The sequence below is a fragment of the Mesorhizobium sp. CAU 1741 genome (assembly GCF_039839275.1).
Taxonomy (GTDB): domain Bacteria; phylum Pseudomonadota; class Alphaproteobacteria; order Rhizobiales; family Rhizobiaceae; genus Aerobium.
In genome coordinates, this window is record NZ_JBDOQP010000008.1 from 55,468 (window position 1) to 112,751 (window position 57,284).

At 64.3% G+C, this 57,284-nt stretch carries 52 protein-coding genes and 1 riboswitch (2 of these 53 only partly in view); of the genes, 20 read left to right on the forward strand and 32 right to left on the reverse strand.

From position 1 onward, the window contains the following. From AAFN84_RS24215 to tesB, 4 genes are all read right to left on the reverse strand, one after another. Positions 1-1,610 carry the 5' portion of a DNA translocase FtsK gene (locus tag AAFN84_RS24215; RefSeq protein ID WP_347517305.1) on the reverse strand. The gene continues 1,012 nt to the left of window position 1, outside the view, so the window shows 1,610 of its 2,622 coding nt (coding positions 1-1,610); it begins with the start codon at positions 1,608-1,610; its stop codon lies off the left edge, out of view. A 206-nt stretch (positions 1,611-1,816) separates the two neighbouring features. Then, the gene (locus AAFN84_RS24220) at positions 1,817-3,193 is read right to left on the reverse strand and encodes an ammonium transporter (protein WP_347517306.1); all 1,377 of its coding nucleotides are present in this window, start codon (positions 3,191-3,193) and stop codon (positions 1,817-1,819) included. A 28-nt stretch (positions 3,194-3,221) separates the two neighbouring features. Continuing rightward, positions 3,222-3,560, reverse strand: coding sequence for a P-II family nitrogen regulator (locus AAFN84_RS24225; protein ID WP_347517307.1), 339 nt, complete (start codon positions 3,558-3,560; stop codon positions 3,222-3,224). Positions 3,561-3,781: 221 nt separating this feature from the next. Next, entirely contained in the window at positions 3,782-4,657 is an 876-nt protein-coding gene (gene tesB, locus AAFN84_RS24230) for an acyl-CoA thioesterase II (RefSeq protein WP_347517308.1), read from the reverse strand. An 89-nt stretch (positions 4,658-4,746) separates the two neighbouring features. Between tesB and AAFN84_RS24235 the strand changes: the two genes are divergently transcribed. The 4 genes from AAFN84_RS24235 to AAFN84_RS24250 all read left to right on the forward strand — a co-directional run bounded on the left by AAFN84_RS24235 (position 4,747) and on the right by AAFN84_RS24250 (position 8,303). Next, positions 4,747-5,991 carry a ubiquinone biosynthesis hydroxylase gene (locus AAFN84_RS24235; RefSeq protein ID WP_347517309.1) on the forward strand — a complete coding sequence of 415 codons (1,245 nt, stop codon included), beginning with the start codon at positions 4,747-4,749 and terminating at the stop codon, positions 5,989-5,991. Between the two features lie 52 nt (positions 5,992-6,043). Next, entirely contained in the window at positions 6,044-6,502 is a 459-nt protein-coding gene (locus tag AAFN84_RS24240) for a YbaK/EbsC family protein (protein WP_347517311.1), read from the forward strand. A gap of 116 nt (positions 6,503-6,618) precedes the next feature. Next, on the forward strand, positions 6,619-7,044 hold the full coding sequence (locus tag AAFN84_RS24245) for an OsmC family protein (RefSeq protein ID WP_347517312.1): 426 nt from the start codon (positions 6,619-6,621) through the stop codon (positions 7,042-7,044). Between the two features lie 134 nt (positions 7,045-7,178). Then, on the forward strand, positions 7,179-8,303 hold the full coding sequence (locus tag AAFN84_RS24250; protein ID WP_347517313.1) for an amino acid dehydrogenase: 1,125 nt from the start codon (positions 7,179-7,181) through the stop codon (positions 8,301-8,303). 29 nt (positions 8,304-8,332) lie between these two features. Here AAFN84_RS24250 and AAFN84_RS24255 read toward each other — a convergent pair whose 3' ends face one another. The 6 genes from AAFN84_RS24255 to ccmA form a co-directional block, all read right to left on the reverse strand. Next, positions 8,333-8,908 carry a DsbE family thiol:disulfide interchange protein gene (locus AAFN84_RS24255; RefSeq protein WP_347517314.1) on the reverse strand — a complete coding sequence of 192 codons (576 nt, stop codon included), beginning with the start codon at positions 8,906-8,908 and terminating at the stop codon, positions 8,333-8,335. Beyond that, entirely contained in the window at positions 8,905-9,075 is a 171-nt protein-coding gene (ccmD, locus tag AAFN84_RS24260) for a heme exporter protein CcmD (RefSeq protein ID WP_347517315.1), read from the reverse strand. Before ccmD ends, AAFN84_RS24255 begins: the two co-directional genes overlap by 4 nt. Positions 9,076-9,078: 3 nt before the next feature. Further along, complete coding sequence (locus AAFN84_RS24265; protein ID WP_347517316.1) at positions 9,079-9,846, reverse strand: heme ABC transporter permease; 768 nt, start codon at positions 9,844-9,846, stop codon at positions 9,079-9,081. An 83-nt stretch (positions 9,847-9,929) separates the two neighbouring features. Continuing rightward, complete coding sequence (locus tag AAFN84_RS24270) at positions 9,930-10,175, reverse strand: hypothetical protein (protein WP_347517317.1); 246 nt, start codon at positions 10,173-10,175, stop codon at positions 9,930-9,932. An 18-nt stretch (positions 10,176-10,193) separates the two neighbouring features. Then, positions 10,194-10,859, reverse strand: a complete 666-nt coding sequence (ccmB, locus tag AAFN84_RS24275; protein WP_347517318.1) for a heme exporter protein CcmB — start codon at positions 10,857-10,859, stop codon at positions 10,194-10,196. A gap of 7 nt (positions 10,860-10,866) precedes the next feature. Then, positions 10,867-11,478, reverse strand: a complete 612-nt coding sequence (gene ccmA / locus AAFN84_RS24280) for a heme ABC exporter ATP-binding protein CcmA (RefSeq protein WP_347517319.1) — start codon at positions 11,476-11,478, stop codon at positions 10,867-10,869. Positions 11,479-11,760: 282 nt separating this feature from the next. Between ccmA and acnA the strand changes: the two genes are divergently transcribed. After that, on the forward strand, positions 11,761-14,451 hold the full coding sequence (gene acnA, locus AAFN84_RS24285; RefSeq protein WP_347517320.1) for an aconitate hydratase AcnA: 2,691 nt from the start codon (positions 11,761-11,763) through the stop codon (positions 14,449-14,451). 62 nt (positions 14,452-14,513) lie between these two features. Here the strand turns inward: acnA and AAFN84_RS24290 are convergent, their stop codons facing one another. Next, a complete protein-coding gene (locus tag AAFN84_RS24290) occupies positions 14,514-15,206 on the reverse strand; it encodes an aspartate/glutamate racemase family protein (protein ID WP_347517321.1) in 693 nt (230 codons plus the stop codon). 180 nt (positions 15,207-15,386) lie between these two features. Between AAFN84_RS24290 and AAFN84_RS24295 the strand changes: the two genes are divergently transcribed. Continuing rightward, positions 15,387-16,487, forward strand: a complete 1,101-nt coding sequence (locus tag AAFN84_RS24295; RefSeq protein WP_347517322.1) for a hypothetical protein — start codon at positions 15,387-15,389, stop codon at positions 16,485-16,487. Between the two features lie 23 nt (positions 16,488-16,510). Here AAFN84_RS24295 and AAFN84_RS24300 read toward each other — a convergent pair whose 3' ends face one another. Then, a complete protein-coding gene (locus AAFN84_RS24300) occupies positions 16,511-17,176 on the reverse strand; it encodes a ceramidase domain-containing protein (RefSeq protein ID WP_347517323.1) in 666 nt (221 codons plus the stop codon). Positions 17,177-17,314: 138 nt separating this feature from the next. Between AAFN84_RS24300 and AAFN84_RS24305 the strand changes: the two genes are divergently transcribed. Beyond that, positions 17,315-18,070: a DUF1223 domain-containing protein gene (locus AAFN84_RS24305; protein ID WP_347517324.1), complete on the forward strand. Its 756-nt coding sequence runs from the start codon at positions 17,315-17,317 to the stop codon at positions 18,068-18,070. Positions 18,071-18,469: 399 nt separating this feature from the next. After that, entirely contained in the window at positions 18,470-18,856 is a 387-nt protein-coding gene (locus AAFN84_RS24310) for a DUF2794 domain-containing protein (protein ID WP_347517325.1), read from the forward strand. 34 nt (positions 18,857-18,890) lie between these two features. Here the strand turns inward: AAFN84_RS24310 and AAFN84_RS24315 are convergent, their stop codons facing one another. The 4 genes from AAFN84_RS24315 to AAFN84_RS24330 are packed head-to-tail and all read right to left on the reverse strand — an operon-like array spanning position 18,891 to position 23,402. Further along, positions 18,891-19,667, reverse strand: coding sequence for an ABC transporter ATP-binding protein (locus AAFN84_RS24315; protein WP_347517326.1), 777 nt, complete (start codon positions 19,665-19,667; stop codon positions 18,891-18,893). Continuing rightward, positions 19,664-20,665 carry an iron ABC transporter permease gene (locus AAFN84_RS24320; RefSeq protein ID WP_347517370.1) on the reverse strand — a complete coding sequence of 334 codons (1,002 nt, stop codon included), beginning with the start codon at positions 20,663-20,665 and terminating at the stop codon, positions 19,664-19,666. Before AAFN84_RS24320 ends, AAFN84_RS24315 begins: the two co-directional genes overlap by 4 nt. Then, on the reverse strand, positions 20,662-21,513 hold the full coding sequence (locus AAFN84_RS24325) for an ABC transporter substrate-binding protein (protein WP_347517327.1): 852 nt from the start codon (positions 21,511-21,513) through the stop codon (positions 20,662-20,664). Before AAFN84_RS24325 ends, AAFN84_RS24320 begins: the two co-directional genes overlap by 4 nt. 26 nt (positions 21,514-21,539) lie before the next feature. Then, the gene (locus tag AAFN84_RS24330; protein ID WP_347517328.1) at positions 21,540-23,402 is read right to left on the reverse strand and encodes a TonB-dependent receptor; all 1,863 of its coding nucleotides are present in this window, start codon (positions 23,400-23,402) and stop codon (positions 21,540-21,542) included. 164 nt (positions 23,403-23,566) lie between these two features. Further along, positions 23,567-23,771, reverse strand: a riboswitch (cobalamin riboswitch). A 132-nt stretch (positions 23,772-23,903) separates the two neighbouring features. Here AAFN84_RS24330 and AAFN84_RS24335 point away from each other — a divergent pair. Then, on the forward strand, positions 23,904-25,007 hold the full coding sequence (locus tag AAFN84_RS24335) for a DUF2793 domain-containing protein (protein WP_347517329.1): 1,104 nt from the start codon (positions 23,904-23,906) through the stop codon (positions 25,005-25,007). A 2-nt stretch (positions 25,008-25,009) separates the two neighbouring features. On the opposite strand, the gene AAFN84_RS24340 is transcribed toward AAFN84_RS24335, so the two are convergent. Continuing rightward, on the reverse strand, positions 25,010-26,101 hold the full coding sequence (locus tag AAFN84_RS24340; RefSeq protein WP_347517330.1) for an AbrB family transcriptional regulator: 1,092 nt from the start codon (positions 26,099-26,101) through the stop codon (positions 25,010-25,012). An 83-nt stretch (positions 26,102-26,184) separates the two neighbouring features. Continuing rightward, on the reverse strand, positions 26,185-27,132 hold the full coding sequence (locus AAFN84_RS24345; RefSeq protein ID WP_347517331.1) for a PP2C family protein-serine/threonine phosphatase: 948 nt from the start codon (positions 27,130-27,132) through the stop codon (positions 26,185-26,187). A gap of 218 nt (positions 27,133-27,350) precedes the next feature. Between AAFN84_RS24345 and AAFN84_RS24350 the strand changes: the two genes are divergently transcribed. From AAFN84_RS24350 to AAFN84_RS24370, 5 genes are read left to right on the forward strand one after another with little or no spacing between them, the layout of a single operon-like run. Then, positions 27,351-27,863, forward strand: a complete 513-nt coding sequence (locus tag AAFN84_RS24350) for a ubiquinone biosynthesis methyltransferase UbiE (protein ID WP_347517332.1) — start codon at positions 27,351-27,353, stop codon at positions 27,861-27,863. Continuing rightward, positions 27,860-29,038: a methyltransferase domain-containing protein gene (locus AAFN84_RS24355; RefSeq protein ID WP_347517333.1), complete on the forward strand. Its 1,179-nt coding sequence runs from the start codon at positions 27,860-27,862 to the stop codon at positions 29,036-29,038. Before AAFN84_RS24350 ends, AAFN84_RS24355 begins: the two co-directional genes overlap by 4 nt. Then, positions 29,035-31,434 (forward strand): SpoIIE family protein phosphatase, encoded by a 2,400-nt coding sequence (locus AAFN84_RS24360; RefSeq protein WP_347517334.1) that lies wholly within the window; start codon positions 29,035-29,037, stop codon positions 31,432-31,434. Before AAFN84_RS24355 ends, AAFN84_RS24360 begins: the two co-directional genes overlap by 4 nt. Positions 31,435-31,437: 3 nt before the next feature. Then, positions 31,438-31,986, forward strand: coding sequence for an ATP-binding protein (locus tag AAFN84_RS24365; RefSeq protein WP_347517335.1), 549 nt, complete (start codon positions 31,438-31,440; stop codon positions 31,984-31,986). A 33-nt stretch (positions 31,987-32,019) separates the two neighbouring features. After that, positions 32,020-32,358, forward strand: a complete 339-nt coding sequence (locus tag AAFN84_RS24370) for an STAS domain-containing protein (RefSeq protein ID WP_347517336.1) — start codon at positions 32,020-32,022, stop codon at positions 32,356-32,358. A gap of 7 nt (positions 32,359-32,365) precedes the next feature. Here AAFN84_RS24370 and AAFN84_RS24375 read toward each other — a convergent pair whose 3' ends face one another. The 14 genes from AAFN84_RS24375 to AAFN84_RS24440 all read right to left on the reverse strand — a co-directional run bounded on the left by AAFN84_RS24375 (position 32,366) and on the right by AAFN84_RS24440 (position 49,688). After that, entirely contained in the window at positions 32,366-33,127 is a 762-nt protein-coding gene (locus AAFN84_RS24375; RefSeq protein WP_347517337.1) for a protein kinase, read from the reverse strand. Positions 33,128-33,137: 10 nt separating this feature from the next. Continuing rightward, on the reverse strand, positions 33,138-34,682 hold the full coding sequence (locus tag AAFN84_RS24380; RefSeq protein WP_347517338.1) for a class I SAM-dependent methyltransferase: 1,545 nt from the start codon (positions 34,680-34,682) through the stop codon (positions 33,138-33,140). Positions 34,683-34,698: 16 nt separating this feature from the next. Continuing rightward, positions 34,699-35,790, reverse strand: coding sequence for a type VI secretion system baseplate subunit TssG (tssG, locus tag AAFN84_RS24385; RefSeq protein ID WP_347517339.1), 1,092 nt, complete (start codon positions 35,788-35,790; stop codon positions 34,699-34,701). Beyond that, complete coding sequence (gene tssF, locus AAFN84_RS24390; protein ID WP_347517340.1) at positions 35,754-37,589, reverse strand: type VI secretion system baseplate subunit TssF; 1,836 nt, start codon at positions 37,587-37,589, stop codon at positions 35,754-35,756. The genes tssG and tssF overlap by 37 nt, the downstream gene beginning before the upstream one ends. A 3-nt stretch (positions 37,590-37,592) precedes the next feature. Further along, positions 37,593-37,721 carry a hypothetical protein gene (locus AAFN84_RS24395; RefSeq protein ID WP_347517341.1) on the reverse strand — a complete coding sequence of 43 codons (129 nt, stop codon included), beginning with the start codon at positions 37,719-37,721 and terminating at the stop codon, positions 37,593-37,595. Continuing rightward, positions 37,721-41,218 carry a type VI secretion system membrane subunit TssM gene (tssM, locus tag AAFN84_RS24400; RefSeq protein ID WP_347517342.1) on the reverse strand — a complete coding sequence of 1,166 codons (3,498 nt, stop codon included), beginning with the start codon at positions 41,216-41,218 and terminating at the stop codon, positions 37,721-37,723. The genes AAFN84_RS24395 and tssM overlap by 1 nt, the downstream gene beginning before the upstream one ends. Continuing rightward, complete coding sequence (locus tag AAFN84_RS24405) at positions 41,215-43,005, reverse strand: type VI secretion protein IcmF/TssM N-terminal domain-containing protein (RefSeq protein ID WP_347517343.1); 1,791 nt, start codon at positions 43,003-43,005, stop codon at positions 41,215-41,217. The genes tssM and AAFN84_RS24405 overlap by 4 nt, the downstream gene beginning before the upstream one ends. After that, on the reverse strand, positions 43,002-44,387 hold the full coding sequence (gene icmH / locus AAFN84_RS24410; RefSeq protein ID WP_347517344.1) for a type IVB secretion system protein IcmH/DotU: 1,386 nt from the start codon (positions 44,385-44,387) through the stop codon (positions 43,002-43,004). Before icmH ends, AAFN84_RS24405 begins: the two co-directional genes overlap by 4 nt. 152 nt (positions 44,388-44,539) lie before the next feature. Next, a complete protein-coding gene (tssK, locus tag AAFN84_RS24415) occupies positions 44,540-45,868 on the reverse strand; it encodes a type VI secretion system baseplate subunit TssK (protein WP_347517345.1) in 1,329 nt (442 codons plus the stop codon). A gap of 75 nt (positions 45,869-45,943) precedes the next feature. After that, positions 45,944-46,555, reverse strand: coding sequence for a type VI secretion system lipoprotein TssJ (tssJ, locus tag AAFN84_RS24420; protein WP_347517346.1), 612 nt, complete (start codon positions 46,553-46,555; stop codon positions 45,944-45,946). After that, positions 46,506-47,297: an FHA domain-containing protein gene (locus tag AAFN84_RS24425; RefSeq protein ID WP_347517347.1), complete on the reverse strand. Its 792-nt coding sequence runs from the start codon at positions 47,295-47,297 to the stop codon at positions 46,506-46,508. The genes tssJ and AAFN84_RS24425 overlap by 50 nt, the downstream gene beginning before the upstream one ends. A 27-nt stretch (positions 47,298-47,324) precedes the next feature. After that, on the reverse strand, positions 47,325-48,434 hold the full coding sequence (locus AAFN84_RS24430) for a class I SAM-dependent methyltransferase (RefSeq protein WP_347517348.1): 1,110 nt from the start codon (positions 48,432-48,434) through the stop codon (positions 47,325-47,327). A gap of 7 nt (positions 48,435-48,441) precedes the next feature. Then, entirely contained in the window at positions 48,442-48,822 is a 381-nt protein-coding gene (locus AAFN84_RS24435; RefSeq protein ID WP_347517349.1) for a PAAR domain-containing protein, read from the reverse strand. Continuing rightward, a complete protein-coding gene (locus AAFN84_RS24440; RefSeq protein ID WP_347517350.1) occupies positions 48,819-49,688 on the reverse strand; it encodes an ATP-binding protein in 870 nt (289 codons plus the stop codon). The genes AAFN84_RS24435 and AAFN84_RS24440 overlap by 4 nt, the downstream gene beginning before the upstream one ends. A gap of 18 nt (positions 49,689-49,706) precedes the next feature. Between AAFN84_RS24440 and AAFN84_RS24445 the strand changes: the two genes are divergently transcribed. From AAFN84_RS24445 to tssA, 6 genes are all read left to right on the forward strand, one after another. Further along, positions 49,707-50,312, forward strand: a complete 606-nt coding sequence (locus AAFN84_RS24445) for an STAS domain-containing protein (protein WP_347517351.1) — start codon at positions 49,707-49,709, stop codon at positions 50,310-50,312. Between the two features lie 152 nt (positions 50,313-50,464). Continuing rightward, entirely contained in the window at positions 50,465-53,188 is a 2,724-nt protein-coding gene (gene tssH, locus AAFN84_RS24450; RefSeq protein ID WP_347517352.1) for a type VI secretion system ATPase TssH, read from the forward strand. A gap of 71 nt (positions 53,189-53,259) precedes the next feature. Further along, positions 53,260-53,736, forward strand: coding sequence for a type VI secretion system tube protein Hcp (locus AAFN84_RS24455; protein ID WP_347517353.1), 477 nt, complete (start codon positions 53,260-53,262; stop codon positions 53,734-53,736). A 62-nt stretch (positions 53,737-53,798) separates the two neighbouring features. Beyond that, positions 53,799-55,835 carry a type VI secretion system tip protein TssI/VgrG gene (tssI, locus tag AAFN84_RS24460; protein ID WP_347517354.1) on the forward strand — a complete coding sequence of 679 codons (2,037 nt, stop codon included), beginning with the start codon at positions 53,799-53,801 and terminating at the stop codon, positions 55,833-55,835. Between the two features lie 43 nt (positions 55,836-55,878). Next, positions 55,879-56,496, forward strand: a complete 618-nt coding sequence (locus AAFN84_RS24465; protein ID WP_347517355.1) for a hypothetical protein — start codon at positions 55,879-55,881, stop codon at positions 56,494-56,496. 61 nt (positions 56,497-56,557) lie between these two features. Further along, a protein-coding gene (tssA, locus tag AAFN84_RS24470) for a type VI secretion system protein TssA (protein WP_347517356.1) crosses the window boundary here: on the forward strand, positions 56,558-57,284 show its 5' portion. The gene runs 410 nt beyond the window's last position; 727 of the gene's 1,137 nt are visible here — the first part of the coding sequence; its start codon is at positions 56,558-56,560; its stop codon lies beyond the right edge, outside the window.

Below are 57,284 nucleotides of genomic sequence, written 5' to 3' on the forward strand. Positions count from 1 at the left end.
AGGATCATCGTGTTGATCGCCACGGACTTGCCCGAGCCGGTGGTGCCGGCGACCAGCACGTGCGGCATCTTGGCGATGTCGACGATCACGGCCTCGCCGTTGATCGACTTGCCAAGCGCCAGCGCAAGCTTGCACTTGGTTTGCTCAAAATCGCGGCTGGCGAGAATCTCGCGCAGATAGACGGTCTCGCGCTTGGCGTTCGGCAACTCGATGCCGATGGCGTTACGGCCGGGCACAACGGCCACGCGGCAGGCGATGGCGCTCATCGAACGCGCAATGTCGTCGGCAAGTCCGATGACACGAGACGACTTGATGCCTGGTGCCGGCTCGAGCTCGTAGAGCGTGACAACAGGGCCTGGACGGACGTGGATGATCTCGCCCTTGACGCCGAAATCCTCCAGCACGCCTTCCAGGAGGCGCGCGTTCTGCTCCAGCGCGTCTTGCGACAACGACGAATCGCGCGCGACGTTCTTGGTTTCGGCGAGGAAATGCAGCGACGGCATCTCGAAATCATCGGGCCCGATGAAGGAACGCTGCGCCTCGCGCTGCACCCTGGCGCCCTGTTGCGGGCGCGGTGCGGGCGTGGCCACGCGTGTTGCCGCGTCGGAGCGGAAATGACGCACCTGCGCCTGACCCCGCTCGGGCGTCGGCTGGATGATCATGTCGTCGTCGAAGTCGTCTTCATCATCGTCCGAATAGGCCTGTGGCTCGGTGTCGAACGGTGGCTCCTCGTCGCGTGCGGGCCCGGCATCGAACCCTGGCTCGACGCGTCCTGCGGGGCGCGTGGCGGTTCGTGCCAGAGGCAGATCGTCGGGATAGTCATAGTCGTCATCGTCGCGACGGCGACCAGGCATCGAGATACCAGCGGTCCTGCGCCGTACGAAGGCCCGCGCATAGAGCCACCAATGGGTAACCGCGCCGAGCGCAGCAGCAAACCCGCCGCCTTCTTCGAACTCTTCCTCGTCGTCGTCTTCCTCCACGACCTGCGCCTTGCGGCGCTTCGTCGAGGTCGCCGATGGTGCCTCTTCCGCCGTGATCCTTCCGAGGAGGCCACAGGCAAACGCGAGAAGCCAGAGCGCCGGCACGGCGTAGACCGCCGTCGTCAGGATCGCCGAGGCACCCGTAGGATATCCGCCTGCGATCCATGACGGGATCGAAAGCGCCACATCGCCGACCACGCCGCCAAGTCCCGAAGGCAGCGGCCAAGTGGGCGGCGCCTGCACGCAGCCCACGATCCCGGCTGCGACCACGGAGCCGCCGAACCAGGCGGCCGCGCGACGCGGAAGGCGATCGAGCCCGCGCGCCGTCATCAGCCACAGCGCCCATGCGACCGCCGGGATAAGGACGACCACGGAGCCGAGACCGAAGAACTGCATCAACAGGTCGGACACGACCGCCCCGGGATAGCCCATCGCATTCGACACCGCATTGTCGGTGGCGTGGCTGAAGCTCGGATCGGCGACATTCCAGGTGCCGAGGGCCGCGAGGCTGAAGCCCGCAAAGCCCAAGACACCAAAGCCCGTGGCCCGCATCACCTGGCGGTGGACGAACCCTCGGAAACCATAGCCTGTGTCGCTGATCGCCATTTGCGCTGATGCGCCAGAACGCATGAGAACTCCCCGTCACACTGGCCGGCGTCGGCAGTCTGCCGGCGCGCGGAATCACAGGTCAGACTAAGACGGGAAAGTTAAGCCGGCATTAACCATGGAATGGCGAATCCGACTTTCCGGACGGGCGTCCAAAGCGCCAAAAAAAGCCCGGCTCTCGCCGGGCTCAATGCGTGGCGGCTGACGCCGCCACGACGGGATCTGCAGATCTAGCGTACGCTGGAGGACATGAACTCGGGATAGGCTTCGACACCGACTTCCGCCTTGTCGAGACCGATCATCTCGTCTTCTTCCGAGACGCGGATGCCGCCGGCAGCCTTGAGGATGCTCCAGACGATGAGCGAGAGCACCAGCGTGAAAACGCCGTAGGCAATGATGCCGACGAGCTGGGTGCCAAAGCTGGTGCCCGAATTGGTCAGCGGCACCGCGATCGTACCCCAGATACCTGCGAACAGGTGAACAGGGATCGCGCCGACGACGTCGTCGATCTTCAGCTTGTCGAGAAGCGGAACCGTCAGCACGACGATGACGCCACCGACAGCGCCGATGAGGATCGCTGCGAACGGTCCAGGAGCCAGCGGCTCGGCGGTGATCGAGACAAGACCGGCAAGCGCGCCGTTGAGCACGAAGGTGATGTCGACCTTCTTGTACAGAATCTGCGTCAGGATCAGGGCCGCAACCACACCGCCCGCCGCAGCGAGGTTGGTGTTGGCGAAGATGCGGCTGATGTCTGCTGCGTCACCGATCGTCCCCATAGCGAGCTGCGAGGCCCCATTGAAGCCGAACCAGCCCAGCCAGAGGATGAAGGTGCCCAGCGTCGCGAGCGCCATGTTCGAACCGGGGATCGGATTGACCGACCCATCGGCGTTGTACTTGCCCTTGCGCGCGCCGAGAAGGAAGGCACCGGCGAGTGCGGCCCAGCCGCCCACCGAGTGGACCAGCGTCGAACCCGCGAAGTCGGAGAAGCCCATTTCGCTGAGCCAGCCGCCGCCCCACTGCCAAGAGCCGGCAATCGGGTAGATGAAGCCGGTCAACACCACGACGAAGATCAGGAACGGCCACAGCTTGATGCGCTCGGCCAGCGATCCCGAAACGATCGACGCAGCGGTCGCAACAAACACCATCTGGAAGAACCAGTCCGAGGCGGTGGAGTAGCCCGTTTCGAGCAGCGCCGCCGTGTCTGCCCCTTCAAGGCCGACGGGATCGAACGAATAGGGCCACAGCGTGCCGAAATAGCCGTTCACGTCGACATACATCAGGCTGTAGCCCACGGCCCAATACATCAGGCCAGCGATCGCATAGAGCGCGATGTTCTTGAGAAGCTGCATCGACACGTTCTTGGAACGCACCAGACCAGCCTCGAGCATCGCAAAGCCGGCCGCCATCCACATCACCAGGAAGCCGCCCATGAGGAACAGCAGGGTGTTGAAGATGAATGCCGTGTCCGCAGCGGCCGCGAATTGAGGGGCGGCTTCCGCCGCTTCTTCGGTCGCGTCCTGTGCCCAGGCGGGCAAGGTCATGAACGCGCTCAAGGCTGCAGCCCCCACGGGCCCGCGCGCAGCGGAAAGTATGTTCGGAAGTTTCATGGTTGTCTCCACTGTTGGTCCGGGCCGCTCAGAGCGCGTCGGTGTCTGTTTCGCCGGTGCGGATACGCACGGCCTGATCGATGCCGTAGACGAATATCTTGCCGTCGCCGATCTGGCCGGTCTTGGCCGCCGTGGAGATCGCATCCACTGCCTTGTCCACCAGCTCGCTGCTGACTGCGACTTCGATCTTGACCTTGGGGAGGAACGAGACGGCGTATTCTGCGCCGCGATAGATTTCCGTGTGCCCCTTCTGACGCCCGTAGCCCTTGACCTCGGTGACGGTCAGGCCCTGAATCCCGACTGCGGTGAGCGCCTCGCGCACCTCGTCGAGCTTGAACGGCTTGATGATTGCCATCACGATTTTCATCAAGATTCACCCTTTGCTTTTGCGGGTCCCCCGCGTTGCCGTGACATCGCCGGACTGCCGTGGCAGCCGGGGAGTGCCAAGAGTGATTCAAGTCGCGTGCCAGTTGCTCTCTACACGTGTTAACCGGTTGTAAACAATGAGATTTGGTCGCAGCGAAGGCATTATCCTTCGCATGCGCAACAATCCAAATGCCTAAAATATAGGCAGTTGCACAATTCGGGCTATTTCTCGGGCCGGGTCCGCAGCCGCACCAGCCCTTCCTGAGCGGTGGAGGCGACGAGCGTGCCGTCGCGCGCATAGAGGAACCCGCGCGAAAATCCCCGGGAACCGATCATATTGGGGCTGTCCTGGGTGTAGAGCAGCCAGTCGTCCAGCCGGTTGGGCCGATGGAACCACATCGCATGGTCGAGGCTCGCCATCTGGATTTCCGGGTCGAAACCGATGCGCCCGTGAGCGAAAGTCGACGTATCGAGCAGCGTCATGTCCGAAAGATAGGCCAGGATCGCGGACTGGAGCTGCCGATTCTCCGGCACCTCCCCGGTCATGCGAACCCATACGTTCTGGCGCGGCGGCAGCTTCACGCTGCTCGTGTAGTGCTCGAGATTGACGGGCTTCACTTCGAGCGGTCGCTCACGTGCCCAAAATTTGCGCACCGTTTCCGGCAACGTATGTCCACTGCGCTCGAGCAACTCGAACTGGGTCTCGAGAGTCTCCGGCGGCGGCACGTCGAGCGGGATCGGCATCTGGTGCTCCAGCCCGTGCTCCTCCACCTGGAACGACGATTCCAGCGAAAAGATCGCGTGGCCGTGCTGGATCGCCGTCACGCGGCGCGTCGTGAACGAGCCGCCGTCGCGCAACCGGTCCACCTGGTAGATTATCGGCACTTGTGGGTCGCCCGGCCGCATGAAGTAGCAATGCAGCGAATGCACATGGCGATCGGCGTCCACGGTGCGTTGCGCGGCCACCAGCGCCTGGCCGATGACCTGGCCACCGAAAACCCGCTGCCAGCCGACCCTGTGACTGCGACCACGATACAGGTTGTGCTCGAGCTGTTCGAGGTCGAGAATGTCGAGTAGCTCCTGCATGGCCTGCGTCATGTCTGTATCCCCGGCGAATTTGGCCCGGTTTCCGACAGATTGGCGCGGTAAGTCAAGGTGGGACCGAGAGCCAGCAGGAAGGATCGACCATGGCACGACAGGACAACCGCTTCGACGTCATCGTGGCAGGGGCCGGCTATGTCGGGCTTGCCGTGGCGGTGGGCATCGCGCAGGCCCGTCCGACACTGTCGATCGCGGTGGTCGACGCGGCCCCGGAGGGCGCCTGGAAAAGGGACACACGGTGCTCGGCGATCGCGGCGGCGGCCACGCGCATGCTCGACCAACTGGGCTGCTGGGAAGACATAGTCCCAAACGCCCAGGCGATGACCGAGATGATCGTCACCGACTCGCGCACGACCGATCCCGTGCGTCCGGTCTTCCTGACGTTTGATGGCGAAGTGGCTCCCGGAGAACCGTTCGCGCATATGGTGGCCAATCGCGACCTCACCGGGGCGCTGCGCCGGCGCGCCGCCGAAAGCGGCATCGACCTCATCGAAGGGGTCGGTGTCAGCGGCTTCGAGAACCACGGTCAGCATGTGTCCGTGCATCTTGCCGACGGCGTCACGATCGACACGCGCCTTCTGGTTGCGGCGGACGGCGTCAATTCGCGCCTGCGCGAGATGGCGGGCATCCGCACCGTCCACTGGGACTACGGCCAGTCCGGCATCGTCTGCACCGTGGGCCACGAGCGGCCGCATGGCGGTCGCGCCGAGGAGCATTTCCTGCCCGCCGGCCCGTTCGCCATCCTGCCGCTGGCGCCCGACGACGAAGGCCGCAATCGCTCCTCCATCGTCTGGACCGAGCGTACTCCGGACGCAGAGCGGCTGGTTGCCGAAGACGAACTGGTCTTCGAGGCCGAACTGGAGACCCGCTTCGGACTCAAGCTCGGCGAGATACGCGTCCTGGACAAGCCGCGCGCCTGGCCGCTTGGCCTGACACTCGCCCGCGACTTCGTCAGGCCGCGCTTTGCGCTGGCCGGCGATGCCGCCCATGGCATCCACCCGATCGCCGGGCAGGGCCTCAACCTCGGCTTCCGCGACGCCGCCGCCATTGCCGAAGTCGTGGTCGAAGCAGACCGGCTCGGCCAGGATATCGGCACCATCGACGTGCTGGAGCGCTACCAGCAATGGCGCCGCTTCGACACGCTGCAGATGGGCGCGACCACGGATGTCCTCAACCGCATGTTCTCCAACGATTTCGGCCCGATGCGCGCGGCCCGCGACTTGGGTCTGGGCCTCGTCGAGCGCATGCCTCGCCTGAAGGATTTCTTCATCCGCCAGGCCTCCGGGCTGTCGCAGAAGGCGCCGCGGCTGCTGCGTGGCGAAGCGATCTGAACGCGACGCCGATACACTTGCATCGGTACGGCTTGTGGCTATTGTGCGCGCCATGAGCCTTGAATCCGTACGCGCCTTCCTCGCAGAAAAAGCCCCCGACATCACCGTCATCGTCACCGAGCAGAGTTCGGCGACCGTCGACCTCGCCGCCCAGGCACATGGGGTCGAGCCGGCCCAGATCGCCAAGACGATATGCGTGCGGGTCGGTGAAGCGACCATGCTGATCGTCGCCGGCGGCACCGCGCGGCTCGACAACAAGAAGTTCAAGGCACAGTTCGGCGGCAAGCCGCGGATGCTCGGCGCCGAAGAGGTGCTGGAACTGACCAGCCACCCGGTCGGCGGTGTCTGTCCGTTCGGCATCGCCACGCCGATGCCGATCTATTGCGACGTCTCGCTCCAGGCCTTCGACGAAGTGGTGCCGGCGGCGGGAGCAACCAACGCTGCGGTGCGCATCGGCACCAACCGCCTTGCCGAACTGACGAATGCGCAATGGGTCGACGTCTGCCAGTAGAATAAACCGCCACGGCTCCTATCTAGTACGGACCGGCACCGGCGCATGATGGACAGTCCTTTCGATGCCGGTATCGCCGTATCGACAGTTTTGACATCCATTTCAGGGAGACGACCATGGACCGCCACGCAACAGCCGTCTGGCAAGGCAATCTCAAGGAAGGCAAGGGCACGATCGACACCCAGAGCGGTGCGTTTTCGGCCAGCCCCTATTCCTTCAAGGCCCGTTTCGAAGATGAGAGCGGCAAGTCAGCCACCAATCCGGAAGAACTGATCGCCGCTGCGCACGCAAGTTGCTTCGCCATGCAGCTTTCGCATTTCCTCGCCGAGAACGGCACGCCGGCCGACAAGCTCGAAGCCAAGGCGGTCGTCACGCTCGTTCCCGGCACGGGGATCACCGGAAGCGCACTGACGCTGAAGGGCACCGTTCCCGGCATCGACGACGCCAAGTTCCAGGAACTGGCCACGAAGGCCAAGGAAAGCTGCCCCGTTTCCAAGGCGCTCGGCGCGATCGACGTCTCTCTGGACGCCAAGCTCGCCTGACAGCTCCCACGACAGATTCGACAATGCGAACCGTTTGACGACGCAACGGACGGTCGCATTGTCGTTACCCTTCGAAACCAAAAAACGCGGCATGGCGTTAGAATTCCGACCAGCAACAGTCGGGAGGACTTGCCATGCTGCAGAAATCGGAACCCCGCGCCCTGCGCCCCATGAGATCGGCCTCGACGCTGAAACTCACGGACATCACCGCGCGCGCCGAACAGTCTGAAGCCTTCGACCACCACGAACAGATTTGGTTGGGCGAGGACGAGACGCGCGGCCTGACCGCAATCGTCGCCATACACGATACCGCACTCGGCCCCGCGCTCGGCGGCACGCGGATCTGGCCGCATGCCACCTTCGACGCGGCCCTGACGGACGCCTTGCGCCTGTCACGCGGCATGACGTTCAAGGCGGCGATCGCAGCCGTTCCCTTCGGCGGCGGCAAGGCGGTGATCAAGGCCGACGCACGCACCGACAAGACGCCGGCCATGCTGGAGGCCTATGCCGAGATGCTGGCCGCGCTCAACGGCCAGTATTTCACCGGCGAGGATGTCGGCCTGACGCTGGCGGATGCCGATTTCCTGCGGGCCCGCACTCCCAACATCTCCGGCACCACCCAGGGCGGTAGCGGCAACCCTTCGCCGGTGACCGCCCATGGCGTTTTTCTTGGCCTCAAGGCGGCAGTGAGCCATGCGCTGGACAAGGAAGACCTCGGCGGACTGACCGTCGCAGTCCAGGGCCTTGGCTCCGTCGGCTGGTCGCTCTGCGAAAAGTTGCATGAGGAAGGCGCAAGATTGGTCGTCGCGGACCTGGACCGCACGCGCGCCAAACAGGCACGTGCCGCATTTGATGCCCAAACCGTCGATCCCGCCGGGATCGTGGCTACGGATGCCGATGTTTTCGCCCCCTGCGCGCTTGGCGCCGTTCTCTCCACCGAGACGATCCCGACCTTGAAGGCGAAAATTGTCGCTGGTGCCGCCAACAATCAACTTGCGCGCCACGAAGATGCCGCCGAACTGAAGCGGCGCGGCGTACTTTACGCACCGGACTACGTCATCAACGCCGGCGGCCTGATCAATGTCGCTGCCGAGCTCGACCCGGACGGCTACGACCGCAGCAGGGTCATGGAGCGCGTCGCCCGCATCCCCGATGCACTTTCCAACATTTTCGCGCGATCGGATGCCGAGAACCGCCCCACCAACGACATCGCCCAAGCGATAGCCGAAGAACGCATCAGGGGGGCACGCCCGGGCTGAGCGCCTGGCTCATGCTGCGCCTGTCAGGCTTATCTGACAGCCAGCGCCTTCTCGATTTCCGGCAGCAGCGTATTGACCACGATCTCCGGCGTGAACGGGCCGACCTGCTTCCACGCGATCCTGCCGTCCTTGCCGACGAGAAACGTCTCCGGCACGCCGTAGACGCCCCAGTCGATCGCGGCGCGGCCCGTGTCGTCGACGCCGATCGCGGAATAGGGATTACCGAGTTCGCCGAGGAACCGCCGCGCATTGTCGGGACGGTCCTTGTAGTTCAGCCCCACGATCTCGAAACGCTCGTCGCCAGCAAGTTGCAACAGCAAGGGGTGCTCCTGTCGGCACGGCGCGCACCACGAGGCCCAGACATTGACCAGCGTGACTTGTCCGTCGAAACTGGACGGGTCCAGGCCGGGCAGGTTCATCCCCACCAGTGGCGGAAGCGTGTCGTCGGGAGCAGGCGCTCCCAGCAGGGCCGAGGGCACCACCGAGCTGTCGCGGCCCGACAAAAGCTGGGCCGAGAACACTCCGGCGAGTGCGAGAAACACCGCCAGCGGCAGCAGCGGCAGCCAGCGGCGGCGCTTGGGAGCAGCCTGCGTCTCGCTGCTCATGAAGAGGCGTCCGAGCGTTCGGAGCGACGCCGCATGCCGGCAGCATCCAGTTTCGCCAGTTCGCGCTTGCGCCCCCGCTGGTCGAGCATGATCCACGCAGCCAGGGATGCCAGCACCAGGACCGAGACGCCATAGGCCGATGCGACGTAGAGGGCGTGGGCGCTCATCGGTTAGGCTCCGGCGCGATCTGCGTTGCGGGCTGCCAGCCGGCGCATCGTCGCGACCCGGCGGCGCCAGATTTCCGTGCGCATCGCCATCATGTGCAAGGTGAAGAACAGCAGCGTGAAGCCGATGGCGCAGATCAGCAGCGGCCATAGCATCGTCGGATGGATGGTCGGCCCGTCGAGCCGCATCACGGAAGCCGGCTGGTGCAGCGTGTTCCACCAGTCGACCGAGAACTTGATGATCGGGATGTTGATGAACCCGACCAGCGTCAGGATCGCGGCTGCGCGCGCGCCCTTGCCCGGATCGTCGAGCGCCCGGGTCAGTGCGATAAGGCCAAGATACATGATGAACAGCACGAAGACAGACGTCAGCCGCGCGTCCCAGACCCACCACGTGCCCCACATAGGCTTGCCCCAGATGGATCCGGTCGCCAGTGCGAGCAGCGTGAAGGCAGCGCCGATAGGCGCTGCCGCCTTGAGCGCGACGTCGGCCAGCGGGTGTCGCCAGACAAGCGTTCCCAGCGCTGAAACGGTCATGATCGTATAGCACATCATCGCGATCCAGGCGAAAGGCACATGGATATACATGATGCGGACGGTGATGCCCTGCTGGTAGTCTTCAGGCGCTGCAAAGCCGAGCCAGAGGCCGATGGCAAGCGTGATCGCGGTCAGCGCCCAGAGCCAGGGCAGGAGAACGCCGGCAAACGCCAAGAAGCGCGTGGGATTGGCGAGGCCAACCCAGCGGCCTGCACTCTGTGTCGCGGTGTCGCTCATGGATATCGTCATAGGCGAGGATAGGGGCTTTCGCAATTCGCCCTCCTTGTCGCAGCATCGTGCTGAACCAGACGTGATCGGGATCAGACCTTCGTCCGTCCAGCCGATCGTCCAGGTTTCATCGTCGTCACCTTGTAGGGGTCGCCCGCCGCGTCATAGGTCGTCCAGTCGCCGACCTGCTCGCCCATGTCGAATTGGCCCGAACGCAGCTTCGTACCGTTCTTCCGGAACCACTCCCAATATCCGTGGGCGATCCCGTCGACGGTTTGACCCTTTGCCCACAAGGAGCCGTCCTTGTGACGCTGGATATGCTCCCTCGCTTCCGCCATGGCCATCTCCTCCAGATCTCAGTCACTCATGGATCTGAGCGCCAGCGTGGCTGCAGCCGGTCCTATCACCGCGAAGAACAACGTCAGTGCGGCGAGAATCAGGAATGGCGCCAGAAACGGATTCGGATCGTTGACCGCCCCGTAGGCCGCTGACACGCCGAATATCAGCACGGGGATCGCCAATGGCAGGATCAGTACCGAGACCAGCAGCCCGCCGCGCGGCAGGGACACGGCAACCGCCGCGCCCACCGCGCCGATGAAGGCGATCGCCGGCGTGCCGACAAGCAGGGTCAACGACGTCGCGGCGATACCGAGTGGCTCGATGTTCATGAACAGCCCGAGCAAAGGCGACGCCACCACCAGTGGGAGAACCGACGCCACCCAGTGCGCCAGGCATTTCACCAGGACCGTCAGGGCAAGCATATGCCGGTCGCTCGCCAGGATCAGAAGATCGAGCGAGCCGTCCTCGCGGTCTGCCTGAAACAGACGGTCGAGGCCCAGCAGCGAGGCGAGCAGCGCGCCAACCCACAACATCGCCGGACCGATCCGAGCGAGAAGATTGAGATCCGGGCCGACGCCGAACGGGACGACGGCGACGACGGTGAGGAAGAACAGCACACCCACGAGCGCCCCGCCGCCGGCCCGCACGCCGAGCCGCACGTCGCGAAGGAAAAGCGCTAGCATGAGGCGCTCATCGTTCCGCTCCGCCAAGCCGCAACTCCGCGACGCCATCGAGCCCCAGCGGAATATGGGTCGCCGCGACGATGATCCCGCCATCGTCGAGATGCGCCCGCATGAGAGCCGAAAATTGCGCCTCGGACGCCTTGTCGAGGCCGGCGGTTGGCTCGTCGAGAAGCCACAACGGGCGATAGCTGACGAGCAGCTTGGCAATGGACACGCGGCGCTTCTGACCGGTGGAGAGATAGCCGTAGGGTAGATGACCGACCTGCGGCAGGCCAACCATGTCGAGGGCTTCATCGACATCGAGATGAGGCTCCCCTGAAAAAACACGCCAGAAGGCGAGGTTTTCCTCCACCGTCAGCGCCGTTTTCATCGCATTGCCATGCCCCAGATAGTGGCAGGCTGCCGCAACGTCTGGCCATTTCTCGTCGCCACCATCCAGGCGAATCACACCGGATGCAGCCGGCAGCAAGCCGGCGACAATTCTCAGGAGGGTCGACTTCCCCGAACCGTTCTGGCCGGTCACGATCAGCCCATCGCCTTCCCCGAGGTCGAAATCGATACCCTCGAACACGGATTCGCCGCCGCGTTCCCCGCTGAGATTCTCGGCGACGAGCCGCATTCGGCGTTTTCCTTCGTTTCCTGAAGTGAACATTCCGCGCCCTGGAGCAATTTCGACTGAAACCGCTCTAGAATCATTTTAAGAATTTCTCTATATGCCAGACAACCGTGCCAGCGGTCGGCATGGGAACCAAATTGCGCCGAACCAGCGCGCTTGCCGCCTTGAACGGCCGGGTCGCACGGGGAACGGACAGCGGAAATGACCGTACCCGCACCTTTGCGCGTGATGAGCATGCACTGGCGTCCGTTTACCCATTCGGCAACCGAACGTTAGGGATCGCACGTGTCGAAATCACTAGATAGTTTCAACTGCCGTCGCACACTCAATGTGGGCGGCAAGGAATATACCTACTTCAACCTCGTGGAGGCCGAGAAGAACGGGCTTGACGGCATCGGCCGCCTGCCCTTCTCGATGAAGGTTCTGCTCGAGAACCTGCTGCGCAACGAGGATGGCCGCTCCGTCACCAAGGAGAGCATCTCGGCCGTCGCCGCATGGCTGAACGACAAGGGCACTGCAGGCGTCGAGATCGCCTATCGCCCGGCGCGCGTCCTCATGCAGGACTTCACCGGGGTTCCCGCAGTCGTCGACCTCGCCGCCATGCGCGACGGTATCGCCTCGCTCGGTGGCGACCCGCAGAAGATCAACCCGCTGGTGCCTGTCGATCTGGTCATCGACCATTCGGTCATCGTCGATGAGTTCGGCACGCCGCTGGCATTTGCCCGCAATGTCGAGCTGGAGTACCAGCGCAACGAGGAGCGCTACAAGTTCCTCAAATGGGGCCAGCAGGCATTTCACAATTTCCGTGTCGTGCCGCCCGGTACTGGCATCTGCCACCAGGTGAACCTCGAATATCTCGGCCAGGTCGTGTGGACCAAGGATGAGGACGGCGAAACCGTCGCCTATCCCGACACCTGCGTGGGCACCGACTCCCACACCACGATGATCAACGGCCTCGGTGTTCTGGGCTGGGGCGTCGGCGGCATTGAAGCAGAAGCTGCGATGCTCGGCCAGCCAGTCTCCATGCTGCTGCCGGAAGTCATTGGCTTCCGCCTCACGGGCAAGCTCAGGGAAGGCATCACCGCGACCGACCTGGTGCTGACCGTCACCCAGATGCTGCGCAAGAAGGGCGTCGTCGGCAAGTTCGTCGAATTCTTCGGCGCCGGCCTGTCGAACATGACGCTGGCCGACCGTGCCACCATCGGCAACATGGGTCCTGAATATGGCGCCACCTGCGGCTTCTTCCCCGTCGACAAGGAGACGATCCGCTACCTGACGACGTCGAGCCGCGCCGACGACCGTATCGCTCTGGTTGAAGCCTATTCCAAGGCTCAGGGCATGTGGCACGACACCGACACGCCAGACCCGGTCTTCACCGACACGCTCGAACTCGACCTCGGCACCGTCGTGCCGTCGATGGCCGGCCCGAAGCGTCCTGAAGGCCGCGCACCGCTGGAAGACATCGCGGCCAACTTCGCTGTTGCTCTGGAAGCGGAATACAAGAAGACCGTCGACCTCTCGCGGCGCTATGCCGTCGAGGGCGAGGACTTCGACATCGGCCATGGCGACGTGGCGATCGCCGCCATCACGTCATGCACCAACACCTCGAACCCGTCGGTGCTGATCGGCGCGGGGCTGCTGGCACGCAACGCCAACAAGCTCGGCCTCAAGCAGAAGCCGTGGGTCAAGACGTCGCTTGCCCCGGGTTCCCAGGTGGTCGCCGAATATCTCGACAAGTCCGGTCTCCAGACCGAGCTCGACAAGATCGGCTTCAACCTCGTCGGTTTTGGCTGCACCACCTGCATCGGCAATTCCGGACCGCTTCCGGCGCCGATCTCGCAGACCATCAACGACAAGGGTCTGATCGCAGCGGCCGTGCTTTCCGGCAACCGCAATTTCGAGGGACGCGTGTCTCCCGACGTTCAGGCGAACTACCTCGCCTCGCCGCCGCTGGTCGTCGCATATGCGCTGGCGGGCACGGTGACGAAGGACCTGACGACGGAACCGCTCGGCGAAGGCGCCGACGGCAAGCCGGTCTATCTCAAGGACATCTGGCCGACGACGCAGGAAATCCAGGAGTTCATCGAGAAATACGTCACCCGCGAGATTTTCGCGCGGAAGTATGCAGATGTGTTCAAGGGCGACGAGAACTGGCAGAAGGTGCAGGCTCCCACGGGCCAGACCTACACCTGGGACGACAAGTCGACCTATGTGCAGAACCCGCCCTACTTCGTCGGCATGGGGCAAACGGCAAGCGCCACGGCACCCGTGCAGGGCGCGCGCATTCTCGGCCTGTTCGGCGACAAGATCACCACCGACCACATCTCGCCGGCCGGTTCGATCAAGGCTGCCTCGCCTGCGGGCCAGTACCTGACCGACAACGGGGTCGGCGTTGCCGATTTCAACCAGTACGGCACGCGGCGCGGCAACCATGAGGTGATGATGCGCGGCACCTTCGCCAACATCCGCATCCGCAACCACATGCTGGGCGAAAACGGGCGCGAGGGAGGCTACACGATCCACTATCCTTCGAAGGAAGAGATGTCGATCTACGATGCCGCCATGCGCTACAAGGCCGAAGGCGTGCCGCTGGTGATCTTCGCCGGCGTCGAGTACGGCAACGGTTCGTCGCGCGACTGGGCGGCCAAGGGCACCAACCTGCTCGGCGTCCGCGCCGTGATTGCGCAGTCCTTCGAGCGCATCCACCGCTCCAACCTCGTCGGCATGGGCGTCGTGCCCTTCACCTTCGAGGACGGCCTGAGCTGGGCCGAGTTGGGCCTCAAGGGCGACGAGACGGTGACGATCGACGGGCTCGAAAACATCAAGCCGCGCCAGAAGATGGTGGCCAAGGTCTCCTATGCCGACGGATCGGTGAAGGACGTTCCGATCCTCTGCCGCATCGATACCCTGGATGAGCTCGACTACTTCAAGAATGGCGGCATCCTGCACTACGTACTGCGCGACCTGGCCGCCTGAGGCCATTCGGTAGCGACAAGCAATCAGCCCCGGCGCCACCGCGCCGGGGCTTTTTTCTTGGGCTAGGAATCAAGGGCCATGTCGAGCGCCGCTTCACAATGCACGAGCGTGGTGTCGAAGACCGGCACGGGCACGTTGCCTTGATCGAGCAACATTCCGACTTCGGTGCAACCAAGAATGAGACAATCAGCGCCACGCTCGATGAGGCGGCCGGCGATCGCGACATAGGCTGCACGGCTTTCGTCCCTGACGATCTCGCGGCACAATTCCTCATAGATGATGCGGTGAGTGACCGCCCGATCCGCAGCCACGGGGATCATCGGAACCAGACCGGCGGCAGCCAGTCGGTCGGTGTAAAAAGCCTGTTCCATGGTGAATGCCGTTGCCATCAATCCCGGACGGGAAAGACCGGCGTCGCGGATGCGTCGCGCGGTTGCATCGGCAATGTGCAGCAAGGGGATCGACACGCCGCGCATCATCTCGTCGGCCAGCTTGTGCATGGTGTTGGTCGCGAGGATGAGCAAATCGGCCCCGCCGCGTTCCAGCGCAAGCGCCTCCGCATTCAGCACCTTGCCTGCCTCCCTCCACTCTCCAGCGGCCTGCATGACTTCGATCCTGGCGAAATCGAGTGATCTTATCAGCAGCTCCGGCGAATGAAGGCCGCCCAGCCGGTGACGCGCAAGCGTGCAGAGCTCCCGATAGTAGATCTGTGTGGAAGCGGCAGACATGCCGCCGAGAATGCCGATGGTCTTCATGCGAAACGTCACTGCCTTTGAAAAAACGCCGCACGATAGGGGCGCACCGCTGCCATGTCGATCACGCCAGATGGCAGGCCATCCGCGATGAACGAAAACCCGTTGCCGAAATGCAGCACCGTTGGACATAATCACGTGATAGGTTCCACCCAAACTGGAAGTGCTCATCCGGAATTGCTGATGCTTCGCCTGTTCGTTCCCGTGTACATTGCGTGCTGCTTGCTGGCCTCCGGTGCTTCTTTCGCACAGGAAGCGGAAGGGTCTGCTGGTCCGACCAGCAACCAGTCATTGGTGCGGGGCCTTGCCGCCACCGATCTCCTCAATGTCCGCGAGGACCCTTCCCCGCTCGGCAAGACCCTTGGGCGGCTGCCCAACGGCGCCTTCGTCGAGCGCCAGGAATGCAAGCTCGTCAAAGGCTACGAATGGTGCCTCGTCGAGGCGCCGGAATTCGAGAACCTGAGCGGCTGGACGCCGTCGCGCTATCTCTATTCGCTCGATGTCGGCGACGCCGACATCGTGGCGGAAGGGGAGACATCGCAGCAGCCTTCCGAAAGCGACTCCGAAATGGCGCTCGGACCCACCGCGGAGCCCTCCGAGGTTGCGGCCGAAGACGGCGTACCCGTCCCCCGCGCGGCCCCCCGGATCCCTGCGGAAGGTAGCGCCGAAGATGCGTCGGATGTGCCGGAAAAGGAAGCAAGGGTTCTACCGAGTGGCAGCGGGACCGCGCTGCCCGACGGGCTCGAAGCGCGGTTTGCCGGCGGTTCCTCTCGGCCGATCGCTGAGATCATGGCACAGGACGACTCCGATCCGGCGCAGCCGCCAAGCAACGACGCTGAGGCGAATGCGCGACCGGTGGCAGCCGGCGTGCCAGTCCCCACACCACGCCCCGATGCGAGCCAAGGTGCGGAGGTGGCGATCGCAGACGAACCATCCGATGACCAGGCGCCGGTGCTGGCGATGAGTGGAGAACCGCTTCAAAACCTGCCGACCGGAGCCGTGCCGGGTGAAACGGTTTCCCAGGAAATCCCCTGTGCCCGCTATATCGGCCAACCGATGGCGCGCTGCATGGCGCGCGTGGTTCGAACCGGCGAGGGCGCGGCGGACGTCACCGTAGTGTGGCCGGACGGAGGCAGCCGGGTGATCGAGTTTCGCGACGGCCGGCCTTCTGAGTCCAATTCAAGCGGGGAATTGCGCTTCACGCGCGAGGGCTCGCTCAACATGATCCGCATCGGCGTCTCGGAGCGCTTCGAAATCCTCGACGCGCTGCCCTTTGACGGTTGACCGGGTGCCGCGCTGTCCGCGCGTTACGTCCTGCGGTGGGCGAAGCGCAATACGGCGGCCAGCACAACGCCCAGCATCAACCCGTTGAAACTGTGCCACAGGAAATGCGTGCCCAACGGCATGGCTCCACAGACCAGCGGATCGATGGCCCGGAACGTCACCGACAAGACGAATATTCCTGCCGCCGCGATGTTGAACCAGCCGATCGGATTCCCTGCCCTGATTACCAGGATGCCGAAGAAGATCAACGCCAGGAAGGGAGGCAGATATCCGGTGGAACCATTGGACGCCACCCGCAGCCAGTCGGGCACCATCAACGTCAAGGCGCCTACGGCGATGTAGAAGCTGAAGAATATGACCAGCGAGCGCGGCCAGGAATAGCCGAGGAAGCGGCGCAGGTTGAACAGCGTATAGGCGAGCGTGAAGCCGGCGATCGGCAGGATGTCAGCCCAGATGGTCAACTGGTTCGCGAAGGTGTGAAACAGGAACGAACCGATGCCGATGGCAACCACCCACCAGCAGAGCAGCAGCACGAAACCGTCAGCCCGCTGTTTCCTGGCCATCCAGACGCCCCACAGGCCCGCGGCGACGAATGCCAGGTTGGTCAGGGCGTTGATCGGCTCCGACCAGAATTCCGGTCCGGTGCGCTCGCAATAGAGGTCAACATGGGCATGCGGATCACCAAACATCGGTATTCTCCGGGCACGGGTGGCACAATCGTTTCACCGCAACGTGACTTTCCGTTGAGCCTTCGCCTGCCTAATCTGAGAGCAATCGGACGAGCCCGTCGTGGCTCTGACAAAGGCAATCGGGACAATTCGGTGGTCGTGAACTTTCTCAGGCTCGCTGCGGCGGCATATCTTCTTGTGCTCCCTTCTGGCGCGATCGCCGGGGAGGATGTCAAGAAGCCGCGTGCCGTGGTCGAACTGTTCACCAGCCAGGGCTGCACGTCATGTCCAAAGGCCGACGCGATGCTGACCGAGATGGTCGCCCAGGGCGACGTTGTCGCGCTCGCCTATCATGTCGACTACTGGGACTACCTCGGCTGGCGCGACACATTGGCCAACCCCGACAACACCGCACGCCAGCAGGAATACAGCCGCACCTTCGGCAACCGGTCGGTCTATACGCCCCAGGTGGTGGTCAACGGCCGCAAGCAGATCAATGGTACGAAGCGCCTGAAGATCAATCACGCGATCGACCGCATGGAGGGCACCGCACACGGAATGACGGTGGACGTGGACATATCCTACCGTGACGAGTCGATCGTGATCGAAACGGGCGATGCCGGAAAGACCGTCGAAGACGCCCAGATCGTGCTGATCTATTTCAAGCCGGCCACCAAGGTCGAGATCGCTCAGGGAAACAACACCGGTCGCAGCTTCACATATGTCAATGCCGTCGCGGGCTTCCACAGTGTGGGTATGTGGGACGGCAGCGCCACGAAGCTGGAGTTGCCGATCAGCGAGATGGCAAAGAAGGGAGCGGGCGGCTGCGCCGTTCTGGTCCAGAAGATGCTGCCCGACGGACTGCCGGGTCCGATCCTCGGCTCCGCCATCATCACCCGCCAGGAAGGCTGGTAACCCGCCAACAAAAGACCGACGCTGATGTGGTCAGCGCCGGCGGATATATTTGGGATCAACGTACCGTCGATGTTCCGGGATTTTACCCGGAGTTGGTTCGATCCGACCGGACCCCGTGGGCGGGGGGCTTGGGGTTACAGGGCCTTGCCGGACCGAACCGTCTCAGGCAACACGAGGATGTTTGCCCGACATTGGGGCCGCAGCTTGGGAAAAAAGCGGCAACAATGTGTCGCTCCATCACCTCTCGCGACAATGTGTGGCCGTCCGTGATCGGGGCGGCTTTTTCTTGAGCGCCGCGCGCGAAAGGTTCCGACGTCGAATTGGCCATTCCGGTCTTGCAATTCGAGGTTTGAAGGGCGACCTTGGCTGTGTCGTCGAATTGTCACGAAAGGCCAGCAAATGACCGATCACGGCACCGGTGGGGAGGGTAGGGAAGATTCCGCAATATTGATCCCGCTGCACGAGGCGCGGCGGGAGCGGGACAACATCCCGGTGACGTTCCAGAGGCGCGAACTGGACCAGATACTCAAGGTTTACAGCATGATGGTCGCGGCGGGAGAATGGCGCGACTACGCAATCGATCACCTGAAAGAGCGCGCGGTCTTCTCGGTGTTCCGGCGCACCAGCGAGGTGCCGCTGTTTCAGATCGTCAAGACGCCCGCGCTGGCGCGCAAGCAGGGTGCCTTTTCCGTGGTGGCTGCGAGCGGACTCATCATGAAGCGCGGCCACGATCTCGAGCGGGTTCTTGCGGTGTTCGACAAGGCGTTGAAAGTGGTGCGCGCCTGATCACGAAGGACGCGCGTAATCGACGCGATTCGCATCAGCGATTTGCCAGATCGAGCGGATGGACGATCATCCCGCCGGCGCCTTCTTTGATGAATGCCTCGATATTGTAGACGTCTCGCAGGCGATCCGGCGACAGCACCGCGCCCGGCGCACCGTCCGCGGCAATGGTGCCGGCATCGAGAAGCACCAGCCGCGTGCACCAGCGTGCTGCGAGTCCGAGATCGTGAAGGCAGGCAACGACGCTGCCTCCCTCTTGAGCAAGGCCCGAGAAGACCCGCATCAGGCTGATCTGGTGCGCCGGGTCGAGCCCCGCGGTAGGCTCATCGGCAAGCATCAGGGGTGCCTCCTGGGCAAGGGCCCGTGCAATCACCACGCGCGCCTTTTCGCCACCCGAAAGCTCTGTCGCCGGCCGATTGGCGAACGCGCCTATTTCCATGCGTTGAATGGCGCGATCCACCGCATCAACGTCCGCGGCGGATACACGCGCGAATGCAGGCAAATGCGGCGCGCGGCCAAGTTCGACAAGCCTCCGCACGCTTACCGGCCAGGCGATCTCGCGCTCCTGCGGCAGATAGGAGACGAGCCGGGCGCGTTCCCGTGCACTCATGGCGGAGGTCGCGCGTCCGTCCAGCTCGATCACGCCACTCGACGCGGTGAGCCCGAGGATCGCCCGCAGCAAAGTCGTCTTGCCCGCACCATTGGGACCGATGAGACCGACGAATTCGCCCGCGCCGATGGCAAGCGAAACGCCGTTAAGGACGGAACGTCCTCCGAGGCTGGCGCGAAGATCGGTGATCCGCAGCAGGCTCACAGCATCTGCCTCCGTGTGCGCCAGACGAGCCATAGGAAGAACGGAGCGCCGACGATCGCCGTCAGAACGCCGAGCTTCAGGTCACGTTCGGGCGCCAGGACCCGAACGGCGATATCGGCCGTCAGAAGCACGCACGCCCCGCCGAGCGCGCTGGCCGGCAGCAGGCGCGACGGCAGCGCACCAACCAGCGGACGCAGCACATGAGGCACCACCAGCCCGACGAAACCGATCGCGCCCGCAACCGCGGTCGCCGCGCCGACGGATGCGGCCGTGCCGACGATCGCCAGGAACTGCAGCCGGCGCATGTCGACGCCGAGGCTGGCGGCAGCATCTTCGCCCAATGTCAGCAGATCGAGCGGACGCGCCAGCATCGCCAGCATGACCCATCCTGCCAGCATGAACGGTGCGGCGAGCCACAGATGCACCATCGAACGGTCGGATAGCGAACCAAGCATCCAGAAGACGATCTCCAGCGCCGCGAACGGGTTTGGCGAAAGGTTCAGCGCCAGCGACGTCATTGCGCCGGCAAAGGCGGAGATCGCGATGCCGGCGAGGATGATCGTCAATGTTCCACCTCCTGGGCCTGCCATCGCGCGCACGAGAAGCACCGCCAGCAGTGCGCCAGCGAGTGCCGCGAGCGGCAAACCGAGCGGAAATGCAGCCGACAGGCCAGTGTAGATAGCCACCACCGCGCCAAGCGAGGCAGACGCGCTGACACCGAGAAGGCCGGGCTCAGCCAGCGGATTGCGCAGATAGCCCTGCAGCACGGCGCCCGACAGACCCAGTGTCGCGCCGATCATCAGCCCCAGAAGGGCGCGCGGCAGCCTGATTTCGCGCATCACCAGCGGCAATGCTCCGTCTCCACCGGACCACAGGGCCGACAGGCTCTGCCGGAAACCTGCCTCGGCAGGACCGGTAACGAGCGAGCCGACAAAGAGCGCGACAGTCGCCGCGCCGAGTACCAGCAGGACGACACGGTAGCGTGCCTCGTCGCTCATCGCCTGAGGCCGGCTTCGTGCTGTGTCCACTTTCGGGCCGCCTCGGAAAGCATGCGCACCGCCTCGAGCGTGAACGGCGCACCGCAAATCCAGTAACGATCGGGGATGCGCACCATTCGGTCGGGCGTCGCGACCGCCGAGAATGCCGGATGATTGAAGTTCTGCTGCGCAAGGGCGGGCAGGCCGTAATCCTGTTCGCCCATCACCACGAGATCGGGCTGCTGCAGCACCAGTTCCTCCAGCGGCAGGCGCTGGACACCCTTGATGCCGAGCCGGTCGGCGATGTTGGTCAACCCGGCGGCTTCGATCACCGCATGGGACAGCGAACCGGGACCGGAGGTGTAGCTATTCGACGAATAGACGGCCACCGTCAGCGGCGGTCCCTCCCGCTCCTTCAGCGCCGCCAGCCCGGCATCGAGTTCAGCCACGAGGTCTGCCGCACGCCGTTCGCGGCCAAGCAACCGTCCCATGCGAACGATATTTTCGCGAATGCCCTCGAAGGAACTTTCCGGGGCGAACTGCTCGACCCGGAACCCCAGCCGGCGCAGCATGGTGACGGCCGGCTGCGCGGTGTACATGCCGGCCAGTACGAGATCGGGCTGCATGAGGAAGACTTCTTCCGCCCGGCCGTGATTGGGAGTGTATGCGTCTGCCTGGGAGGCAAGAACCGACATTCCCGGATCAGCGGCGAGGAACGAGACGGAATGCAACTGCCCCTCGCCCGCGACAAGCATCGCAAGCTGGTCGGTACACACATTCATGGAGACGACGCGGCGTGGCGCAGGGTCTGCCGCGGCCAGCGGCATCGTGACGAGGCACGCAAGCCCGGCGGCCGCGAGCTTCGCCACGATATGTGCACCGCGCCGCATGACCGTCAGAACGTCCGCGCCAGGCTGACGTTGATGCTGCGGCCCGGCGAGCGATAACCGGATGTCGTCTCGTAGTGCTCGTCGAAAAGATTTTCGACCGAGAACTTGAACTCCGTCTGGTCGTCGAACGCATAGGTGGCGCTGAGATCGACGGTCACATAGGCCGGCAGTTCGATACGCGAGACGAAATCTTCCTGGCTGATGTCGTTGCGCGGCCCGACATAGACCAGCGCCGCGGTCAGATCGAGCTGCTCGGTGGCCGCAAAGCCCACCTCAGCGGTCGCCTTGAACCTGTCCTGCCTGATCAGCCCGAGACCCGTATCGCTGTCGGTCGGGTCGTTGAACGCCACTTCGGCCCGACCGTACAAGAGCGCGTTGAAGCGATGGGAAACGCTGGCCTCGAAGCCGGTGTTCTCCACCCGGGCGAGGTTCTGGGGGATATACATCGCGTCGAGGGTGATCGCGTCCTTCAGCCAGGTCTGGTAGAACGCGGCATCGAAGACGGTATCGACCGTCGGCCGCCACTGGAGGCCGATTTCGTAGGAACGAGAGTGCTCGGGCTGGACGTCGGGATTGGCGCCCCACGGATTGTAGAGATCGTTGAAGGTCGGCGCGCGGAAGCCGGTCGCATATGACGCGCGTCCCACGAGGCCGGGCAGGAATTCGTAGCTCGCGCCCACATTGTAAGTGGTGGCCGACCCGTACTGCTCGTTGGCGTCGTAACGAATGCCCGCATCGAGCGTCAGCGCATCGAACTCGATCGAGTGCTGTGCGAAGACGGCCCCGACATCACGCGACGTCACGCCGAAATCCTCGGTGGAGCTGATCTCTTCGCGATAGGCCTCAATGCCGACATTCAGAACATGCGCCGCGCCGGCGGCATCGAACGTCTTTGTGGTGGACGCAAAGATCCCCGAGCGCGTCGTGTCGTAGACGTTGAGCGTGTCCGTGCCGTCACGGAAATTGTCCTGGAAGTCGAAGCCGGTGAAGAGTTCCACCGTCGAGTGCCAATCCGGGGCATGATCGACTCGGACACCGACCTTGCCTGCAAAGAGCGAGTTTTCGGCTTCATCCGCCCATGGCGCCGAGGCGTCGTATTCGGTGCGTGAGCGTGAGAGAAGCCCATCCGCATAGAGGCGGCCCCAGTCGAACTCCTTGCCGAGCGAGAAATGCGCCGAACCCTGAAGGAAACCATCGTCGTCCGGTTCGCTCATCGCGGTGGTGAAATCGTAACCGCGCGTGCCGATCACCCGGCCGCCGAACGAGAATTCGATGCCGTCCTCGGTCTGTCCGCGCGTGGTGATCCCGGCATGGCCGCCCCACGGATGCGACACACCGGCCGACACCGTGGTGCAGATGGTGTTGCCGTTCGCGCATGTACCGCCGCTCTTGGTGATGACGTTGATGACGCCGCCGATCGCATCGGAACCGTATTGGGCCGAGTGCGCGCCCTTGGCGATCTCGATCCGCTCGATCGAATCGAGCGGAATATTGAACAGCGACGTCTCGCCCGAGGTTGCCGAGCGGGCGTTGATGCCGTTGATCAGGACGAGCGTCTGTGTCGGCTTGAACCCGCGCAGCGAAACGCCTGAACGTGAGCCCATGCCGCCATTGGCGGTCAACGAGACCCCGGCGTGATTTCTCAGCAGCGAGGGCAGGTCGAGCGCTGCGGAACGCCTGATCTGTTCCTCTCCGATGACGGTGACGGATGACGTGCTGCGCTCGAGAGAGCTTTCCCGGCGCAGCGGCGTGGTGACGACGAGCGTATCGAGTTGCGTCGCGCCGTCCCAATCCACGGACGTCTCCTGCGCGAATGCGCCGGTGGTCAGCGCCAGTATGCTGGCGGTGGTAATCAGAATGGTCTTCATGTCGGTCCCCAGGACATGCTGCGAGCGCATGCGCTCGCGGTTGCATCAAGTGCCGCAGCAAGATCCGGGTTGTCGAAGGCAAGGTCTTTCCCGCCGGTCCGGCATGCAGCAACGTTCGATGTCACCGCGACGGACGACCGCGCCTGGACACACCCCGTATCCTGGCTTGGGTGACTGGAACGGGCAGGTCTCCTGGCTTCCGTGTCATCGCCTCTGTCTTCCGCCTTCCCGATCCTTTCGGACCAGTGGCGCTGGAAGATGGCTCAACGGTTACAGTTGCGGGGGCAGCCGCGGCATCGTTCCCGGAGGATCTCACCGCGTTCCCATTTTCATCCACCTTGCGGCAGAACCTGTTCCGCCATCGGTGCTATCCGGTGTTGCAGGGAGCGTCAACGGAATTTCTGGCGCGGCGAGAATTCCGTGACCGACACGTCTTGTCCACCTCCCGCGCGGGGCGGGCCATAGTCTCCGGCACACGGTTCTTTACTGGAGGCAAGACGCATGGAAAGTTCAGCAAACCTCGCCCTGCCCTACATCATCGCGCAGCAGGCACAGAAGCATGTCACCCACAACGAGGCCGTCCGAATGCTCGATGCGCTGGTCCAGCTTTCGGTCGCCAGCCGCAGCCTGACCGAGCCGCCCGTCACCCCGTCGGAAGGAGAACGCCACATCGTGGCCGTCGGCGCATCGGGAGAATGGGAGGGCTGGGACGGCGGCGTCGCCAGCTTTGCCGATGGCGCCTGGTCGCGCCTCATCCCACGCGAAGGCTGGCTGGCATGGGTGGCGGACGATGCGCGTTTGCTGGTTCGCACGGACGGCGCCTGGAGCGAGCCGGCGATCGGCGGGACGCTCGAACTCGATGGCCTCGGCATCCGAACGGTCCCGGATGCAGCCAACAGGCTGGCCGTCAAGTCCGACGCCGTGCTGCTCTCTCACGACGACCAGACGCCGGGCAGCGGCGACATGCGCGTGACCGTCAACCGCAGCGGTCCCTCGAAAGACGCCGCTTTCGTCTTCGAGGACGACTGGTCGACGCGCGCGCTATTCGGGCTGCTGGCCGACGACGATTTTCGCATCAAGGTGTCTCCGGATGGCGACACCTTTTACGACGCGGTGGCCATCGACGCGGCGACCGGCGCGGTCGCGCTGGGCGAGCCCTTCCTGACCGCCGACGACGATGGCGTCTGGTCGCATCGAGACAACCTTCCCGCCGCGGACGACACCCATTCGCTGGGATCGGCGACGCACCGCTGGTCGGTCGTCCACGCGGCGACCGGCACGATCAGCACGTCGGACGAGCGTCTCAAGGAGGCGGTCGCCCCCGTACCAGTCGGCATCGATTTCCTGCGCGATCTCGAGGCTGTCTGTTATCGCCGCAAGGGCGGGCGGCGGATGCATTTCGGCCTCCTGGCGCAACAGGTCAAGGCCGCGCTTCAGGCGCATGGGGTCGACGATTTCGCAGGCTGGACGCTGTCCGACAGGAACGATCCCGCGAGCCGGCAGGGCCTGCGCTACGAGCAGTTCGTGCCGATCCTGGTCCGCGCGGTGCAGGAGCTTGCAAGTGAAGTGGACACGCTGCGGGATACGATGGCAGGCCCGGCATAAACTCAGTCGGGCGAAGACTTCGACAGCAGGCGCGCGATCAACGGCCCGAACAGAAGCACGAACAGGAAGCGCGCCATCTGCATCGCCATTATCAACGACATGTTGGCATTGCCGGAGGCGGCCGCGATGATCGCGACCGCATCCATCCCGCCGGGACTGGTGGCGAGATAGGCCGTGACATAGTCGATCTCGAGCAGTTCGCTCAAGACCAGCCCGATGCCCGCGCATATCATCACGAGTAGCAGAATGGAGCCTATGACCTGCGGCAGCGCGCGGGCCGCATGCAAAAGGATCTGCCGCGTGAAGTTGAGCCCGATGCTCCAGCCGATCAGCGCATAGGCGATCATCAGAAGCCATTGCGGCAGTTGAAACGCCACGCCACCCGCCATGTGAAGCAGGCCGCCGAGGATCATGGACCCAAGGAAGAACGGTGTCGGCAGGCGCAACAGCCAACCGGCCACAGCACCGACGAGCCCGGTGGCGATCGTGATCGGGAAGCCTGGCCATTCAAGCGGCGGGAAAAGAACGATGGTGGGCTGGGCAACCGCCGGTGCATCGACCAGGAATGCCGCCACGAGCGCTGCGAACAGGGCGACGATCATCACCCGCAGATACTGCATGAAGGCGACCAGCCGGAAATCGGCGCCGAACGCATCCGCCATCAGCACCATCGCCGACGCCGCGCCCGGTGCCGAGCCCCAGATTGCGGTGCTACCGGGGAGGATGCCCCATCGGCTGATCTGCCAGCCGAGATAGCTGGAGGCGGCGACGGTCGACAGCACGCCCCCGAGAAACAATGGCCAGTCCTCGACGATGACGCGGAATATCTCGAGTTCGAGAGAACGCGCGATGAGGATTCCGAGCACCGCCTGCGCCGCACCGAACAGCCATCGCGGCACACGGACGCTGGCCCCGTTGGTGCCCGCCACGACACCGGCGATCATCGGGCCGATCAGCGCCGCGGCGGGCAAATGCGCGAGATCGAGCAGAAGGAACAGCAGCGCCGAACCGACCAGAACGCCGCTCCACTGGATTGCCGGTGGCTTTGACGTGAGGAACTGAGGAGGCAATTGCGGGTCTGGAGAGGTATCCATCCCGTGGCTTTATAGACCCCGCCCGCGACTGGCAACGCTGCAGCACGCTATGCGTGCGGGCGTCGGGCAGGATCGCGCATCCGCTAGAAGAGAACCCGCAGCAGCGAGAAGTCATCCGGGAGCGAACTGCCGATATTGTACTGACGAATCCATTCGAGCAGGTCCTGCGGCACGCTGCTCCTGGTACGGGCAAATTCGGCAAGCGCATCCACGCTGAGCATGTCGCCATCCACACCGTCGACCTCGAACGTGCCATCGCTGAGAATCAGGAGCCGGTCGCCCGGCTGCATCAGCATGGAACCGCACTCGTAGTCGACATCCGGAAACGCGCCGATCGCCATGCCGCCGAAGGTGATGAGCTGCGTGGCGGCCGTGCCGCCGGCGCCGTCATCACGCAGGTGGATGGCCGGCGGATGGCCACCGGTGGCAAAGCGCAGTTCGCCGCTGGAGCGACGATAGACGCCATACCAGATGGTGAAGAACATGCCGTTCTGGCGCTCCATCGGGAACGCGTTGTTGAGCGCGCTCAACACGCCGGCCGGATCGCGGAAATCAGCCCCGGGCAGAGCGGAGGCCCGCAGCACGTTGATGACGGTGACCGAGAGAAGCGCCGCGTTCACGCCATGGCCGCACACGTCGAGCAGATAGAACGCCATGTGGTCGTCATCGATGGCGTGATAGCCGAACGAATCACCCCCGAGCTCGGTCGAAGGCACCAGCAGCCAGTCGGTTGCAGGCGTCTCGACACGCGGCTCCGGCAGGATCGACATGACGTAGCGCGCAGCATCGTTGAGCTCGGCCTCGAGACGCTCCTGCGTCTTCATCAGCGCCAGATTGGCTTCCGCAAGCTGATCCTCGACCGCCTCGCCGTGCTCGATCGTGCCCTCATAGAGCATCCTGATGTCGTCATACTCGGCGTTGAGCCGCGCGATTTCGGCCCGCGCCTCGGCAAGCTCGCGCACAAGCACATCGCGTGCCGGGTCATCGCCATGTTGCGAACCGGATGTATTGCCGCTTGATAGTTCGTTCATCATTCCGTGTGATAATCGATTGGTCGAGCGTGAAGCAAGTCATTGCGACAAAAGTCGGGGTTGTAAATCGCCGGGTATTTCCCGTAACGTCACGTTGCGGCAACGATCCGGCTACGGTGGGGTTAAGGGCGGGCAGTTTGACGGGATCGCGAAGTCGGTCCTGTTCAGCACGTCCGGAGCGCGGCAATCCGGAATTGCTGCTACAGGAATGCGATTCAATGTCCCGAACGAACATCAGCAATGAAGAGTTCGAGCTTCTTCTGGCGATCGAAATCGGAATCCGCGATTTCTCGTCGAGCTGGGCCTATTGCGACAGGCTATCGTCATACATCGCGCGCATGATTGGTCACAATCGGACTGATTCGCTTTTGTATTCGAACCTCTTTTCCTCCGCCCTCAACGAGCTTCTGGAGACGGCGTTCCGTCTTCACGGCCATGACGGCAAGCTTGTCTGCACCGTGTTGCGCAACTCCGGCACCGACCGAATCGAGCTGACGATTCCATGCGATGCCGAGCATCAGGAATTCTACCGCCGGACGATAGATCGGGTCACCAGCCCGGACGCGGCCGAGCAATATCGCCATGCCCTCTTCGCCGACGGACCTCTGGATCCCGGCGTCGGGCTCATGGAACTTGCAGTCGACTACAACGCAGCCATGCGGCTGGAAACGGTCAACGGGGACGCAGTCCGCCTCGTCGCGGATTTCGCATTGGAAGAATCAGAACGATGAACGCCGACGCAGCTCACCACACCTATGCAGTCCAATTCGACGAGAACAATCAGGAGTTCTCGATCGTAGGCTCGATGCGACCGCAGCGCGCCGAGGACCTCGCCGCTTGCGCGGCGTTGTTCGAAAAGTCGCTGCGCTCGGTCAAGGGCAACTTCTACGTCAATGTGAAACGCCTGGTGCGGCTCAATAATATCGCCTTCAAGGTGCTGGCCGACATGCTCGTCAAGGCAAGCGGCGAACGGCCGGATCTGCGCATATCGGTCATCACATCAAGTGTCGTCGGCTGGTCGACGCGCAAGTTCGCGACGCTGCGCAACGTGAGCGAAAACATCGTCATCGAGGAATACGACAGCGAGTTTTATCCCGGACAGGCATTCGTCGAAGACAGCGACATCATCGGGCTGCTGCGTACGCAGACGAAGATGACGTGGCGTCACGAGCGCAACATCCTTCCGCGCCATGGCGTGCGCCCGGGCATGGCGGTGGCCGACATCTGCTGTGGCATCGGCGATTTCGCAGTGCTCTTCCAGAAGGAGTTCAACCCGTCACGCCTCGTTGCGCTCGACCATTCCAAGCCCAGCCTTGCCTATGCGCGCGAGGTGGCCTCCGACTTCGGCGTTCAGGGCATCGAGTATGTCTACGGCGACGCGTCGGAACTGCTTCTCGAGGACAACCAGTTCGACTTCGTGACCTGCCGCCACTCGCTGCAGATTTTCGACCGGCCGGAATTGATCCTTCAAGAGCTGTTCAGGATTTGCAAGCCGGGCGGCCGCGTCTACGTCTCCAACGAGAAGAACTCTCACTGCCTTGGAGAGCCGCGCGGCGAATCGATCCAGTGGACCTATAATGAGGTCGCCAAGATCGTCGCACACTTCAATCATGACATCGAGATCGGGCCGAAGAGCCGTCGCCTGATGCTCGACGCCGGTTTCAGCGACGTGATGATGGAATCGTTCATGGTCACCAACATGGACGGGGACCCGCAGGACTTCGCCGACATCGTTGAGGCCTGGCGTGACCTCTTCGTCGGCAAGATGTCGTCCATGCGCGGAGACGATCCCGACTTCGTGGCACGGTTCCGTCAAGGCTTCGACGACCATGTCTTCGCCGCACTTCATCCGAAAGGTTACGCGGGCTGGCCGATCTGGGTGGCTTCGGGAAGGAAGCCCCTATGACGGCTGCTGATGCAACGTCGGCCGAGGGCGCTGCAACGCCGGGACGCTTCTCGCCTCGCAGCTTCCGGGCAAAGTTCATCCTCGTGGTGGGCGCGGCCGTCCTCTTCGACCTGATTATGGCCGGAGGCATCGCGATCTGGAATGTGCAACGCCTGTCGCAGGACGTCAGCGAACAGGTCGACACCGGCCTGACCGATGCCAACGAGGAATTCCTCCAGACCTACATCCAGACGACCGCGTTGCGGGCGAACCTTTTGCTTGAGCGTTCTCATTCGGAGCTCCAGTCTCTCGCCACCATCATGCAGTCGCAGATCGATGAACCGCAGTCGAGCGCGGCACTGGGCCGGTTGCTTGAGCAGGATCCATCCTATTCGAGCGAACTGATCTATGATCAGGCCGGCGGCTGGGCGCAGAATGCTCCAGGCGTCCCTTCGGTGGTCAATGTCTGGGGCTATCTTCTGGACGAGAACAACCAGCCCGTCCCGGCGGCGCAGGAAGCGATTCGCGACAGCGCGCTGATGGATGTCGTCGCGCCGGCGATGATGGAAACCGGCTCCCCGAAGCGGCTGATGTACTATATCGGCCCGAAGGACGCCTCCATCACGCGGTCCGTGCCCTATTCCGACCTGGCACGTACGCTGGATCAGTATTATCCCGGCCATAATGAAGGACCCAACTTCTGGGACTTCTTCTTCCCCGGCATTTATGAGGGCTGGCAGTCCTGGCTCGCCAATCCGTCAACGCGCCCGGTCGGGTCACAGATAATCATGACCCCGCCCTATGTCGACGCAATCACCGGGGCGTGGGTGGTGAGCTATTTCCACCCCCTGTTCACCCAGGCCCGCAACGATGTCGCCGGCGGCGTGGCCATGGACGTGACCCTCGACCAGCTCGTCGCCCTCGTCGAGAGCGTCAACATCTCCGACACCGGCTTCGGCTTCCTCGCCATGTCGGGCGGCAACGTCCTTGCCACCAACGAACTCGGCGAACAGACGCTCGGGCTCGTGGCCAGCGACGTCAGCGGCCAGGGCGTCACCGGCGTCAGCCGCTCCCTGCAGGAAAGCACGCAGGCCGCGATCGCCTCTCTTGAACTGCCCGCCGACCAGAGCACCCAACTGCGCCACATCTTCCTCGAGCAGGATGGAGAACAGGTTCCGTACCTGGTCGCGCTCAGGCAGCTTCAACCGCTCAATTTGTGGAACGGCAGCGACATCGTCGAGGAGACGATGGTGCTCGGCTTCGTCGTTTCCGAACGCGAAATCTACCAGTCGCTGACCTCGGTCAACCAGAATATCGCCGACACCACCGAACGGATCATCAACTACCAGATCATCGTCCTCTGCATCAGCTTGATGCTGGTGCTTGGTGCGGTCTACGCCATCTCCGGAAGAATAACCGCCGGACTGAGCGCACTTGCGGGCGCTGCCCGGCGCCTCCAGGCCAAGGACTATTCCGTCCGCGTCGATATCCCGACGCGCGACGAGGTCGGCGCCGTCGGCATCGCGTTCAACAAGATGGCCGAGGAAATCAGCTACCACACCGAAAACCTCGAGAATCTCGTAGAAGCCCGCACACATCAGCTCGCGGACGCCAACGCGGAGATCACCGCGCTCAACTCCAAGCTCAAGAGCGAGAACCTTCGTCTTGGGGCGGAACTCGACGTCGCGCGACAGATCCAGATGATGGTGCTGCCAAGGAGCGGCGAGCTGGAAGGCATCCCGCGCATCGAGATTGCCGGCTACATGTCGCCGGCGGACGAAGTCGGCGGCGACTATTACGACGTTCTTCACGACGGCAACCGCGTCAAGATCGGCATCGGCGACGTCACCGGACACGGCCTGGAGAGCGGCGTGCTGATGCTGATGGTCCAGTCCGTGGCGCGCGCGCTGCAGGAGAAGGGCGGCGACGATCCGAAGGAATTCCTCGAGGTCCTCAATCGCGCCATCTACAAGAACATCGAACGCACCCGCACCGACAAGCATCTGTCGCTCGCCTTCCTCGACTACAAGGATCATCACGTCACCCTGTCGGGCCAGCATGAGGAGGTGATCGTCGTGCGCCCGAATGGCGATGGCGAGAGCAAGGTCGAGAGCATCAACACGATGGACCTCGGCTTCCCGATCGGCCTGGAAAGGGACATCGGTCCCTTCATCGAGACGCGCGACATCGGCTTCGACAGCGGCGACGTCATTGTCCTGCATACGGACGGCGTGACAGAGGCGGAAAGCCCCGATGGCGAACTGTTCGGCTTCGAACGGCTTTGCGAGAGCGCGCAACGGCACGCCAAGGGCAATGCCGACGAGATCAAGAACGGCATCATCGGCGATCTGATGGCGCATATCGGAACACAGAAGATCCACGACGACATCACCCTCGTGGTGATGAGGCACAGGTAGGCGATGTCGATCAGCTTTGGCAGCATCGAACTCTCGAACGGCACGGACGCGCTCGGCAACAACCTGCGGCTGGCCGAAGGTCCGATGGAACTGAGCTGGCACCATTGCGGGCTCACGTCGGAGTTCCTCGGCGAGTTCTACGCCCTGTCGCATGCGGGCGGCGGCAACGACTATAACGAGGCGCGCCACAGCATCGGCTACCTCGTCAACGAGTTGATCGAGAACGCGGTGAAGTTCCGCTCGCCGGGGGACATCTACGTTGACAGTTCGCTGGAAGATGGACGGTTCGAGATCAAGGTGACAAACGTCATCGAGACCGAGACCGCCGACCGCTTCATGGCGCTGCTCGCCGAACTGACTTCGCGGGACCCCGGTGAACTGCTCATCGAGCGCATCGAAGCCAACGCCGAGGATGCCACATCGGCGGGATCAGGGCTTGGTCTTTTGACGCTGATGAGCGATTATGGCGCGCGCTTGGGTTGGAGATTCCGGGAAAAGTCGGAAGATGGGCGAATTGGCCTTGAGACCTTTGCATCGCTTGACCTCGCCTGAGGCACGCACTCTCAACGGAGCCGAACTCACACAATGGAAATCAAGACCAACGAATACCGCGTCTGGAGCGAAGGAGCGACGATCCACTACGAGGGAACGATGCGGCTTTCCGGCACGGAAGCCTATGCTCCGATCCTCGAAATGATGGACAACATACTCGCATCGAAGCCGTCGACGATCGTTCTCGACCTGACCGCGCTCGAGTTCTTGAACAGCTCGGGCATCAACCTGCTGGCCAAGTTCACGATCCAGGTGCGCAAGCAGGAGAATGTGGGCATGCTCGTCAAGGGCTCGACCCGCATACCGTGGCAGTCGAAGTCCCTGCCCAACCTTAAAAAACTCTATCCCGCCGTCGATCTCGTCATCGCCTGACGGGTTTTCATCCCGATAGCACATGAACCATCTGCCCGGCGCGTGGCCGGGCTGCGGCAGGGCCGAGCCCTGCCTCGATGATGGCTGCCAGGTCTTCGTCGACATTGCGGCACCGCTCGAGCCGCAGGTCTGGTGCAGCGCCGTCTTGACGTGCGTCCAGAACCGCGTCGGCATTGCCTGAATAGAGCGCTTTGCCGCCGACCAGCCAGGCGGCGATGGCGCTCAGCGACCAGATATCGTCGCTTGCAGACGGGGGCGCGCCACGCACCTGCTCCGGCGACATCCATGCCGCCGACCCCGCGACTTCGCTGCCTTGCACCGGGTCGCTTCCGGCAAGCACCGCCAGCCCGAGGTCGATCAGCACAGGCTGGCTCGAACGGAACAGCACATGCGCCGGCTTGAGATCACGGTGGACGATCCCACGCCCATGAAGATAGGCCAGTGTCTCCGCCAGCCTGGCGATCAGCAGCCGCGCTTGCGCCGGATGGCAATGACGCGCCTGGATGACCGGATCGGTCAGCGACGCGTCGAGGCGTTCAAAGGCTATCCAGTTCTCTCCGGCACCCTGCACGACCGGCAGGCCCGGATGATGCAGCATGGTCCACAGCCCGATCTCGTGGCGCAAGCGCATCACCGCATCGACGCGACCCGGGTCTGCCGCGCGCTTGACGATGATCGGTTCGCCATGATCGCCCCGCGCCTCGACAACCTCGATGCCGTCGCGGTCGCTCAGGCGACGCTCTGCATCCCAGGGTTTTCGCACGGCCATGGCCGGCGTGTCAGATCGCGCCGATTCGCTGCCAGAACGGCAGCGAGATCGCGACGATCTTTTCCATGTGCTCCTGCAGCCGCGTCAGGTTCTCCTCCGCGCCGTCGAAGAATGCCCCTTCATAGCTGATACGGTCGCCGCGGCTCTGCAACAGCGCCCATGCAGCGCGGGCCAGCGCGGCCGGCTCGGCTGGTGTGCCGGCCACAAGGACTTCATAAGCGAGCATTTCGAAAACGTTGACGGAAACGCCGCCGCACAGGGCCGGCGCCACGAGAGCGGTGCCCGGCCTGCCGGTATCCGCGCAGATGGCGAGATGATGGCGGTTGTAGGCACGCGCGACGTCCCGCGCCTCGTCGGTCACTACGGTGGCGACCGGCAGCGCCTGTCCAGATCCCGTCAGCATGCCGAGCACCTCACGTGCATTGGCTGTCGAACCGTCCGCCTCCGGCAGGTCGAGCAACTCGCCGACCGACATCGTCTGGCGTTCGGCCAGCGCAGCGAAGGCAGGCGCGTAGAACCCTTCATTGAGAGTCGCTTCGCCGAGCGGCACCTTGATCGTGCGCGTCAGCGCATCGGGCGGCACGATCAGCGTCAAGCGTTGCTCCCGCATCCGCTGGTCGCGGCGACGGACAGGAATCTCGCGCGCACCACGCATGAAGACATCGCGGCGAAACGCGCGGACCATGAAGTAGTCCTTGAACGTCTCGCGCTGCGAGGCCGGAGCGGCATCGACGAGCTGGCGCTGCTCCGGCTTGAGGCAAAGGTCGGGGAAGTTCTCCAGCAGGTTCGCCGTCGCGACGTAGTCGAGCTTGGCCGGCGCCATGTCCCGCGCCACGTCGTCGTGAAAGCACGGCGCCCAGTGCTCGTTGAGATATTCGTGGGCCAGATAGGAAACGCTGCCCTTCTCCGCTTCGCCGGCAAGCCGGTCGAGATAGTCCGTCGGCAGGCTCGGCGCTCCGGCGGCTGCGAAATCGCGCAACGCGGCAATCGCATCGATGACCCGCCGGTCACTTGGCGCACTGCCGGCGCGCGCCAGGTTCAGCAACAGCCGCTGGATCGGCAGCGCCTGTGTCCATCCCGGCAGGGCATTGTAGGTGACGTAGGCGACACCGCCGGGCTTGAGGTGACGGTCGATGAACGTCACGATGTGGGCCCGGTTCTCGAGGCTCACCCAGGACCAGACGCCATGCAGCACGATATAGTCGAAGGCCGGCATGTCGCGCGGCGCGTTGCGGGCCAGTTGGTCGAATGAGGCCTCCTCGAGCCGAATGTTGCCGAGGCCGCCAGCTTTGGCCATCGCCCTGCCCCGTGCGATGTGGGCAGGGTTAAAGTCGAAGCCCCAGACTTCGCTGTGATGGCTGGCGGCGGCGATCGCCAGCGCCGTTTCGGCGAATCCGCAACCGAGTTCGCAGTAGGTGAACGGCGTTCCCTGGGCGACCGGCGGCTCGATATTGCGCAACATGCAGGCGACATCGATGCGCGGCGGCGTCTGTTCGAGATAGAAGCCCGGCACATACTCGATGTCCGACACATAGCCTTCGTTCCAGGATGTCATGGGATGTCCGATCGTTTCAACGAAGGTGCGGGGCGCAGCGGAATTCGACTTCGGCGGGTTCCTTGCGCGGCCGTGACGACGGCAGCCAGGTGTTCCATCCGAGACGGCTGGCCTCTGGCGCATCACGGTCGCGGTCCAGCACCAAAGGGGGAACGTCCTCCGGCAGCAGGGACAGGCGCACCCTGAACGCTTTCTCGGGTCCGAGCGCGATCGCCGCCAGGTCGGCCAGCGTCTGCGCACGCGCGCCGTCTGGAAGCAGAGACCGGAAGGGTGCGTAATGAAGGCGTGCGACGACCAGCACCACCGACGATTCGATATCGAAGGTCCGCTCACCCAGCACCATGTCCTCGCCGAGCCGGCAGAACGCACCCGCCGCCTTGCCGGGGCCCGGAAGCCTGGTCCGGTCAGCCTCGCTGATCGGCAGCCAGGCGCCCGCGAACTGCTCGATGCGAACCGTATGGCCGAGCATGCCCGAAAGCGCGCGCTCGACGGCAAGCGCGGAGCGCCCCGTCCGCCCCAGCAGCCCCCCGAAAAAGACGAGGGTCTCGTCCGGCGCTTCGGTGCGGTTCGATACCGCAGGAGATCCGATGCCGACGATCGCCCGGAGCGCGGCATCGATGCGTCTGGGCATGCCGAACCGCGTCGCCCGGTCATGCTCGACCGTCAGCCGGTACTTTGCCCACGCTTCGTAGAGAAGGCCCGCCAGCCGGTTGTTGAACAGGTCGAGGAATTCACGCAGGCCGGGATTGCGCTCACGCACGCTGACATGGACCATCTCGCTGATGGCATGAGGCAGGACGCCCGATGGCCCGGTGAGCCCTATGACCGATTGTGTTACCTGCACGGGACCACCGGCGCGCGGCCGCGCAACCGTCGTCGCCTCCGCTGCCGCGTAGCCGAGCGGAACAGCGGCGCGTATGGCCGCAGCCGCCTTGCCCGGCTCCACCCCTCGTCCCAGCGGATCAGGCTTTTCGACGCCGGCGGCGTCGGCTTCCTCTACCGCCAATGCCTCGATGACCCGCAGGACCTGGAACAGGTCGTAGGCTTGCGGCCGATCGAAGATGTCGGACTTCAGAGAAGTATGCGGTCGCCGGCGCGCGCTGGCCATGTCTTGAGCACTCCGCTGCGGCCCTTCACCAGGGCGGTTAGGCGCGAGAAGGAATTGACGCTGGCGTAGAGCCCGAGGAAGCGCTCCAGTACACTTGCCATGAGAAAGACGCCGTTGCCGGAAAAATGAGCCTCGTCGAACGTCATCGTCACGTCGATGCCGCGGCAGAACGCCGTCTGGCCGCGGCTTCGAACGCGTGCGGTGCCGGGTTTGGACGAAAGACCGATGATGCCGTCGATCAGCGCCTGGGTTTCGGCCGAATCGCGAAAATCGTAGAGCAGCAGCATTTCCTTCAGCGCCTCGACGCCGCCTTCGGAAACCAGCGAAAGGTGGTTGAGCGACAGGTGCGATATCAGCCGCCATCGCCCGCCCGCCCCATAGTCGGGCCTCAGTGTCGGTGTCGGCGCCGTCAGCAGCCGCAGCCCCTTGACCAGCGGCAGCGGATTGACCGGGCGCAGATGCGGCTGTCCGCCGCCGAAAGGCAGACGCTCGGGGCGGTTGCGGTTGAAGCACAGTGTCTCGACGGAGAGCACGTGGTCCGGTGGCGCGGATGGGGTGAACAGGGGATCGACCATCGAAAGATAGACTTCGCTGCCGGGATTGTCCGGGTCGGCCTCGCGGCGGCTGGTGATCCACCATGCCGGACGCTCACCCTCCCCGCGCCCGGACGCGGCATCGAGGCCGTGGTCGACGCTGTAGAAGGCCTGCACGTCGCGCCGCTCGCCGCCGCCGTCCGAAGCCGTTACCTGTTCGACACTGTAGACCTCCAGCGCACGCGGGCGGCGGCTGTCGGCGACGATGCGATATTCGCTGGTCGTGTGGTCGATCGAGATCGGCTCGGCAGTCTGCGGAAACAGGTTGACGATCGGCGTGCAGCCCAGGGCAAAGGCCGAAGCGGTCACCGAGCGCTCCAGGCTCGGGGCCGCACGGCGCAGATAGACGAAAACGTCGAGCGTCCTGCCCTTGCCGGCAAGCAGCGCCGCCTCTGGCAGGTCGAGGTCGATGAACAGGAACTTCTCGGGGAACGCGAAGAATTCCGTCAGAACGCGGAAGGCCAGGTGAGACCCGCTGCCATAGGGAAGCAGGCCCTCGTTCTCATCGAAACCGCCAGGCTGGAAAACGGGGCCATTGACAATCACCGCGGCAGGGTCGTTCGCGCCCTCCGCAAACGCCACGGCGACGGCGTCGTTGAGCAGGAGTTCGTAGAGCGGATAGACGAGCTGCGGCTGGCCCCGCAGAAAGAAGCGAAGGCGCTTCGGCGCATTCGCCTCGAAGCTCACTTCCGGGGCAAGCGTCTCCAGCGTCAGTCGCAGGCAGCCGGCTGCATTGTTGGCGAAAGGCGTCTCCGGCGCGGCGATCGGGCGCCCCGACAGCGTCGCTGAGCGGACCGTCACCGGATCCAGCGTCACGTCGAACGCCGTCCGGAACCGGCAACGCTCGCCTTCCGTCGGTTCGGTATCGATGAGCGTACCGGCCGGCACGAGATGGCTTTCCGGCAGGTCGGGCTGCGGCTCCATCTGCAGGATCGACATCGACGGGATTGGCCGCTCGAAATGCGGATACAGGATGGATAGCAACGCGTCGGTCAACTCGGGGAAATCGTCGTCGAGCTTCTGCCGCACACGCGCCGTCAGGTAGGCGAACGCCTCGATCAGCCGGCCGACATGCGGATCCTCGATCGCGTCTTCCGACAGGCGCAGCCGCCCCGCGATGCGCGGATGTTCGGCAGCAAACGCTGCTGCGGCGCGCCTGATATTCAGGAGCTCGCGATTGTAGTGGAGAAGCATGTCGTCGGACATGGATCAGCAGAACTCCTGGTCGGGGCACGAAACCGGCAATGGCACCGCCACGAAAGCCGCCGCCGTGCAGCCGCGGGCGAGGATGGTGATCGCCTCGGCGGCTGTCAACCTGGGCGTGCTGTGCGATTCCATCAGAAACTCGGACATGAGAAGTCCGACAGGATATCGCGCGCGAACGGATTGCGCGTGGCTGGCGCGGTCACGTTCAGGATCACCTGACGGCTGCCGACGGAGAAGGTGTATGGCACGACGTCGGTGGCATCCGGCCGCATGATCCGACCGGCGTCGAAAAGCCTGAAGAGTGCCCACGGTCCCTGCCGGCGCACCATGTTGCGCTCGCCCTGAACCTCTGGCGTCACCGAGAGGATCGCATCCGCGTCGACTCTGTCCGGCGGCCACTTGAACGGCGACGGAGATGGTGGGCCATGCTGGTAGACCAGTGTCGGCCCGCCGATGTCGAACTGGAAGGCGCGCGCGGCCGGATCGAGCCGCACCGGCTCTACCGTGAAGTCGACCGACGGGGTCTCCGCGCCACCGAAATAGGCCGTGGTGATGCGGTCCGCCAGTTCCAGTTCCGCCAGCACCTCGTCCGCGATGCCGAGGCTGGCCTGCTGGCCCGGCCGCCAGCGCCAGGGACTGGCATTGGTGTCGATATACGGCCGCAGATAGTCGTTGCGGAACTGCGCGATCAATCCCGCTGGACCGAAAACACTGGCAAAATCCGCGATCGACGCATCGTTGCTGCTGCCGGGATCGAAGGGATAGCGCCCGCGCGTCGTGGCCACGCAGGCGGGCAGGATCGTGGTGTTCCATATCTGTGACAGCCGCTCGCGCGAACTGCCGCCGGTGATGGCAGCAGCCTGTGCAATGATCCGACGGAAGAGCGGCTGCATCGATTCCGGCAAGGTCGAAGCCTGCTCGGTAAGCTGGGCAAGCACGGTTTGCGGTTCGGCGCCCAGTTCCAGTATGTCGCCACCAGCCGCGATGTGGTTGATCTGGCGATACAGCGGCTCGAGCCATGCCAGCATGGCGTCGAGTTGCGACTGCTGGCCTTCCTCCGCCACGACCGCCTCGCGGAACGCGCGGAAATGCGCGGTGACCGCCGCGCCGATATCCTCCATCCGTCGAGGCTGGTAGGCATCGCCCGCTGCTTGCGCGGCACGCTGTGAAGCGAGATCCGACACAGCGTCGAGCGCGTTGGGCTCGCGCGTGAGGTCGGTTTCCCGCACGATCGCGGTCATCAGTTCCTGAATGGGCGACGGCTTGCCGATGATGATGGCGAAGGCACGCGCGACTTCGGCGGCGTCGGCGCCTTGCGTCATGGCAAGGTCGGACAGCAGATTGTCCCAGATGCGGATGTAGTCGACGCGATAGAGGTCGAGCAGGCCATCGCGGATACGGCGCGTCTCCCGCTCTCTATCGGCGAGCGTATCGGGCACGCCCATCACCCAAAGGTCATCGGCGAGCACCGCGGCGGCGGTCCGCGCCTCATCCTGGACGGCATTGAAGAAACCGTCGCGCGTGAACTGTCCGGAAATCCCGTCCCAGAAACTTGCACCGCTGACGCGTGCAAGCGCCTGCGGCCCCGTCAACGCCATGTGGTCGACCGGACGCCACAGCGCCAGCGCCTCGATCGCAGGACGTGCCGCAAGGCGATCATAGGCCAGCCGGGCAAGCGAGTACTCGGAAAGCAGGGCGCGCGCGCCATCCACGAGCGGCATGTCGTAGATGAGCGGCGGCATCTCGACGTAGGCCAGCTCGGCGAGGTGCCTCGCCACACGTGCGTCGACGGAAGCCGTTATTTCGCCGGGCAGCCAGCGGGCCGTGAAATCCGGGGCCATGCTTGCGGCCGTTGCCGCATCCACCGGGCGCTCGCCGACCATCATCAGATAGAGCTTGAGCTGCTGGAAACGGATCGCCGCGGCGATTCCCGGATCGGCGACGTCGTCGCGCAGGTATCGCCACACATAGGGAACCAGCAGTTGCGCGATGCCGCGCTCATAGGCGTCACGCGCCTCGCGCCGCGCGCTGGCGGTACTGTAGAGGCCGAGCGTCGCACGCGTCGGCCGCTCCTGCGAAAGTTCACGAAGGTCGTCGAGAGCCGTCAGCACGCGACCAAATTCGGCCGCTCGACCGTCTTCCGGCTCCGCCGCATCGAGGCTGGAGCGCGCCTGGACGAAGCCATCAGCAAGCCGCCCCGTATAGGCGCGGCCCTCGCTGAACGACAGCCACCATGCAGCCAGCAGGCCAAACGCAATGAGGGTGAGCGCGACGTTGGCGGCGATGCCGCGGGCGCGGCTGAACATCACCGCCGGGCGCGTCAGGCTGCCGAGGCTGGCCTCCGGCAGGATGACGCCGCGAAACAGGTCCTGCAGGAAATAGGGGCGGGAGGCTTTTCGCCCCTCATCCTCGCGCAGCATCAGATTGGCGGGGCGCTGGGCAAAACCGGCGGCAAGCTGAACGGAAAGCGGATCGATCGACAGCCGGTTCTGGGCCGCGCTGGCGAAGAACAGGCCGCGCACGCGCGGCGGGGCGCCGAACCGGTGCTGCGCGGTGACGTAGGAGATCAGCGGCTCCAGCACCGTGCCGAGTGCCGCGAACTGGGCGGGGAACTCATGCAGCCGCCGCCGCCGCTGCTCGTCCGGCTCTTCCTGGAGGCGGACGAGCAGTTGGTCGGAAAGACGCTGGATGATGGCCGCGAAGCCGGCCTCGAAGCCTTCACGGCGCTCCTGTCCCCCAGCATCAAGCGGCACGCCGAAGACGGCCGCCCGGTCCTGCGCGCCGAGCGGCTCGAAAAATTCCTCGAAGCCGACGACGAGGTCAAGCTTGGTGACCACGAGATAGACCGGTACCCGGGCACGCAGGCGCATACCTGCTTCATCGAGACGGCGCCTGACCGTCGAGGAATAATCCAGCGCGGCTTCCGGCGTCATCGCCAGCAACTCGCCCGCGCTCACCGCCACGATGATGCCGTTGATCGGCTGTCGCGAGCGGAGCCTGCGCAGGTGATCGAGCATGCGCAGCCACAGTGGCGTATCCGCCTGCTCCGACTGTTCGAGGAAGCTGCCATCGATCTCGGTCAGCACCGCCTGATCTGTGACGTGGAAATCGGCGAGCGCGTCGCCTGTCGCATCACGCTCCTGGTAAGGCAGCGTCAGGCCCGACTGCATCACCAGGGAGGTCTTGCCGGCGCCATCGGTTCCCAGAAGAAGATACCACGGAAGGCGATAGCCTTCCCGGCTCAGAAATCCGGAACCGGCGCGGGAAAACCGCACGGCGTCGCGCGCCGCGTCGCGAAAGGCGTCAAAGCGCGACTTTTCTGCCGCCTGCTCCTGCGCCGCCGCCTGCTGCTCCTCCTCGCGCTGGCGCCTGAGCGCGGCAAGCAGCGCCTGGTCTTCATTCGACCGGCGGACGCGGATGAAGTAGCCCGCAACGCCCCAGACGAGAACGAGGACAAGCACGAGGGCGAGCCTGATCGACACCGGTGAGAGTGGCTGCGTTCCCGCCACCGAAAGAAGCGGACCGACGAACCAGACGAAAAGCGCCAGCAGCGCTGTCGCGATTGTCAGCAGGGCAGCGGGAGAAACCAGCGCCCGTCCGATCCGGCCGAGGCGAGCCCGCATGCTCATGTCAGGCTTTCCTTCCACGCCACGATGCGGCGGGCGGCGTCGATATAGGCCGGGTCGATGCTGACGTCCCCGGCGTCGAACAGCGACCGGCTCTGCCGGATGAAGTAGTCTCGATCGGATTCCGGCAGCGACGACGCGCCGTTCTCGAGCCACGCGTCGAGACCGGCATCCTCGGCGACGGGGTCGGATGCAAGCGCGATCCGCTGCCGCAGTGTCTCGATATCGGCGTCCATGTCGACGAGCTGCGTTTCGAGCATCGCCGCCAGATTCGGCGCAAGCGCGTTGCGTCCCAGCCCGTCGATGGCATTCGACGATACCGCATCGAGGTCGCGCCGTGCCGTCAGGCCTGGCAACGGCAGCGGCTCCGGCGGCGCGCCGGCAAGATCGCCGCGATAGTCCTCCAGCCGCCGCATGGCGTCGAGGATCGATGGTACCGCATCAAGGCTGGATGGGTTCACGACGGAAGAGATGGCCGAGGCCATTTCGCGCCCCTGGACCGACCGCCGCACATCGTCGTCGAAAGCCCTGAAAACCAGATAGCCGGCACCGGCGCAGGCGAGCACGATCGCGCTCACCAGCACCCATTGCGCGACGCGGCCGACGCGGCTGCCGCCACGTCCCGCCAGGCCGGCCTCCGGAAAGATCGCCTGCTTCAGCATGCCCGAGACGAAATAGCCCTGGTCCTCATCGTCGAGGCCAAGGTCGGGCGGCAGCATGCCGCTGCGCGGCATGGCGAAGCGGCGCGACAGTTCCGGTAGGAGACCATCGATCGACAGCGCTTCCTGGTGCGCGCTGGTCAGGTAGATGCCGCGCAGCATCGCCCCCGGCCATTCGCTGTCGCTTTGCGGATGAAGCGCCTCGAGCATCGGCTGGACGGTCGATCGGAGCCCTGCCACCTGTGTGCCGAAACCGTTGATGCGGGCGCAACGCACGGGATCGGCCTCGCGCGACAGCCACTCAACCAGACGCACGCGCATCGCCGAAAGCAGCGTCTCGAAACCTCTGTTGACCGCGTCGCTGGTTTCGCGGACCGCGCCACGCTCCCCGGAACCGGCAAATGGCAACGCGAAACCCCAGGGCTGCTCGCTTTCCTGCTGCTCTTGACGATCGAAGAATTCGATGAAGCCCGGCAACAGGTCGATCTTCGCCAGCGCCAGATAAGTCGGCTGCACACGCCCGGTTGTCTCTTCGATTTCCCGCAGCGCCTGGGCGGCCATTTCCGCCATGTCCCGCTGCTCGGCACGATCGGCGAGTATGAGGTCGGCGGGGCTTGCGACGAGCACGACACCGTTGAGCGGTTGCAACGGCCGCAGGCCGCGGATCACCTCGCAGGTCTCATGCAGCCCGCTGTCGGGAAGTCCCACCGCAAGCTCGACGAACACCGCTTCACGGCCGACCCACCATGTCGCGCCGCCAATCTTCACCGGCATCGTCAGGTTCATGTTGGAGCGCTCGAGCAGGCTCGACTTGCCAGCGCCCGGAGCGCCGACAATCAGGTAGAATGGCACCGAATGGCGTGCCCTGCTTCCCTTGTAGCCGCGATCGGCGAGCAGGGTCTTGACCGCGCGACGTTGCGCGCGCACGCCCGGCGCATCGCGCTGCACATGCGTCTTGACGAAGAAGCGCCAGAACACGACCGGCAGCAACGCCCACAACGTCGGCAACGCCACGCAGGCAGCGAACAGCAGGTCGGGATCGGCGATCGGCGCTTCACGCCACAGCAGCCAGCTCCCGCCAAGCGCGAGAACAAGGCCCACGAGCCAGAGCGCCAGCCGACCCGGTTTCATTGAGCAGCTTCCGCCGGGATCTGGAACTCGACGCGCCGGTTGCGCGCCCGTCCCTCAGCCGTCGCGTTGCTGGCGATCGGATCGCCCTCGCCGCGCCCCTCGGAACTGACGCGCGACGGCTCGGCGACATAGCGGCGAAGCATGTCGGCGGCCGATTCCGCCCGCGCCACCGATATCGCCATGTTGTCGCCCATCGGGTTGTTGGCGCCCACGGGCACGTTGTCGGTGTGACCGATCACCAGGATCGGGCCGCGTTCGCCATCGAGCGCCGCGCCGATCCGCCTGACCAGCGGCTCCTCGGACGACGACAGCGCCAGCCCGCCTGACGGGAACGCCGCGCGCAACATGCGGATCGCGACGTCGTCGCCCAGCGGCGCGACCTCGACGGCCCCTGCCGCGATGTCCTCGGCCAGAAACTCCGAAAGACGCTCGACCTGTGTCTGCCGCACAGGCGGGACAGGGTCGGGAATGCTCGGGATGGCCGCCCTGTCGGCGGTGACCGGAACCGGAGGTACCAGACCGCTGATCTGTTCCGCCGTCGCCTCGACGCTGGATCGAAGGCTGACGCTGGAGAATATCCAGAGAACCGCCAGCAGCCCCAGCACCACCAGCGCCGCCAGCCAAGGCGCGGCCATCGATCGCGGTGGCTTGTGGGGAGCGGCCACGCCCTGCCACGCCGGCGAAAGGCTGCGCTCATATGGTCCGCGCACACGCCTGATGACGCGGTAGAGTTCGTGGCGCAGGCGCGTCAGATGGCCTTGGCCGCCTTCCATCACCCGATACTTGCCGACAAAGCCGATCGCGAGACAGATCGCCATCAGTTCGAGAACGTCAATGTTCTCTTCCGGATTGAGCATCGTCTGCGACAGCAGGTCGTAGAACCGTTCGCCACCCCAGGTCTCGTTGTAGAGCATGCTGACGAGGCCACCGCTGGCCCAGCCGGACTGGCCTCCCCACTTGGTGTTGAGGATGATGTCGTCGATGGTGGCGCACAGCGCGTAGCGCGCCACCCGCGCGGTCCTCGCCGAGATGTCGCGCGCCATCGCGGCGGTTTCGAAGCGCTTGATCTCGTCAATGGTGCGATTGCGGAATTCAGCCACGTCGTCGGGCGGGGCGCTCTCGTTCAGCCGCCCCGCCAGCCACAGCAGCGGTGCAGCGGCACCGACCAGTGGATTGATCGCGGCCAGCTCGAACGCTTTGTCGATGCCGGGATCGGCGCGGCTGCGCCCTTCGTCGAACGATGCGGTAGCGCCTCCTCCGCCGAAGAAGTCGTCCAGTTCGCTGCTCCCCTTCGGCTTTTCGCCACCGGCGAAGAAGTCGTCATCAAGCAGCGGCTCTCCGAAACCGCGCGCGGGATCGGCCGGACGGGACTCGATGCCCATTCCCATGCCCGGGTGCGGCGCCGGGCGCTGGGCGGCATAGGGCGAAGCGCCGCCCGGCAGCGGGCGTCGGATCGTGTCGTCAGCATCCGGCAGGTCGGGAAAACGGTCGCTCAGCGTCGGTCTCCTCTCAATGGTCGCATCGGGTCATGACCTCAGTCCTTGACCGCCCAGAGCTCGAGTTCGAGCCCGGGGAAATCGCCCGCGACGTGGATCGCCAGGCCGCTGGAGCTCGCGACCTGCTTCCAGATCGGGCTGCCGCGGTCGAACTCGAAATACGCCTTCCCAGTGTGGTAGGGGATTTGGCGCGGCGCAACCGGCAGCGCATGCAGCGCGACCCCCGGCAAAGCCGCATTGACCAGCTCCCTGATCTGCTCGACGGGGCCGGCCTTGGCCTGTCCGACGAGCCGACGCAACAGCGTCTCTGCCGGCATGTTGGCCTTGGCGGCAAGGATGAATGCGTAGCGCGCGTAGATCGAGCGGTCCGGCACTGCGGCGACGCGAATGCCATACCGGTGCTCCGTCAGCGGGATCGCGATCGCGCCGCTGTCGAGCACCGCGCTGAGCGACTGGCGCACCGCCGCGATCACGGGCGCGAAGGAGAGCTGGAGCTGCTTGTGGTCGTAGATGGGAAACGGCCTCGGCCGCCGGCCCGGCGTGGTGAAGGTGGCCAGTTCGCCGGCCAGCGCCACCATGTTCTCGAACACCGTATCGGGATGGACGGAGATTGACGCCAGATGGGTGAAGACGGGCTGCCAGCGGTTGATGGTCTGCAGCATCAGCGTGTCGGTCATCTCGGCACCCGTGCCGACGCTGCCCGAGGACAGGCGCGATGCGATCGCCTCGCCGCGGTGATTGAGCAGGCCGACGATCTCGGTGAGGATGCCCGCCAGAACCGGGGACACCCGCGCATCCAGCGTCGGCGGAATGTAGCTCTCGTCCAGCACGACGCTGTTGTCGGACCGGACCTCGACGACGCGCGCCAGGCCGATGCTGAGCAGCCCATTGCGCTCGCTGGATTCGAGCGCATAGCCGAGCCGCAGCTTGCCGACGGCGATGGACGCAGTCTCCGTCTCGCTGCTCGCCGCATCCGGCACGTCGATGTCGGTTGCTGCATAGCGGGTGCGGATGTCGGCGTCACGGTCGGCGACCTCGCGCCCGCCAGGCTGGGTGATCGGCAGCGTTAGGTAAAGGATCGCGTTGCGCGTGTTCTCGCCGAGCTGCAGCGCCGCGATCTCGCCCGCATCCTCCGGCAGGGCGAACGGGGTACCATCTTCGAAGACGCCCGAGGCGCGCTCGACCGCAAAGCGGCCGATCGACAAAAGCTCACGGTTTAGCCGCAGCTCCGAAAGACCCCAGCCATGGCTGCGCAATGCACCGACCCGCCCTTCCACGAGGCGCTCGAAGTAGCGGCCATTCTGCTGGAAGTGCTGGGCACGAATGAACATGCCTTCCGACCAGATCACCTTGTCATGATACGGCATCAGGCACGTCCCCCACGCTCGATTCGCCAGACGGAATCGCTGCCTTCATGTCTACCACACACATGCCCGCCTGCCTCAATCATGCGGCCCCAGATCGACGGAAAGCGTCTTCAGTTCCGCCTTCAGCTTGAATTGCTTTTCCCCGTGCAGCGGCACCATGGCGCGCCACTTGGCCTCCTCGAAATTGCGGAAGCCGGCGACGACGGCCACCAGCACCGTTCCTTCCGCCATGTTCGCCTTGATGCGCTCGACCCCGCCGGGGCTGAGGATGACCTCGGTCTTGCCCAGCATGGTGTCGCCGAGGGTCTCGGCGTCGTTCTCCCAGAGCTGGCGGAAGCTGGCATTCACGAACGCCGCGTCACCACTCAGAAGATACAGCCGAACCACCAACGGCGAGGGCTGCCCGTCGGGCAGCGGATTGACCAGCGGAGACGCCATGGCGATGAAGTCGATGAAAGCCTCCGCCGGAGCGGGCTTGATCTCGATCTCGGTCGGCGGGGGCGGCTTGTCCTTGCTGAATAGCCCGCAGCTCCCCAGCCACAAGCACATCATGACAACCGTCCATGTCCGGATAACGCCGGGCATGCAATCACCCCACCAATGGCTGGACAGCCTCCAGCAACAACGAGCGACGCTGCTAGACCTGCTGGCCCCCGGGCCGCGCCAGCAGGTCGCGTAGTCGCTCATGAAAACTCCGCCGTTCCGTCTCTGGTAGCAGGCGCCCTGCCTCCTCGACGGCCCGGGCAAGTCCCATGACGTCGATGTCCGCACGGGATTGGACGAGAAACTCAACTGTGCCGCCGCTAGATTCTTCCGACTCTGTCGAACTAGCCGCAGGCAGGGAAGCATTCCCGGCCTCCTGCGGCAAGATATCCACGGGTTTCGACGTAACGTCACTACCTTGGGCTGTGTCCTGCGTCCACCAATCATCGAGGATTCGCTGACTCGCCCCACCGGGCTGTGCCGCAGCCGTCATTGGTTCTGGTTCCACTGGCGCCTGCGGAGCCTCGACAAGCGCCTCAGTGATGCCGAACGGACCAGCGGAGCCGAGCGGCGGCCGGCTCGAATCATGTGCGGGAAGCGCGGAGGCGCCGATTTCCGGAATCGCTTTCGATGCACTGTCGAGCTGCACCTCGATGATCGCATCGCCGAGCTTGAGTCGTTCGCCGCCGGACAGCGCCCGGGAAACCCCGTAGCCGAGCGGACGATCGTCCACCATGACGCCGTTGGTCGACGTGTCGGTGACGACGAAGCCGCTGAAATCGCGGTCGATACGGCAATGCGCCTTCGACACGATCCGCTCCGGGTCAGGCAGCACCCAGCCCGCGGTCGGCGAGCGGCCCACCACCAGGCTGCCATGCTCCAGCGTCTTCTCGATCTGGGCGCCCATTAGCCTTTCCGGGCCCTTCAAAACCAGCTTGAGCTTCATGCGCGTCCTCCGCGTTCCCGCCTGCGGCTACCCGATTTCCGAGTCGGCGCCATTGTGCCCGACTATGCGCCGTGCCGCTACCAGATGAGCCTGATAATGCACGCAGGATCGCTCATGAAGCCGGACGTGCCACGGGATTTCGCGAGGCGGTTTTTCCCTGCGCAATGGTCCCGCCGCCATCGGTCCGTCGGCAAGCATCATCTCGAGGATCGGTTCCGCATTCCCGCCGAGCGGGCCACGCTGGGAATGGCCGCCGATCCAGTGCTCGACGGGAGTGACGTTGCCGGTCCAGTCGAATGGCACGGAAAGCAGAGCCTGTCCGTCGTCCTTCAGCACCGTTCCGATTTCGCCAAGTCCCGCGCGTGGGTCTCCGAGGCAGTCGAGCACATTGAGCCCGACGGCAAGCGCGAAGGTCCGCTCCGAAAACGGCAGCGCCAGTGCATCGCAGATCCAGATGTCGGCGCGGCCCTTCGCGTCCAGCGCATGGCCGAAGCTGCGGCGATCGTAGGCGAGGCCGACCCGCCGACGCGCATAGTCGACCTGGCCCGACAGCACGGTGCGACGCGCCATGCGCGCCAGCGGCACCGAGAGGTCGATGCCCAGGACCAGCCGATCCATACGCGCCGCGAGCTCGGCGACCGACCGGCCCGCGCCACATCCCAGGTCGAGCACCGGCCCCTCCGGCAGCGCATCGCCCGCAATCATCTCCAGCGCCTCGCCGAGTGCGCGCGCGACGCCACCCGGCGCCGCTCCGCCAGGCATTTGGCGGTCTTCCAGCGGGTCGAAGTCACCCCAATGGTCCCACGCATACGACGAGACATGCTGACGCAGGGAATCCAGCCCGCTGGCCGGCCCCGACGCATCGCCCAGCAGGCTCTCCACGGCCGGGGTCAGATCGTCGCGCGCCATCAGGTAGAACAGATTGTCCTGCACGAAGCGGCGAACGTCTGCCACGATTACCGGGAGCCCGTCGATGATCGGGTATTCGGCGCCGCAGACGGTGCACCCTATGATGCCGGCGAGGATGTCCTCGCCATCGTCCGCCTCGACCAGCGTCACCGCCAGCGGCGATGAAAGCCCGCGGGTGCGGCATGACGGGCAGACCGGCGTCAGTGCCTTGAAATGCTGTCGCTGCACGCTGCTATCAACCGCCGATCATGACCGTGGGACAACCCGGAGGAAGAATCTTGCCGACCGGGCTCGGGATCGGGGCGACGCAGGCGGGATGCGTTGTCATGTCCATCACGCGCGCGGCAGGCATGCCGCCGATGATCACCGTCGCGGATCCCTTCATGATCATGCCGGGCCCTCCCGGCACGCATCCGCCGAGCAGGCACGGCTGCGTCATATCCGTCAGGCGCGCTGCCGGCATGCCGCCGATGAGCACGTTCGGCTGTCCCTTGATGATGGTGAGCGGCATGGCCGGATGGGGGGCCGGCGTCGGTACCAGCGCGGCGGGGTGGATCGGCGCGTGGCAATGCGGCGCGTCCTGAAGCACCTTGTCGCCCATCCGTGCGGCATTCATGGCTTTTCCTCTTCCTGCACGGACCCGTCGGCGATCCGCTTGCGCATCATCAAGACGTTCCATCCATCGCGACGGCCATACGCAATGTCATCCATGACCGTGCGCACGAAATGCATCCCCAGTCCGCCGATCTCGCGGTCCTCGACGTCGCCGGAAAGATCGGGAGGCGGCACGCGGAGCGGATCGAAGGGGGAGCCGTCGTCGCGAAGCTCGATTTCGAGGTCCCCGCTCTCCAGCGACAAGTCCACGACTATCTCATGGGCGCTCCCGTCCGCAAAGGCATAGCTGACGGTATTGCTGAGAAGTTCGTCCATCGCGACGTCCAGCCCCGCGACATGGTCTTCATTGATATCGCGCCTGGCAAGAAAATCAGCCATGTCGGCAAGGAAAACCGGGATGGCATTGGCGTCGTTGGCGACACGGAAGGTTGCGGAATTCCGCGTCCGCGTAGCGCCCTTGAACAGCACCGCGACCACGCAGCCGCCGTCGATCCCGCCAATAGCCGGCTCAACCAGAGCGCGCAGGCCCGCCGCCGGCAGGCTGGCAACCGCCGACGGCGCCTCGATGGTGTTGCTGGTCGCGAGCCAGACGATGTCGCCGCCCTCAAGCGAAGCGCGGTCGCGCGGAATGGACATCGCTCCCGCGCCACCGATGCTCGCCATGCTCAATGCTCCGTCCCCCACGTCGATACATGCCGTCGCCGCCGCAAATTCCTGCTCCGGCATTGCCCGTGACATGGCGGCCAATGCCTGTTTGGGGTCACGGAAGCGCGTCAATGCGGCCCTCAGCAACTGCCGCAGTGAGGTGGCGGCAAGCGCACCCTGGAGACCGCCGCCTGCGCATCGCACCGCACTGACGACGAGCATCGAGTTGCCGAGCCATACATGATCATGGAAGACGGTCTGCCCGTCGCCGTCGTTCACTCCCGCATGAAGTTCGAGGTCGCGCCGGAATGGAAAACTCTGCGGCAGCAACGCCTGCCGGATCGTCGCCGCCAGCGCGTCTTCGTCCGACAATTCGGTTGCCATGGCGGCTTCATCGCAATTAGGCTGGCGGGAATCGGGCAAACTGAATCACTTTCTGCAATCATTCCCATCTGCGCCGCGGCGCCGGGAACTCACCGCCAAGTGCCGAACGTCGAGGTCGCAATCACCATGAACATCGCCGAGAGTCGCCAGGACGGCAACCTCATAATCGCACCGATCGGCAGAATAGATACCGCAACGTCATCGGAATTCGACCGCCATCTCGGCTCCGTCATCGACAGGGGCGACACGCGGCTCATCATCGATCTGAACGGACTCGAATATATCAGCAGTACAGGCCTGTCGGCATTTCTGACGGCCGCCAAGAAAATACGCGCGGCTGGCGGGCGCATGGCTCTGGCGGGAATGAACAGCCGAATAAGGCTCGTCTTCGAGATGAGTGGATTCTTAAGACTGTTTCCGGTTTTCCCGAACGTCGATGCGGCGATTGCGGGGCAACCTTGAGTTTGGTCTAGACTCGGTTTCGTTGACCGCATAGGGTCCGGCCGCGTATACCGTTGCGTAAGATTCGGTCGCTAGTACCGTGTTGACACCTCGTGGGCGAGTGTCAGCCAAGCCAAGATCTAAGACTCTATTTGGTGAAGTTGGGGGTATCTGTGCTCAACGTAGACTTGCAGTCGCTGGTCGGACGGCTGAATCCGTATTGCCGATCTTCCCTCGAAGGTGCGGTCGGGCTCACGCTGTCCCGTACGCACTACAATGTCGAGATCGAGCACTGGCTTTCGAAGCTGATCGAATCGACCGACAACGACGTCGCTGCCATCCTTAGACATTTCGAGATCGACGCCGGACGGGTCGCGACCGACCTTACCAAGGTGCTCGAAAAGCTGAAGACCGGCAACAGCCGCTCGCCGGCTCTGGCGCCCAATGTGGTCAAGCTGATTCGCGAGGCCTGGATTTTCGCCTCGCTGCAGTATGGCGAAGCCGCAATCCGCAGCGGCCACCTGCTGACGGCCCTCCTCTGTGATGATTCGCTGTCGGCGCTGGGGCGCGACGCCTCCCCGCATCTCGCCAAGATCAATGCCGAGACCCTGCGCACGGGACTTGCCAAGATTGCTGCGGACAGCAGCGAGGCCGGCGGCGCGACCAGCCTGAGCAGCGGCACGACGGCGGGCGCATCCGCCGGGACCGCCGGACCCGCTTCGACGGCGGGCGGCTCCGCGCTGGAGCAGTACACCATCAACCTCACCGCGAGGGCACGCGAGGGCAAGATCGATCCGGTGCTCGGCCGCGATGCCGAGACCCGTCAGATCGTCGACATCCTGACCCGCCGCCGCCAGAACAATCCCATTCTCACCGGCGAGGCCGGCGTCGGCAAGACCGCGGTGGTCGAAGGCTTCGCGCTGAAGATCGCCGCTGGTGAAGTGCCCCCGGCGTTGAAGGACGTGGAGCTTCTGTCGCTCGATCTCGGCTTGCTGCAGGCCGGCGCTGGCATGAAGGGCGAGTTCGAGAACCGCTTGAAGAACGTCATCGAGGGCGTCAAGTCGTCCCCGAAGCCGATCATCATGTTCATCGACGAAGCCCACACGCTGATCGGCGCGGGCGGCGCGGCCGGCCAGAACGATGCGGCCAACCTGCTGAAACCGGCTCTCGCACGCGGCGAGATGCGCACCATCGCCGCCACCACCTGGGCCGAATACAAGAAATATTTTGAGCGCGACCCGGCTCTGACCCGCCGCTTTCAGGTGGTCAAGGTCGAGGAGCCGGAAGACGAAGCTGCGATCGGCATGATGCGTGGCCTCGTGCCGACGCTCGAGCGCCATCACGGCGTGCGCGTGCTTGCCGAGGCGGTCGAGGAAGCCGTGCGGCTGTCGCGGCGCTACATTCCGAGCCGGCAGCTTCCCGACAAGGCCGTGAGCCTGCTCGACACTGCCTGCGGCCGCGTCGCTATTGCCAGCCACGCGATCCCCGCTGCGATCGAGGATCGCCGTCGCCGTCTGGACATGCTCGACACCGATCTGCAGGTGCTCGCCCGCGAGACACGCATCGGCACTGACCATTCGGAGCGCATCAGCGAACTCCAGGCCGACCGCGAGAAGACGGCGGGCGAACTCGCCGGTCTCGAGACCCAATGGGAAGGCGAGCGCGAGCTCGTCGGCCGCATCCGCGATCTGCAGGCGAAACTCGCTGATGTCGAGGAAGGTGCCGAGCCGGCGGCCGAAGCCGAAGATCCGGACGCGCTGCGGTCTGAACTGGCCGCGCTGAATGCAGAACTGACGGAGAAACAGGGCGAAAACGGTCTGATGCGCGTCACCGTCGACGCGCAGGCGATCGCGGAAGTGGTCGGCAACTGGACCGGCATCCCCGTCGGCCGCATGGTCTCGAACGAGATCAAGACCGTCCTCAATCTCAAGGACAAGCTGGAAGAGCGCGTCATCGGCCAGCCCCACGCGCTGGAGGCGATCGCCGAGACAATTCGCACCTCGCGCGCCAAGCTCATCGATCCCAGGAAGCCGATCGGCGTGTTCCTGATGGTAGGAACTTCCGGCGTCGGCAAGACCGAGACGGCGCTCGCCGTTGCCGATCTTCTTTATGGCGGCGAGCAGAACCTCACCGTCATCAACATGTCGGAATTCAAGGAAGAGCACAAAGTCTCGATGCTCGTCGGCTCGCCTCCAGGCTATGTCGGCTATGGCGAGGGTGGTGTGCTGACCGAGGCTGTGCGCCGCAGGCCCTATTCCGTCGTCTTGTTCGACGAAATGGAAAAGGCCCATCCGGGCGTGCAGGACGTGTTCTATCAGGTGTTCGACAAGGGCATGCTGCGCGACGGCGAAGGCCGCGACATCGACTTCAAGAACACCGTCATCATCATGACATCGAATGCCGGGACCGACCTGATCCACAGGCTGTGCGCCGATCCGGCAACGCGGCCGGACGCCGAAGAACTCGGCGAGGCCCTGCGGCCCGAACTGCTCAAGCAGTTCAAGCCCGCCTTCCTCGGCCGCTGCTCGGTGGTGCCCTACTTCCCGCTGGCCGACGAGATCATCCGCAAGATCGTCGAACTGCAGCTCAACCGGATCCGCAAGCGGTTCCTCGAGAACTATCGGGCACGGCTGGTGTGGGACGACACGCTGGTCGCCGAGATCGCCAGCCGCTGCACGGAAGTGGAAAGCGGCGCGCGCAACATCGAATACATCCTTTCGCGCGGCCTTCTGCCGCAGCTTTCGGCCCATGTTCTGGCGGTCATGGCGGAAGGCGAGCAGGTCGGCGACATCACCGTCTCGATCGAGGCGGACGGGCGTTTCCGGTTTTCGCGACCAGAGGAAAAGGGCATGGCGCCCTCCGAGGTCGTGCACGACGAATTGGCTCCGGCCAAGTAGGTTTTAACCACACTGCTGCATGGACATAGGGATCCGTGCAGCAGCCATTTCGCTGAAGACGGGAGACACTCATGGCGATTTACGTGAAGTATGATGGCATCGATGGCGAGGCGACGCACGACAAGCACAAGAAATGGATCGACGTTTCGAGCCTGCAGTTCGGCGTTGGCCGCGGAATCTCCACGCCGTCGGGCTCGACGGCCAACCGCGAAGCGAGCGAGCCGAGCATCAGCGAGGTGGTTGTCACCAAGATGCTCGACGCATCTTCAAGCAAGCTGTTCGTCGAATCGTGCACCGGCGCGGCCGGCAAGAAGGTCGAAATTCACCTCGTCAGCACCGGCAGCCCCGGCAACACCTATGTCGAATACACGCTGCACAACGCGCTGATCTCGGGCTACTCGCTGAGCACGGGCGGCGACCGGCCGTCTGAATCGATTTCGATCAACTTCACCAAGATCGAATACAAGCACATCCCCTACGACGAGGCCAACAAGGCAGGCACGCCGGTGACGGTGAGCTACGATCTGGCTTCGACGAAGAGCGGCTGATCCTGATTCCTACCAGGCGCCCGGCCCCAAGGTCCGGGCGCCCATTGAGGTCTGCATTCTGAATGTCCGATGCGCTAGTTCAGGCGGAGCGGTGGCTCACATTGGAGACCCCTCTGGGTCCGAATGCGCTTGTTGCGACGGAAGCCAGCGGCATTGAGGGCATCTCGCGGCCCTTCGATTTCACCGTCTTGGCACTTTCCACCGAATCAACGATTCAACCGCAGGATCTGCTCGGCAAGAGCGTGACGCTTTCGATGGCCAGGCCGGGCGGCAAGCGCCGCAAGGTCAACGGCATCGTCGTTTCCCTGGCCGGTGGGGAACTGACGCGCAGCAACTACCGGCTTTACACCTTGCGTCTCGCGCCAAGCCTGTGGCTGCTCGACAGGACGTCCGACTACAAGGTGTTCCAGGATCGGACCGCCGTGGAGATCGTGGAGGAATTGCTCGGCGATTCCAGCGTCACGTTCGAGAAGAAGCTGACGGCTACCTACGACAAGCGCGAATACTGCGTCCAGTTCGGCGAAACCGATCTCGCCTTCATGCAGCGACTGCTGTCGGAAGAGGGCATCTTCTATTTTTTCACCCACAAGGACGGAGAGCACAAGCTGGTGCTCGCCGACCATGCGGCCGCCTATGTGGATGGCCTGCAGGACAAGGTGGAGTATCATCAAGGCGATCTGGACTCGGTCGACTCGGTGCATCGCATGGAATTTGGCGCCAGCCTGACCGACGCGAAGTGGGCATTGGCCGACTACGATTTCACCGCGCCGCAAGCGGCGAGGGAAGGCGAGCGCAAGACCAGCCTTCAACCTGCCTCGGGCAAGAGTTGGGAACACTATCTCTACCCGGCCGGCAGCGTGAAAGATGCGACGATCACGCGTCTGGCCGGCGTTGCCGTCGATGCCGTGGAATCGGGCTTCGAAGTCGCCAACGGCGCCGGCACCTGTGCCAGCTTCACGCCGGGCCACCGCTTCACCCTCACCGAGCATAATGTCGAGGCGTTGAAGAACACCAAGCATGTGGTCACCGAGGTGCGGCACGAAGCGGTTGATAGGGCGCATTTCACCATCCGTCCGGGGATGGAGGGCAAGCCCTTCTATCGCAACAGTTTTACCGCGATACCATCGACCCGCATCGCACGCTCGCCTCTTTCGCAGCCCAAGCCGGTGGCTCGCGGTCCCCAGACGGCCCTCGTCGTCGGCCCGCAGGGACAGGAAATTCACACGGACAAATATGGCCGCATCCGCGTTCAGTTCCATTGGGACCGCTACGGCAAGAAGGACGAGAAGAGTTCCTGCTTCGTCCATGTTGCCCAGGCCATGGCCGGCGCTGGATGGGGCAGCCTGTTCCTGCCGCGTATCGGGATGGAGGTCGTGGTCCAGTTTCTCGACGGGAATCCCGATCGGCCGGTCGTGACCGGCGCCGTCTACAACGGTACCAACGCGCCCCCTTGGGCGTTGCCGGCGAACATGACGAAGAGCGGCTTCCTGTCGCGCAGCACGCTGGACGGCGCCAGCGCCAACGCCAATGAACTCTCCTTCGAGGACAAGAAGGGAGAGGAGAAGGTCCTCTTTCACGCCGAGAAGGACTTTGTGCGCGAGGTTGAAAACGACGACACGCTCGACGTCGGCAACGACCAGACGCGCACCATCAAGAACAATCGAAAGACGACGATTACCGACGGCAATGACGAGACCATCATCTCCCAGGGCAACCGGACGGAGACGATCTCGAAGGGAAACGAAAAACTGACCGTCTCGACCGGCAATCGCGAGGTCACTATCCACGGCAATGAGGCTCTGACGCTCAACACCGGCAACCGGACGACGGACATAACAAAGGGCAATGACAATTTGACCCTGGCCGCGGGCAATCATGTGACCAAGGCCTCGACCGGAAAGATCACCTTGGAAGCGACCGCCGGCATCACCCTCAAATGTGGAGGGAGCACGATCGAGATCACGCAGCAGGGCATCAAGATCAACGGTCTGCAGATTGCATTGAAAGGCGGCGCCACGGCCAAGATCAGTGCGCCCATGGTCGACGTTGCCGGGGATGCCATGGCTCAGATCAAGGGCGGTGTGGTGAAGATCAACTAGCCGGCGATGGTTTGCCGGCGTGAGTGCGGGATTTCGCAGCGACGTGAGGATTCAGACGAAACCGTTTGCCAAGGTTGCCGCAAGCACGGCAGCGGAAATCTGCGCGCGCGTCGACCTGTCGCCGGAGGCGCGGGCATTCCTGCTGCCGAACCTGTCCCCACAGGGCTATCTGGCGCTGCTGGTGGATGCGCAGCACATCGGGGACGCGGTCCGCTTCCTTGCCTTCGCCCTACCGGTGCGCGAAGGCGTCTGGTGGTCCTGCGTCGTGGCGAAAAACACGCTCACCGAGTTTTCCGACATCGACAAGCGATGCCTCGAGGAAGCAAGCGCATGGGTCTACGAGCCGGTGGAGCAGCGCCGACGCTCTTGCATGGTCGTCTCCGAATCAGCCAATTTCGAGGGCGCGGCGGCCTATGCAGCGCTTGCAGTGTTCTGGTCGGGGGGAAGCATGGCGCCGGAAGGCATGCCCGAAGCCCCGCCTGACCCGCGTCTGGGGCATATCGGGGTGGGCGCATCGATACTTCTGTCCATTACCGCCGGTGACCCGCTACGATTGCAGCAGCGATTCGAGGAGGCGATCGCGCGCGGCATCGACATCGCGAACGGCGGCAACGGAAATCTGGAAGGCGGCGTCGCAGCGGTCGGGGTGCCTTCGCAATGAATAGCCTCCCGCTTATCCGGCCCATCGCGCCGGACCACGAAATTGAAGGGGGTCGTCGGGCATGACGGCGCAAGTTATCGACATCGACGCCTTGCTGGCGCCCATATCCGACGAGAGTCCCGCCGGGGTCGATCCGCGCGCCGATGGTGCTGCGACCTCGCTTTACTATCGCACCAAGGACGCCCGCAATGCGGCGCGCTCGACCGAGCGTGCATCTGTCGAGATCGGTGCGCCGCCGCCGGACGAATGGTCCACCGTGCAGGAAACCGCGATGGAATTACTCGCCACGCAGGGAAAGGATCTCGAGATCGCGGCCTGGCTGGTCGAGGCTCTGGTCCGGCTCGAAGGGTTTCCTGGGCTGCGCGACGGCTTCAAGGTTCTGGCCGGCATCGCATCGACCTATTGGGAAGGCTGCTTCCCCGAACTCGACGAAGAAGATGGCGTCGAGGGCAAGGTCTCGCCGGTGTCGGGCCTCAACGGCGCCGGCGCCACCGGCACGCTGATCCAGCCGATCCGGCTGATCCCGCTGACCCGTGGCTCGCTCGCCAGCTATTCGCTATGGAGCTACGAGCAGGCAAACGACCTTGAAAAGATCGCCGACCCGACGCGCAAGCAGGAGCGTATCGACAACGGTTCCGTGACGATGGACCAGTTCACGCAGAGCGTTGCCGAAACGTCTGCGGCCGACCTTCACGCCACAGCGACCGACGTCGACGAATGCCTGGCGGCTCTTGCCGAGATGTCCGCGGCCTTCGACGCGGTGGCCGGTGTGGATGCCCCGCCGGTGT

Excerpts from the sequence above, each read along its gene's own strand:
- AAFN84_RS24220 (WP_347517306.1), bottom strand. The coding sequence starts at position 3,193 with ATGAAACTTCCGAACATACTTTCCGCTGCGCGCGGGCCCGTGGGGGCT.
- AAFN84_RS24225 (WP_347517307.1), bottom strand. The coding sequence starts at position 3,560 with ATGAAAATCGTGATGGCAATCATCAAGCCGTTCAAGCTCGACGAGGTG.
- tesB (WP_347517308.1), bottom strand. The coding sequence starts at position 4,657 with ATGACGCAGGCCATGCAGGAGCTACTCGACATTCTCGACCTCGAACAG.
- AAFN84_RS24235 (WP_347517309.1), top strand. The coding sequence starts at position 4,747 with ATGGCACGACAGGACAACCGCTTCGACGTCATCGTGGCAGGGGCCGGC.
- AAFN84_RS24240 (WP_347517311.1), top strand. The coding sequence starts at position 6,044 with ATGAGCCTTGAATCCGTACGCGCCTTCCTCGCAGAAAAAGCCCCCGAC.
- AAFN84_RS24245 (WP_347517312.1), top strand. The coding sequence starts at position 6,619 with ATGGACCGCCACGCAACAGCCGTCTGGCAAGGCAATCTCAAGGAAGGC.
- AAFN84_RS24250 (WP_347517313.1), top strand. The coding sequence starts at position 7,179 with ATGCTGCAGAAATCGGAACCCCGCGCCCTGCGCCCCATGAGATCGGCC.
- AAFN84_RS24255 (WP_347517314.1), bottom strand. The coding sequence starts at position 8,908 with ATGAGCAGCGAGACGCAGGCTGCTCCCAAGCGCCGCCGCTGGCTGCCG.
- ccmD (WP_347517315.1), bottom strand. The coding sequence starts at position 9,075 with ATGAGCGCCCACGCCCTCTACGTCGCATCGGCCTATGGCGTCTCGGTC.
- AAFN84_RS24265 (WP_347517316.1), bottom strand. The coding sequence starts at position 9,846 with ATGAGCGACACCGCGACACAGAGTGCAGGCCGCTGGGTTGGCCTCGCC.
- AAFN84_RS24270 (WP_347517317.1), bottom strand. The coding sequence starts at position 10,175 with ATGGCGGAAGCGAGGGAGCATATCCAGCGTCACAAGGACGGCTCCTTG.
- ccmB (WP_347517318.1), bottom strand. The coding sequence starts at position 10,859 with ATGCTAGCGCTTTTCCTTCGCGACGTGCGGCTCGGCGTGCGGGCCGGC.
- ccmA (WP_347517319.1), bottom strand. The coding sequence starts at position 11,478 with ATGCGGCTCGTCGCCGAGAATCTCAGCGGGGAACGCGGCGGCGAATCC.
- AAFN84_RS24290 (WP_347517321.1), bottom strand. The coding sequence starts at position 15,206 with ATGAAGACCATCGGCATTCTCGGCGGCATGTCTGCCGCTTCCACACAG.
- AAFN84_RS24295 (WP_347517322.1), top strand. The coding sequence starts at position 15,387 with ATGCTTCGCCTGTTCGTTCCCGTGTACATTGCGTGCTGCTTGCTGGCC.
- AAFN84_RS24300 (WP_347517323.1), bottom strand. The coding sequence starts at position 17,176 with ATGTTTGGTGATCCGCATGCCCATGTTGACCTCTATTGCGAGCGCACC.
- AAFN84_RS24310 (WP_347517325.1), top strand. The coding sequence starts at position 18,470 with ATGACCGATCACGGCACCGGTGGGGAGGGTAGGGAAGATTCCGCAATA.
- AAFN84_RS24320 (WP_347517370.1), bottom strand. The coding sequence starts at position 20,665 with ATGAGCGACGAGGCACGCTACCGTGTCGTCCTGCTGGTACTCGGCGCG.
- AAFN84_RS24330 (WP_347517328.1), bottom strand. The coding sequence starts at position 23,402 with ATGAAGACCATTCTGATTACCACCGCCAGCATACTGGCGCTGACCACC.
- AAFN84_RS24335 (WP_347517329.1), top strand. The coding sequence starts at position 23,904 with ATGGAAAGTTCAGCAAACCTCGCCCTGCCCTACATCATCGCGCAGCAG.
- AAFN84_RS24340 (WP_347517330.1), bottom strand. The coding sequence starts at position 26,101 with ATGGATACCTCTCCAGACCCGCAATTGCCTCCTCAGTTCCTCACGTCA.
- AAFN84_RS24345 (WP_347517331.1), bottom strand. The coding sequence starts at position 27,132 with ATGAACGAACTATCAAGCGGCAATACATCCGGTTCGCAACATGGCGAT.
- AAFN84_RS24350 (WP_347517332.1), top strand. The coding sequence starts at position 27,351 with ATGTCCCGAACGAACATCAGCAATGAAGAGTTCGAGCTTCTTCTGGCG.
- AAFN84_RS24355 (WP_347517333.1), top strand. The coding sequence starts at position 27,860 with ATGAACGCCGACGCAGCTCACCACACCTATGCAGTCCAATTCGACGAG.
- AAFN84_RS24360 (WP_347517334.1), top strand. The coding sequence starts at position 29,035 with ATGACGGCTGCTGATGCAACGTCGGCCGAGGGCGCTGCAACGCCGGGA.
- AAFN84_RS24365 (WP_347517335.1), top strand. The coding sequence starts at position 31,438 with ATGTCGATCAGCTTTGGCAGCATCGAACTCTCGAACGGCACGGACGCG.
- AAFN84_RS24370 (WP_347517336.1), top strand. The coding sequence starts at position 32,020 with ATGGAAATCAAGACCAACGAATACCGCGTCTGGAGCGAAGGAGCGACG.
- AAFN84_RS24375 (WP_347517337.1), bottom strand. The coding sequence starts at position 33,127 with ATGGCCGTGCGAAAACCCTGGGATGCAGAGCGTCGCCTGAGCGACCGC.
- AAFN84_RS24380 (WP_347517338.1), bottom strand. The coding sequence starts at position 34,682 with ATGACATCCTGGAACGAAGGCTATGTGTCGGACATCGAGTATGTGCCG.
- tssG (WP_347517339.1), bottom strand. The coding sequence starts at position 35,790 with ATGGCCAGCGCGCGCCGGCGACCGCATACTTCTCTGAAGTCCGACATC.
- tssF (WP_347517340.1), bottom strand. The coding sequence starts at position 37,589 with ATGTCCGACGACATGCTTCTCCACTACAATCGCGAGCTCCTGAATATC.
- AAFN84_RS24395 (WP_347517341.1), bottom strand. The coding sequence starts at position 37,721 with ATGGAATCGCACAGCACGCCCAGGTTGACAGCCGCCGAGGCGATCACC.
- tssM (WP_347517342.1), bottom strand. The coding sequence starts at position 41,218 with ATGAGCATGCGGGCTCGCCTCGGCCGGATCGGACGGGCGCTGGTTTCT.
- AAFN84_RS24405 (WP_347517343.1), bottom strand. The coding sequence starts at position 43,005 with ATGAAACCGGGTCGGCTGGCGCTCTGGCTCGTGGGCCTTGTTCTCGCG.
- icmH (WP_347517344.1), bottom strand. The coding sequence starts at position 44,387 with ATGGGCATCGAGTCCCGTCCGGCCGATCCCGCGCGCGGTTTCGGAGAG.
- tssK (WP_347517345.1), bottom strand. The coding sequence starts at position 45,868 with ATGCCGTATCATGACAAGGTGATCTGGTCGGAAGGCATGTTCATTCGT.
- tssJ (WP_347517346.1), bottom strand. The coding sequence starts at position 46,555 with ATGAGCGACTACGCGACCTGCTGGCGCGGCCCGGGGGCCAGCAGGTCT.
- AAFN84_RS24425 (WP_347517347.1), bottom strand. The coding sequence starts at position 47,297 with ATGAAGCTCAAGCTGGTTTTGAAGGGCCCGGAAAGGCTAATGGGCGCC.
- AAFN84_RS24435 (WP_347517349.1), bottom strand. The coding sequence starts at position 48,822 with ATGAATGCCGCACGGATGGGCGACAAGGTGCTTCAGGACGCGCCGCAT.
- AAFN84_RS24440 (WP_347517350.1), bottom strand. The coding sequence starts at position 49,688 with ATGCTCGTCGTCAGTGCGGTGCGATGCGCAGGCGGCGGTCTCCAGGGT.
- AAFN84_RS24445 (WP_347517351.1), top strand. The coding sequence starts at position 49,707 with ATGATCATGGAAGACGGTCTGCCCGTCGCCGTCGTTCACTCCCGCATG.
- AAFN84_RS24455 (WP_347517353.1), top strand. The coding sequence starts at position 53,260 with ATGGCGATTTACGTGAAGTATGATGGCATCGATGGCGAGGCGACGCAC.
- tssI (WP_347517354.1), top strand. The coding sequence starts at position 53,799 with ATGTCCGATGCGCTAGTTCAGGCGGAGCGGTGGCTCACATTGGAGACC.